The 57,671-nt window shown below is 36.4% G+C and carries 52 protein-coding genes, 1 other RNA gene and 1 pseudogene (2 of these 54 only partly in view); 24 read left to right on the top strand and 30 right to left on the bottom strand.

Going from position 1 to position 57,671, the window contains the following annotated elements; genetic code table 11:
* From C8N46_RS06415 to C8N46_RS06405, 3 genes are all read right to left on the bottom strand, one after another.
* Window positions 1–1,353 carry the 5' portion of an NAD-dependent succinate-semialdehyde dehydrogenase gene (locus C8N46_RS06415; RefSeq protein WP_108114039.1) on the bottom strand. It extends 15 nt beyond the left edge of the window, so the window shows 1,353 of its 1,368 coding nt (coding positions 1–1,353); the start codon lies at window positions 1,351–1,353; its stop codon lies off the left edge, out of view.
* Between the two features lie 3 nt (window positions 1,354–1,356).
* Window positions 1,357–3,015 carry an acetolactate synthase large subunit gene (locus C8N46_RS06410; RefSeq protein WP_108114038.1) on the bottom strand — a complete coding sequence of 553 codons (1,659 nt, stop codon included), beginning with the start codon at window positions 3,013–3,015 and terminating at the stop codon, window positions 1,357–1,359.
* 242 nt (window positions 3,016–3,257) lie between these two features.
* Window positions 3,258–5,906 carry a tetratricopeptide repeat protein gene (locus C8N46_RS06405; protein ID WP_108114037.1) on the bottom strand — a complete coding sequence of 883 codons (2,649 nt, stop codon included), beginning with the start codon at window positions 5,904–5,906 and terminating at the stop codon, window positions 3,258–3,260.
* 143 nt (window positions 5,907–6,049) lie between these two features.
* Between C8N46_RS06405 and C8N46_RS06400 the strand changes: the two genes are divergently transcribed.
* Window positions 6,050–6,301, top strand: a complete 252-nt coding sequence (locus C8N46_RS06400) for a GlsB/YeaQ/YmgE family stress response membrane protein (protein ID WP_108114036.1) — start codon at window positions 6,050–6,052, stop codon at window positions 6,299–6,301.
* A gap of 311 nt (window positions 6,302–6,612) precedes the next feature.
* A complete protein-coding gene (gene recG, locus C8N46_RS06395; protein WP_108114035.1) occupies window positions 6,613–8,718 on the top strand; it encodes an ATP-dependent DNA helicase RecG in 2,106 nt (701 codons plus the stop codon).
* Window positions 8,719–8,768: 50 nt separating this feature from the next.
* On the opposite strand, the gene C8N46_RS20380 is transcribed toward recG, so the two are convergent.
* Window positions 8,769–8,981: a restriction endonuclease gene (locus C8N46_RS20380; RefSeq protein WP_158269092.1), complete on the bottom strand. Its 213-nt coding sequence runs from the start codon at window positions 8,979–8,981 to the stop codon at window positions 8,769–8,771.
* A 137-nt stretch (window positions 8,982–9,118) separates the two neighbouring features.
* On the opposite strand from C8N46_RS20380, the gene C8N46_RS06390 reads away from it, so the two are divergent.
* Window positions 9,119–9,490, top strand: a complete 372-nt coding sequence (locus C8N46_RS06390) for a VOC family protein (RefSeq protein ID WP_108114141.1) — start codon at window positions 9,119–9,121, stop codon at window positions 9,488–9,490.
* Between the two features lie 568 nt (window positions 9,491–10,058).
* Here C8N46_RS06390 and C8N46_RS06380 read toward each other — a convergent pair.
* Window positions 10,059–11,168: a DUF2911 domain-containing protein gene (locus C8N46_RS06380; protein ID WP_108114033.1), complete on the bottom strand. Its 1,110-nt coding sequence runs from the start codon at window positions 11,166–11,168 to the stop codon at window positions 10,059–10,061.
* A 171-nt stretch (window positions 11,169–11,339) separates the two neighbouring features.
* On the opposite strand from C8N46_RS06380, the gene C8N46_RS06375 reads away from it, so the two are divergent.
* Window positions 11,340–12,098, top strand: coding sequence for a DUF481 domain-containing protein (locus tag C8N46_RS06375; RefSeq protein WP_108114032.1), 759 nt, complete (start codon window positions 11,340–11,342; stop codon window positions 12,096–12,098).
* Between the two features lie 376 nt (window positions 12,099–12,474).
* Here the strand turns inward: C8N46_RS06375 and C8N46_RS06370 are convergent, their stop codons facing one another.
* The 3 genes and pseudogenes from C8N46_RS06370 to C8N46_RS20850 all read right to left on the bottom strand — a co-directional run.
* The gene (locus tag C8N46_RS06370) at window positions 12,475–12,867 is read right to left on the bottom strand and encodes a DUF4174 domain-containing protein (RefSeq protein WP_158269091.1); all 393 of its coding nucleotides are present in this window, start codon (window positions 12,865–12,867) and stop codon (window positions 12,475–12,477) included.
* Window positions 12,868–12,993: 126 nt separating this feature from the next.
* A complete protein-coding gene (locus C8N46_RS20790) occupies window positions 12,994–16,383 on the bottom strand; it encodes an endonuclease (protein ID WP_211314475.1) in 3,390 nt (1,129 codons plus the stop codon).
* Between the two features lie 142 nt (window positions 16,384–16,525).
* Window positions 16,526–16,660: pseudogene (locus C8N46_RS20850) on the bottom strand (TlpA family protein disulfide reductase); the annotation flags it as partial.
* Between the two features lie 339 nt (window positions 16,661–16,999).
* Between C8N46_RS20850 and pheT the strand changes: the two are divergent.
* The 3 genes from pheT (at window position 17,000) to C8N46_RS06340 (ending at window position 20,339) form a co-directional block, all read left to right on the top strand.
* On the top strand, window positions 17,000–19,432 hold the full coding sequence (gene pheT, locus C8N46_RS06345; protein ID WP_108114030.1) for a phenylalanine--tRNA ligase subunit beta: 2,433 nt from the start codon (window positions 17,000–17,002) through the stop codon (window positions 19,430–19,432).
* A gap of 381 nt (window positions 19,433–19,813) precedes the next feature.
* Window positions 19,814–19,966 (top strand): hypothetical protein, encoded by a 153-nt coding sequence (locus tag C8N46_RS20375; protein ID WP_158269090.1) that lies wholly within the window; start codon window positions 19,814–19,816, stop codon window positions 19,964–19,966.
* A gap of 184 nt (window positions 19,967–20,150) precedes the next feature.
* The gene (locus C8N46_RS06340; protein WP_108114029.1) at window positions 20,151–20,339 is read left to right on the top strand and encodes a hypothetical protein; all 189 of its coding nucleotides are present in this window, start codon (window positions 20,151–20,153) and stop codon (window positions 20,337–20,339) included.
* Window positions 20,340–20,412: 73 nt separating this feature from the next.
* Here the strand turns inward: C8N46_RS06340 and C8N46_RS06335 are convergent, their stop codons facing one another.
* The gene (locus tag C8N46_RS06335) at window positions 20,413–22,044 is read right to left on the bottom strand and encodes an ABC-F family ATP-binding cassette domain-containing protein (protein ID WP_108114028.1); all 1,632 of its coding nucleotides are present in this window, start codon (window positions 22,042–22,044) and stop codon (window positions 20,413–20,415) included.
* Window positions 22,045–22,235: 191 nt separating this feature from the next.
* On the opposite strand from C8N46_RS06335, the gene C8N46_RS06330 reads away from it, so the two are divergent.
* Window positions 22,236–23,657: a thioredoxin-like domain-containing protein gene (locus tag C8N46_RS06330; protein ID WP_108114027.1), complete on the top strand. Its 1,422-nt coding sequence runs from the start codon at window positions 22,236–22,238 to the stop codon at window positions 23,655–23,657.
* Between the two features lie 75 nt (window positions 23,658–23,732).
* Here the strand turns inward: C8N46_RS06330 and fsa are convergent, their stop codons facing one another.
* The 5 genes from fsa to ffs all read right to left on the bottom strand — a co-directional run bounded on the left by fsa (window position 23,733) and on the right by ffs (window position 26,933).
* Window positions 23,733–24,386 (bottom strand): fructose-6-phosphate aldolase, encoded by a 654-nt coding sequence (gene fsa, locus C8N46_RS06325; protein ID WP_108114026.1) that lies wholly within the window; start codon window positions 24,384–24,386, stop codon window positions 23,733–23,735.
* 437 nt (window positions 24,387–24,823) lie between these two features.
* Window positions 24,824–25,450 carry a hypothetical protein gene (locus C8N46_RS06320; RefSeq protein ID WP_108114025.1) on the bottom strand — a complete coding sequence of 209 codons (627 nt, stop codon included), beginning with the start codon at window positions 25,448–25,450 and terminating at the stop codon, window positions 24,824–24,826.
* Window positions 25,451–25,536: 86 nt separating this feature from the next.
* Complete coding sequence (locus C8N46_RS06315) at window positions 25,537–25,950, bottom strand: hypothetical protein (protein ID WP_108114024.1); 414 nt, start codon at window positions 25,948–25,950, stop codon at window positions 25,537–25,539.
* The gene (locus C8N46_RS06310; RefSeq protein ID WP_108114023.1) at window positions 25,951–26,757 is read right to left on the bottom strand and encodes an SDR family oxidoreductase; all 807 of its coding nucleotides are present in this window, start codon (window positions 26,755–26,757) and stop codon (window positions 25,951–25,953) included. It abuts the gene before it with no gap.
* Between the two features lie 77 nt (window positions 26,758–26,834).
* An RNA gene (ffs, locus tag C8N46_RS06305) (signal recognition particle sRNA small type) lies at window positions 26,835–26,933 on the bottom strand.
* Window positions 26,934–26,987: 54 nt separating this feature from the next.
* Here ffs and C8N46_RS06300 point away from each other — a divergent pair.
* Window positions 26,988–28,085, top strand: a complete 1,098-nt coding sequence (locus tag C8N46_RS06300) for a glutaminyl-peptide cyclotransferase (RefSeq protein ID WP_245896741.1) — start codon at window positions 26,988–26,990, stop codon at window positions 28,083–28,085.
* A gap of 350 nt (window positions 28,086–28,435) precedes the next feature.
* Here C8N46_RS06300 and holA read toward each other — a convergent pair whose 3' ends face one another.
* Complete coding sequence (gene holA, locus C8N46_RS06295; protein WP_108114022.1) at window positions 28,436–29,440, bottom strand: DNA polymerase III subunit delta; 1,005 nt, start codon at window positions 29,438–29,440, stop codon at window positions 28,436–28,438.
* Window positions 29,441–29,499: 59 nt separating this feature from the next.
* Between holA and C8N46_RS06290 the strand changes: the two genes are divergently transcribed.
* The 4 genes from C8N46_RS06290 to C8N46_RS06275 all read left to right on the top strand — a co-directional run bounded on the left by C8N46_RS06290 (window position 29,500) and on the right by C8N46_RS06275 (window position 33,718).
* On the top strand, window positions 29,500–29,949 hold the full coding sequence (locus tag C8N46_RS06290; RefSeq protein ID WP_108114021.1) for a type I restriction enzyme HsdR N-terminal domain-containing protein: 450 nt from the start codon (window positions 29,500–29,502) through the stop codon (window positions 29,947–29,949).
* 333 nt (window positions 29,950–30,282) lie between these two features.
* Window positions 30,283–31,272 carry a glycosyltransferase family 2 protein gene (locus C8N46_RS06285; RefSeq protein ID WP_108114020.1) on the top strand — a complete coding sequence of 330 codons (990 nt, stop codon included), beginning with the start codon at window positions 30,283–30,285 and terminating at the stop codon, window positions 31,270–31,272.
* A gap of 185 nt (window positions 31,273–31,457) precedes the next feature.
* Window positions 31,458–32,342 carry an OmpA/MotB family protein gene (locus tag C8N46_RS06280; RefSeq protein WP_108114019.1) on the top strand — a complete coding sequence of 295 codons (885 nt, stop codon included), beginning with the start codon at window positions 31,458–31,460 and terminating at the stop codon, window positions 32,340–32,342.
* A gap of 158 nt (window positions 32,343–32,500) precedes the next feature.
* Window positions 32,501–33,718, top strand: coding sequence for a hypothetical protein (locus C8N46_RS06275; RefSeq protein ID WP_108114018.1), 1,218 nt, complete (start codon window positions 32,501–32,503; stop codon window positions 33,716–33,718).
* Window positions 33,719–33,974: 256 nt separating this feature from the next.
* On the opposite strand, the gene C8N46_RS06270 is transcribed toward C8N46_RS06275, so the two are convergent.
* Genes C8N46_RS06270 through C8N46_RS06260 form a run of 3 tightly spaced genes read right to left on the bottom strand, consistent with a single transcriptional unit; the run spans window position 33,975 to window position 37,100 of the window.
* Window positions 33,975–35,414 (bottom strand): FAD-dependent oxidoreductase, encoded by a 1,440-nt coding sequence (locus C8N46_RS06270; RefSeq protein WP_108114017.1) that lies wholly within the window; start codon window positions 35,412–35,414, stop codon window positions 33,975–33,977.
* Window positions 35,414–36,457, bottom strand: a complete 1,044-nt coding sequence (mltG, locus tag C8N46_RS06265; RefSeq protein ID WP_108114016.1) for an endolytic transglycosylase MltG — start codon at window positions 36,455–36,457, stop codon at window positions 35,414–35,416. The genes C8N46_RS06270 and mltG overlap by 1 nt, the downstream gene beginning before the upstream one ends.
* Window positions 36,458–36,476: 19 nt before the next feature.
* A complete protein-coding gene (locus tag C8N46_RS06260) occupies window positions 36,477–37,100 on the bottom strand; it encodes an L-threonylcarbamoyladenylate synthase (RefSeq protein ID WP_108114015.1) in 624 nt (207 codons plus the stop codon).
* 228 nt (window positions 37,101–37,328) lie between these two features.
* Here C8N46_RS06260 and C8N46_RS06255 point away from each other — a divergent pair, with 228 nt between their 5' ends.
* Window positions 37,329–38,201, top strand: coding sequence for an alpha/beta hydrolase (locus C8N46_RS06255; RefSeq protein WP_108114014.1), 873 nt, complete (start codon window positions 37,329–37,331; stop codon window positions 38,199–38,201).
* Between the two features lie 103 nt (window positions 38,202–38,304).
* Here the strand turns inward: C8N46_RS06255 and C8N46_RS06250 are convergent, their stop codons facing one another.
* From C8N46_RS06250 to C8N46_RS06240, 3 genes are read right to left on the bottom strand one after another with little or no spacing between them, the layout of a single operon-like run.
* On the bottom strand, window positions 38,305–39,468 hold the full coding sequence (locus tag C8N46_RS06250; RefSeq protein WP_108114013.1) for a hypothetical protein: 1,164 nt from the start codon (window positions 39,466–39,468) through the stop codon (window positions 38,305–38,307).
* Window positions 39,449–39,967, bottom strand: coding sequence for a hypothetical protein (locus C8N46_RS06245; RefSeq protein ID WP_108114012.1), 519 nt, complete (start codon window positions 39,965–39,967; stop codon window positions 39,449–39,451). Before C8N46_RS06245 ends, C8N46_RS06250 begins: the two co-directional genes overlap by 20 nt.
* Window positions 39,964–40,518 carry an RNA polymerase sigma factor gene (locus tag C8N46_RS06240; protein WP_170110067.1) on the bottom strand — a complete coding sequence of 185 codons (555 nt, stop codon included), beginning with the start codon at window positions 40,516–40,518 and terminating at the stop codon, window positions 39,964–39,966. Before C8N46_RS06240 ends, C8N46_RS06245 begins: the two co-directional genes overlap by 4 nt.
* Window positions 40,519–40,954: 436 nt before the next feature.
* Here C8N46_RS06240 and meaB point away from each other — a divergent pair, with 436 nt between their 5' ends.
* Window positions 40,955–42,040 (top strand): methylmalonyl Co-A mutase-associated GTPase MeaB, encoded by a 1,086-nt coding sequence (gene meaB / locus C8N46_RS06235; protein ID WP_108114011.1) that lies wholly within the window; start codon window positions 40,955–40,957, stop codon window positions 42,038–42,040.
* 1 nt (window position 42,041) lies between these two features.
* Here the strand turns inward: meaB and C8N46_RS06230 are convergent, their stop codons facing one another.
* From C8N46_RS06230 to C8N46_RS06210, 5 genes are all read right to left on the bottom strand, one after another.
* Complete coding sequence (locus C8N46_RS06230) at window positions 42,042–42,464, bottom strand: lipocalin-like domain-containing protein (RefSeq protein WP_146169747.1); 423 nt, start codon at window positions 42,462–42,464, stop codon at window positions 42,042–42,044.
* Between the two features lie 108 nt (window positions 42,465–42,572).
* Entirely contained in the window at window positions 42,573–42,767 is a 195-nt protein-coding gene (locus C8N46_RS06225) for a hypothetical protein (RefSeq protein WP_108114009.1), read from the bottom strand.
* A 106-nt stretch (window positions 42,768–42,873) separates the two neighbouring features.
* Window positions 42,874–43,443: a phosphatase PAP2 family protein gene (locus C8N46_RS06220; protein WP_108114008.1), complete on the bottom strand. Its 570-nt coding sequence runs from the start codon at window positions 43,441–43,443 to the stop codon at window positions 42,874–42,876.
* Window positions 43,444–43,457: 14 nt separating this feature from the next.
* A complete protein-coding gene (locus C8N46_RS06215) occupies window positions 43,458–43,685 on the bottom strand; it encodes a hypothetical protein (RefSeq protein WP_108114007.1) in 228 nt (75 codons plus the stop codon).
* Window positions 43,672–45,063, bottom strand: a complete 1,392-nt coding sequence (locus C8N46_RS06210) for an MATE family efflux transporter (protein ID WP_108114006.1) — start codon at window positions 45,061–45,063, stop codon at window positions 43,672–43,674. The genes C8N46_RS06215 and C8N46_RS06210 overlap by 14 nt, the downstream gene beginning before the upstream one ends.
* 234 nt (window positions 45,064–45,297) lie before the next feature.
* Between C8N46_RS06210 and C8N46_RS06205 the strand changes: the two genes are divergently transcribed.
* Both C8N46_RS06205 and C8N46_RS06200 read left to right on the top strand, forming a co-directional pair.
* Window positions 45,298–45,489, top strand: a complete 192-nt coding sequence (locus C8N46_RS06205; RefSeq protein WP_108114005.1) for a hypothetical protein — start codon at window positions 45,298–45,300, stop codon at window positions 45,487–45,489.
* Window positions 45,490–45,772: 283 nt separating this feature from the next.
* Window positions 45,773–45,970, top strand: coding sequence for a hypothetical protein (locus C8N46_RS06200; RefSeq protein WP_245896738.1), 198 nt, complete (start codon window positions 45,773–45,775; stop codon window positions 45,968–45,970).
* 86 nt (window positions 45,971–46,056) lie between these two features.
* Here the strand turns inward: C8N46_RS06200 and C8N46_RS06195 are convergent, their stop codons facing one another.
* The 4 genes from C8N46_RS06195 to C8N46_RS06180 all read right to left on the bottom strand — a co-directional run bounded on the left by C8N46_RS06195 (window position 46,057) and on the right by C8N46_RS06180 (window position 50,623).
* On the bottom strand, window positions 46,057–46,242 hold the full coding sequence (locus C8N46_RS06195) for a hypothetical protein (RefSeq protein WP_108114003.1): 186 nt from the start codon (window positions 46,240–46,242) through the stop codon (window positions 46,057–46,059).
* A gap of 94 nt (window positions 46,243–46,336) precedes the next feature.
* Window positions 46,337–48,028, bottom strand: a complete 1,692-nt coding sequence (locus C8N46_RS06190; protein WP_108114002.1) for an AraC family transcriptional regulator — start codon at window positions 48,026–48,028, stop codon at window positions 46,337–46,339.
* 263 nt (window positions 48,029–48,291) lie between these two features.
* Entirely contained in the window at window positions 48,292–49,245 is a 954-nt protein-coding gene (locus C8N46_RS06185) for a phosphoribosylaminoimidazolesuccinocarboxamide synthase (RefSeq protein ID WP_108114001.1), read from the bottom strand.
* A 424-nt stretch (window positions 49,246–49,669) separates the two neighbouring features.
* Entirely contained in the window at window positions 49,670–50,623 is a 954-nt protein-coding gene (locus C8N46_RS06180; RefSeq protein WP_108114000.1) for a PhoH family protein, read from the bottom strand.
* Window positions 50,624–50,731: 108 nt separating this feature from the next.
* Here C8N46_RS06180 and C8N46_RS06175 point away from each other — a divergent pair, with 108 nt between their 5' ends.
* The 7 genes from C8N46_RS06175 to mnmE all read left to right on the top strand — a co-directional run.
* Window positions 50,732–51,565 carry an SAM hydrolase/SAM-dependent halogenase family protein gene (locus C8N46_RS06175; protein WP_108113999.1) on the top strand — a complete coding sequence of 278 codons (834 nt, stop codon included), beginning with the start codon at window positions 50,732–50,734 and terminating at the stop codon, window positions 51,563–51,565.
* A 1-nt stretch (window position 51,566) separates the two neighbouring features.
* Window positions 51,567–51,863, top strand: coding sequence for a putative quinol monooxygenase (locus tag C8N46_RS06170; RefSeq protein WP_108113998.1), 297 nt, complete (start codon window positions 51,567–51,569; stop codon window positions 51,861–51,863).
* 59 nt (window positions 51,864–51,922) lie between these two features.
* The gene (locus tag C8N46_RS06165; RefSeq protein ID WP_108113997.1) at window positions 51,923–52,738 is read left to right on the top strand and encodes a class I SAM-dependent methyltransferase; all 816 of its coding nucleotides are present in this window, start codon (window positions 51,923–51,925) and stop codon (window positions 52,736–52,738) included.
* Window positions 52,739–52,744: 6 nt separating this feature from the next.
* Window positions 52,745–53,470, top strand: a complete 726-nt coding sequence (gldF, locus tag C8N46_RS06160) for a gliding motility-associated ABC transporter permease subunit GldF (RefSeq protein ID WP_108113996.1) — start codon at window positions 52,745–52,747, stop codon at window positions 53,468–53,470.
* 2 nt (window positions 53,471–53,472) lie between these two features.
* Entirely contained in the window at window positions 53,473–55,128 is a 1,656-nt protein-coding gene (gene gldG / locus C8N46_RS06155; protein ID WP_108113995.1) for a gliding motility-associated ABC transporter substrate-binding protein GldG, read from the top strand.
* A gap of 152 nt (window positions 55,129–55,280) precedes the next feature.
* Window positions 55,281–56,399, top strand: coding sequence for a DNA polymerase III subunit beta (gene dnaN / locus C8N46_RS06150; protein ID WP_108113994.1), 1,119 nt, complete (start codon window positions 55,281–55,283; stop codon window positions 56,397–56,399).
* A 259-nt stretch (window positions 56,400–56,658) separates the two neighbouring features.
* On the top strand, window positions 56,659–57,671 hold the 5' portion of the coding sequence (mnmE, locus tag C8N46_RS06140) for a tRNA uridine-5-carboxymethylaminomethyl(34) synthesis GTPase MnmE (protein ID WP_108113992.1). It continues 379 nt past the right edge of the window; the window shows 1,013 of its 1,392 coding nt (coding positions 1–1,013); the start codon lies at window positions 56,659–56,661; its stop codon lies beyond the right edge, outside the window.

Here is a 57,671-nt window from a genome sequence, read left to right as displayed (position 1 = left end):
AGACTTCGTATTGGTAAACTCACGGATTCCATAGCCTGAAAGCTCGCGTCCGTAGCCACTGTTTTTGATACCGCCAAATGGCAGTCGTGGGTCGGAAACTACTAATTTGTTTACGAAACTGTTTCCTGCTTCGAGTTGTAGTGCGACTTTTTCACCGCGTTCTTTGTTTCCTGTTATGACGCCTGAACCCAATCCGAAGTTGGAATTGTTGGCGAGTTCAATGGCATGTGCTTCGTCGTTGGCTTTGATGACAGAGGCTACAGGACCGAAAAGTTCATTATCAAAACCTTCCATACCAGGTGCTACTTCTGCTAAAATTGTGGCTGGATAGTACGCGCCTTTTCTATTAGGTATTTCGCCGCCAATTACCAAACGTGCGCCTTGAGAGATGCTTTTTTCTACTTGTTCATGGAGTTCGTTTCGCAAATCGACGCGTGCCATCGGTCCAAAATAAACATCTTCATCCGTAGGTTCGCCCATTTTTTTGGATTGCATTTTTTCTGTGAACTTTTCTAGAAAATCCTCATAGATATCCTCAACCACCACAAAGCGTTTTGCCGCAATACAGGTTTGACCATTGTTTTGCAATCGTCCAAACACGGCTAAATCGGTAGCTTCTTCCAAATCGGCATCTTCTAAAATGATATACGCGTCACTTCCGCCCAATTCCATCACCGTTTTCTTTAAGTTTTTTCCAGCAATAGAAGCCACTGAGCGTCCTGCAGGTTCACTTCCTGTTAAGGTCACTGCTTTTACATGTGGATGTTCAATCACTTTTTCTACATCTTTCGAATTGATGTTTAAGTTGGCAAAAATTCCTTTTGGAAAACCTGCTTTTTCAATCATTTCTTCCAAAGCATACGCACAACCTTGTACATTGGACGCGTGTTTTAAGACACAAGTATTTCCTGCCATTAAGGCTGGAGCGGCAAAACGGATGACTTGATAAAACGGAAAATTCCAAGGCATTACCGCCAATAAAACGCCCAACGGCTGAAATGCTACGTAACTTTTGCTGGCTTCGGTTTCCACAGGCGAATCTGCTAATAAATCGGCAGCATTATCCGCATAGTAACGACAAATTCGAGCACATTTCATGATTTCTCCGCGCGATTGTTCTATGATTTTCCCCATTTCTTGGGTTGCCAATTGCGCGTATTCTTCGGTGTTCTCTTCTAAAATGTCGGCTAGTTTGTGCATCAACGTTGCACGATGTTCAAAAGATTGTTGTTTCCACGATTGAAATACATCGTTAGCGTTGTTTACTTTTTCAATAGCAACCTCAGCACTGATGCGCTCGTAAGATGCTATCGGTTCTTCAGTGGCTGGGTTGATGCTTTGTATAGTTTCCATAGTTTATTTTTTTAAGTTTTCTGAATATTCTTTGAGTAATACGTTTAAAATTTCATGATTGAGCGAATAGTCTACTGCCAAATCTATCAAATGTACGCCGTCGGTTTGTAATGCTGTTTCTAAATCGGAAATAAAATCGGCGACAGATTCAGGTCGATACCCTGAAGCACCAAAGCTTTCAGCGTATTTTACAAAATCAGGGTTGTCAAAATCGAGTCCGTATTTTGGGATGTCTTCTTTTTCTTGTTTCCATTTTATCATTCCGTACGCGTTGTCATTTAAAATAATAACGACAAGATTTAGGTTTAGGCGTACTGCGGTTTCCAGTTCTTGGGAATTCATCATAAATCCACCATCGCCATTTACAGAAATGACTTTTTTATCAGGATACAACTCACTTACCGCCATGGCAGACGGCAATCCTGCACTCATCGTGGCTAAAGCATTGTCGAGCAATAATCCGTTGGGAATGTACGCTGGATAGTTTCTGGCAAACCAAATTTTGTAAATTCCGTTGTCAAGTGTGACAATTCCGTCGTCGGGAATCAAATCACGAATGACTTTTACACAACGCTGTGGCAAGATTGGAAAACGGTCGTCTGCTTCATACTTTGCCAATCGCGAATCTACATGTTCTTTCACATGCATGTAAAAATCGATATTCCAAGATTTTGCTACGGATTGCAACGATTTGGTCAATTGTTTGATGCTGTGTGCAATATCTCCAATGACGTTTAATTGCGGAAAATACACCTCATCAATCTCCGCTGGGAAAAAGTTCACGTGAATGACTTTTCGCTCGTCTTCTGGATGCATAAAAAATGGTGGTTTTTCCACCGTATCATGTCCCACATTGATAATTAAATCGGCATTTTTTATCGCTTCGTGAATGAAATCGTTATCCGACAACGCCGCCGTTCCCAAATACAAGGGATGACGTTCGTCAATAATTCCTTTCCCCATTTGGGTATTGAAAAACGGAATGCCTAAGGTGTCAACAAATTCGTTCAACGCTTCGCTGGTACGTTTTCGGTTGGCTCCTGCTCCAATCAATAGCAACGGCATTTTTGAGTGTTCAATCATTTGCGCCGCTTTTTCAATGCTTGAAGGTTCCGCGTGCGACATTTTGGTGTCCGTTACTTTAAATATTTGCGGATTTTCCACCGTTTCTCTCGCAACATCTTCTGGGAATTCCAAATGTACCGTTCCAGGACGTTCTTCTTGTGCCAAACGAAACGCTTCTCGAACGCAGGCAGCAACTTGATCGCCATTGGTAATTTGCTTGGTGTATTTGGAGATTGGTTGCATCATTTCCACCACATCAATGATTTGAAAGTTTCCTTGCTTGCTCTTTTTGATTGGTTTTTGCCCAGAAATAATCACCAACGGCATCGCGCCCAATTGTGCATACGCGGCTGGCGTCACCATATTCGTAGCACCTGGACCGAGCGTAGACATGCAAACGCCTGCCTTTCCTGTGAGTCGTCCGTAAGTGGCTGCCATAAATCCTGCACCTTGTTCGTGACGGGTAAGGATGAATTTAATTTTATCTGATGTTCGAATGGCGTCTAATACATCGAGGTTTTCTTCGCCTGGAAGTCCAAAAATATATTCTACACCTTCATTTTCTAATGCTTTTATAAAGAGTTCCGCTGCTTTCATGAAGTGAGTTGGGTTTTTAATTTACGTATGATAACAGTGCAAAAATACTATTACAGACTAAAGTGTGTTTGCTGTATCGGTTTTTTTGTGTGCTTGATTACTTATGTGTTGGGTGTTGGGTGTTGGGAATTAGGGATTAGGGATTAGGGATTAGGGATTAGGGATTAGGGATTAGGGATTAGGGATTAGGGATTAGGGATTAGGGATTAGGGATTAGGGAAGTACATACATTAGGTGAAATATTATATATTTTTCAAATTATGCTCAATAATTGCAGGAAAACATTGAAACTTTTTATTAAACATTTCCTCTGATAAAGTTTCTTTATTAATTGATATATAAGTATTTATATTCTTTTTGAACGTCATGTAATGTGATTCCTTTTGTAGTTGATACGCACTGTAATCTTCGAAAAGTACATTGTATGCTTTATGTAGATGAACCAACTTATACAAATGCCTACTTAATCCTATAGTAGTTATAAATAATTCACTAAAATCTGATGGTATTAATAATTCTAGAGACTCTTTTATCGCTTTTGATTTTTTTAAACTTACAGTTTCGAGTAAGTAACTAAATAGTGAAAAAGCTTGGTAACTATCAAGATTTCCCTGTAAATAAAAATAGGAGATAAAATAAAGATACAATTGTATTTTTTCTAGTTGAAACTTTTCAATCATTTGTCCAAGATGATTTTCTAGATTTCCGTTTTCTTTTAGCGTCTTTAAAAGTGAGTCAAACGCTTCTCTGATATCCAAATCTTGATCTTCCCGTAAACTATGTTTTATTTTTTCTAAATAATTTGTCTTCTCAGTAACATCAATGGACACTAATTTTATCTCTAAATCTTGGGTAATGGTATCAACCAATTCTTGAATCTTATGATTTTGAAAGGCTTTGTCAATGATAGCTTGTTCACTATCTGGAAGATAAAAAGTCTCCCATATTTTAAGATGGTTATATCCTTGTAAGTACTCTGGCAGTTGATACCTTTCTTTGATTTTTGAAACAGCAGCAAACAATTCAGTCGTAAAAAAATAGTGTTCAAATTGTGTTTCAAAACTATTTTCTGTTTCAATAGTTGTTCTCGGATATCCTGTAAAGTATGAAATCAAAACATCTTGATTGAGTTTTAGTAGTTTTTCTAGAAGTTGTTTTTGTGTTGCTTTATCTTTTTCAAAACTCATAAACAATATAAAAGAAGGGACAAACTCTTGTGAGTTTTTGAAACATTCGTTTGCTTCTACTTCATTAGAATTCAATAAGTATAGCTGACCTAAGTAGTAAAGGTCTTTTGCCGATTTATCTTCTTTTTCTGCTAGTTCCTCAATAGCAGCATTTAAGATTTCTTCTGCATCCAGCTTTAAAATATCCGCCATTAATGAATAATAATATAGCTCCTGTGCGGTCAACGGGTAATAATCTTCATCTAAAACCTCATCATACTGAATATAGGCTGCTACAGGACTTCCTAAATAATAATTTAAAATAGCGCGTTGACTTTCTTTAGTACGTTGATCTAGATTTGATATGCATAAAAAGTTATAGTAATCTTCTATGGGTTGAATATGTTGAAGTTTGCTTTTATAATTGACAAACAAAAAGCTGTCAAAATCAATGGCAAAGTTTTCCAAAAGGAATTTATAATTATAAATATTGTCTTGCCATAGATTTAAAACCGTACTTCTTAATTCAATTTCTCTTTCTTTAAACGAGTAATACAAATACAGATGACCATAAAACTTCATTTTTACAAAATCTCCAATATCATCATATAATAAGAAAAGATTAAGATATACTGTTGAATACTCTTTATTCAACTCAATAACTTGTAGATAGTCTTTTAAAGCTAATTCATAATTTTTTAAATCATAATAAACACTTCCTCTGTTATTATATGCATCAGTATAATTTTTATCCAACTCAATAGCTTCTGTGTAATCTATTAGCGCTGATTCATAGTTTTTTAATTTGCTGTAAACATTCCCTCTATTAATATATGCTTTTAAATAATTTTTATCTAACTCAATAGCCTTAGTATAATCTCTTAAAGCTAATTCATATTTTTTTAACTCTTTGTAAACAACTCCTCTATTAAAATATGCTTCCGAATCATTTTTATCTAACTCAATTGTCTTAGTATAATCTCTCAATGCTAATTCATAATTTTTTAACTCTCGGTAAATAATTCCTCTGTTGTTATATGCATCCGAATCATTTTTATCCAACTCAATTGCCTTAGTATAATTATCTAAAGCTAATTCATACTTTTTTAACTCATGGTAAACATTTCCTCTGTTGTTATATGCAGTTAAATAATTTTTATCTAACTCAATAGCCTTAGTATAATTATCTAAAGCTAATTCATACTTTTTTAACTCTCGGTAAATAATTCCTCTGTTGTTATATGCAGTTAAATAATTTTTATCTAACTCAATAGCCTTAGTATAATCATTTAAGGCCAATTCATATTTTTTTAAACCTTGGTAAACAATTCCTCTATTATAATATGCATGCGAATAATTTTTATCTAACTCAATAGCTTTTGTAAAATCTTCTAATGCTAAGTCATAGTTTTTTAACTCATGGTAAACATTTCCTCTGTTGTTATATGCCCCCGAATCATTTTTATCAAACTCAATAGCCTTTGTGCAATCTCTTAAAGCTAATTCGTACTTTTTTAACTTTCTGTAAACAATTCCTCTATTATAATATGCATGCGAATAATTTTTATCTAACTCAATAGCCTTAGTGTAATCTTTTAATGCTAATTCATAGTTTTTTAAATCTTGGTAAACATTTCCTCTTTGAAAGTAACTATTAATCACATCAATGCCATTCTCTATATTTTGTGTATACAATGCAATCTTTTTTTCTAAGTCAGACATCATTAGGTGAAAGTTTTTAAAGAGATTCTAATATAGTTATAAAATCTTACAAAAAGAAGTACTCATAAGTTTAAGAATTTCCAATAACGTTGCTTTACTTTAAATATTTCTATACCTTTAAAAAAACACTAAAATACACCTATATTATGAGTTTATTATATGCTTTATTAGTTGGCGCTTTGGCTGGATGGTTGGCAGGAAGCCTGATGCGAGGCGGCGGATTTGGTCTGCTTTTAAATATTATTCTTGGAATCATTGGCGGCGTAGTCGCGGGATGGTTATTTAAAGAATTCAATATTAATTGGTTTTCAGGAATGCACCACATGCTGAGAGATATTTTACAAGGAGCCGTTGGAGCTGTTGTGGTTCTTTTTGTAGCTGGTTTGTTTAAAAAGTAAGTGGTTATAATTACAATGTTGGGGGTTGGGGGTTGGGTTTTAGATGTTGGATGTTGGGTGTTGGATGTTGAATTGAAACTAATAGAAAACCGATAACGGAGCAAAGCGACTAACTGACAACAAAAGATTAACGATTGTAGATTGACGATTTTTGATTTTTGAATTAAAAAGACTGAAAACTGAAAAAAGACAACTGAAAAAAGAGCCAAGAGCCAAGAGCCAAAAGCTAAGAGCGAAGCGACCAACCGACAACTGAAAACTAAATACTAACCATTATTAAACTTTCAATCAAAAGTTTTACTTTTGAGTTAATGAATTCAAACATCCTACAAACTCCCATAGATTACCTAAAAGGCGTCGGTCCGAATCGTGCGGATTTGCTACGTAAGGAGTTGGGAATTCATACGTATCAAGACTTTATCAATCTGTTTCCGAATCGGTATATTGACAAAACACGCTATTTTAAAATCAACGAACTGCAACGAAACTCTTCGGAAGTGCAAGTCGTCGGAAAGGTCGTCCATCTAAAAATGGTACAGCAACAACGAGGCAAACGCTTGGTTGCTACGTTTACGGACGGTACAGGCGAAATGGAGTTGGTATGGTTTCGCGGTCATAAATGGATTAAAGACAGCTTGAAGCTGAATACGCCGTACGTCATTTTCGGCAAAACGAATTGGTTCAACGGATTGTTCTCGATGCCGCATCCTGAAATGGAATTGTTGAAAGACCATGAAGCAAGTTTGCGAACTGCCATGCAACCTGTGTATCCTTCCACAGAAAAATTAAACAACAAAGGCATCACCAACAGAGTCATCAATAAGTTGATGCAACAACTGTTTATAGAAGCGCGCACGCAGTTTTATGAAACTTTGCCGCCAACGATTTTGGAAGAACTCAAATTGATTTCGAAGAGTGAAGCTTTATTTAATATTCACTTCCCAAAAAATCAAGAATTGCTTGCCAAAGCGCAATACCGACTAAAGTTTGAAGAGTTGTTTTACATACAAGTGCAACTCATCATGAAAAACCTCATCCATAAAAGCAAGATAAAAGGGTTTCCGTTTGACCAAGTGGGCGAAAAGTTTAATGAGTTCTATAAAAATCACTTGCCTTTTGAACTCACCAACGCACAAAAACGCGTAATCAAAGAAATACGGAACGATTTGGGCAGCAACGCACAAATGAATCGCTTGTTGCAAGGCGATGTCGGTTCAGGAAAAACGATTGTCGCACTGATGTCTATGCTTCTCGCGATAGACAACGATTTTCAAGCCTGCATCATGGCGCCGACGGAAATATTGGCAATTCAGCATTACAACGGCATTATGGAATTGGTGGAACCGTTGGGATTGAACGTAAAGCTACTCACAGGTTCTACCAAAACCAAAGAACGACGCGTGATTCATGAAATGTTGGAAGATGGTTCGCTACACATTTTGATTGGAACACACGCGCTTTTGGAAGATAAAGTACAGTTTCAAAATCTCGGATTGGCAATTATTGACGAGCAACATCGGTTTGGAGTTGCCCAACGTGCCAAATTATGGCGAAAAAATACCGTGCCACCACATATTTTAGTCATGACCGCAACGCCCATTCCGCGAACCTTAGCGATGAGTTTGTATGGCGATTTGGATGTGTCTGTGATTGATGAATTGCCGCCTGGCAGAAAAACCATTAAAACGGTGCATCGATATGATAGCAATCGTTTGAAAGTTTTTAAATTTATTCGGGATGAGATTGCGAAAGGAAGACAGATTTATATTGTGTATCCGTTGATTCAAGAATCGGAACAGTTGGATTATAAAGATTTAATGGACGGTTACGAAAGCATTGCGCGCGAATTTCCGATGCCCAACTATCAAATTTCAATTGTGCATGGAAAGATGAAACCTGCGGACAAAGATTTTGAAATGAATCGTTTTATTAGAGGCGAAACGCAAATTATGGTGGCAACGACTGTGATTGAAGTTGGTGTGAATGTACCGAATGCTTCTGTAATGATTATAGAAAGTGCCGAACGTTTTGGTTTGTCGCAATTGCATCAGTTGCGCGGTCGTGTAGGTCGTGGTGCGGAGCAGAGTTTTTGTATTCTCATGACGAGTCACAAATTAAGTGCTGACGGAAAAACTCGCCTAGAAACGATGGTACGAACCAGCGACGGATTCGAAATTGCGGAAGTGGATTTAAAACTTCGTGGTCCTGGAAACATTATGGGCACACAACAAAGTGGTGTGTTGAACTTAAAAATTGCAGACATCGTCAAAGACAATGATATTTTAAAAACAGCGCGTTATTACGCCCAAAAAGTGTTGAAGTCTGATCCGAATTTGGCGTTGCCAGAGCATAAAGCCGTTCGGTATACCTACGCGCAATTGGTAAAACACAAGAATATTTGGAATTATATATCTTAGATGTTAGAATGCTTCGCTTTTAGACTTGTTCCCGCCTAGGCAGGAATCTTTTAGACTGCTTTGCTTTTAGCATCTGGTTTTTTAATTTTAAATGTTGGATGTTGAATGTTGGATGTTGGATGTTGGATGTTGGAGGCTGAATGTTGAATGTTGAATGTTGGATGTTGGATGTTGAATGTTGAATGTTGGATGTTGGATGCTGAACGTTGAATGTTGGAGGCTGAATATTGAATGTTGTATTGAAACCAACAGAAAACTGACAAAAAAAGATTGACGATTGTAGATTGACGATTGTAGATTAACGATTGTAGATTTTAGAATTAGAAAATAACTGAAAACTGAAAACCGACAATTGAAAACTGATAACCAAAAGATAACAGATAACAAAAAAACAACAATTATGAAATTAGGTGCATTTTCGGTGAGTCTTTCCGTAAAAGACATTCACGCTTCCAAAGCTTTTTATGAAGATTTAGGATTTTCAGAGTTTCACGGCGATATCAATCAGAATTGGTTAATTATGAAAAATGATCATATTGTGATTGGTTTGTTTCAAGGCATGTTTGAAGGGAATTTGCTCACATTCAATCCAGGGTGGAATCAGGATGCGCAACCGTTGGAATCGTTTACAGATATCCGAGAGATTCAAAAGGAATTGAAAAGCAAAAATTTTGAGTTTGCCCGTGAAGCGGATGAATCCACTACAGGACCGACAAGCTTAGTGATTACCGATCCTGATGGAAATGTGATTTTGATGGATCAGCATGTATGATGTTTTAGATGCGCTACGCTCTTAGACCGCTTCACTTCGACAAGCTCAGCGTGAACGCTTTTAGAATCTAGACTGCTTTGCTGCTAGATTTTTAGACTCGCTGGCGCTCTTGGTATTTTTTTGCTTTAGATTAATGAATGTTGGATGTTGAATGTTGAATGTTGAATGTTGGATGTTGGATGTTGAATGCTAAATGTTGAATTGAAACTAACTGACAACCGAAAACCCACAACGGAGCAAAGCGACCAACTGACAACAAAAGATTAACGATTGTAGATTTACGATTTTAGATTTTAGAATTAGAAAATAACCGAAAACGAATAACGAATAATGAATGTTGAATTTTGGATGTTGAATGTTGAATGTTGAATGTATAATTGAAACTAACTGACAACCGAAAACTCACAACGGAGCAAAGCGACCAACTGACAACCAACAACCAACAACCAACAACCAGCAACCAGCAACCAGCAACTAAAAAAAAAGCACCTACCAAAACGATAGATGCTTTTTTCTAGGTGATGAATGACGGCGATGGTTTCTCATTCATGTCGCAATTTTTATGTTTTTAATTGATATCTTCTCCTTTTTTGAGTTTATCTAAGTTTGCTTGTACATTGGCTTTACTTTGTGCATTTGGTGCATTTTTCAAGGCTTTTTCTAGGTGTTTTATGGCTTTTTTATAGTCGCCTTTCGCTGAATATCCTCTTGCCATTCCGTAATGTACTGGCCAAGTATCCTTGTGTTTTTTGGCATTGTATTCAAAAACTTCTAAAGCTTTGTCTTTCATTCCCAACGAAATTAATTGACGACCGTATCCGTGAATTTCCAATGCCGTTGCAATAGGCATTACTTCATCCATTGCGGCAATGGCTTCTTGTTTTTTGTTTTGTTTCATCAAGATGGCCGCTTTGATTTGTGTATTGGCAAATGTTTGTTGACTGTAAAATTGTCCTGCAATTGCATTGTTAATCCAAGTCAACGCTTCGTCTAAATCGCCTCCATTGTTGAGCGCATACGAAGCGGCTTGTTCCCAAGTTTGACGATTGAATCCTGGCTGATCGCGCATTTTATCACGAATATCTGCCAATACAATTTCGGTAACATCAAAACTGATGTCGAACGGAATTTCTTTGGTGCCCCATTGTAATGCCAATGTTGCAGAGTTGGGTGTGACCTGAATAAAATCGAATGTTAATAATTCTTCGTGCGGAATGTCGGTTGTAATAACATCAACGCGCAATACATCTTCAGATGGATCATAAAAATAGCTTCCCCAAGAAGTACTATTGCTTGAAAAGATGACTGTTGCTTTGTCATTTTCGTTTACAATCATGTGCAATCCGTAAGTTCCTGCTTTGATAGGCTTTCCTCCTATTTTTGCATCATGCGAAAGCGTAATGACTGTATTTTCATTGGCACCAGCACGCCAAGGAGATGCTGTTGCAGTTCCAAATCCGAGATTGTTCATTCCGTACGGAACTAGTTTTCCCCATAGTTCCCGTTCTCGTACTTTAGGTCTGGAATAGGTGACAGAAATTTCAGAAATTCCAACGGTTTGCGATACGGTAGCTTTTTGACTGCCGCGTGGTGTGTTGAGTTGCGCAAAGGTTGTTGTGGTTAAAAGCAAGCAAAGAACAAAAGCTATGTTTGCTAATGGTGTAATTTTTAATTTCATAATTTTTTGATTGTGTTAATTTGGTGTACAGCAAATTAGAACTTCAAACTTAGTTGACTTGTTATAGCTTTGTTAATCTTATCATTAGGAATGTTAATTAACATTTGTAGGAAAGAAATCGTTCTAAAAAATGTTTAGTATCTTACGGCGTTTTTGAAAAAGGAATTTGAGATGAAAAAGATTTGGTATTGCCTGTGGCTGTTCCCCATATTTTTGACAGCACAGATTAATGAAAGTGATTCTTTAAAAATAAAAGCCGATTTGTCATTAACAGGCTTTTGGCAAGGTGGCAATGTAGACACGTTTATTTTTAGAGCAAAATCGGAAGTTGCCTTTACTCCTTTTAACGATTGGGTTTTTAAAACGAAAAACTCATACGTGTATCAAGAATTTGGCAAAGAAAAAGCAGACGAAGATATTTTGAGTCTGAATTTTTTATACCTAAATCCCAAAAAGCGATTTTATTCGCAAGCTTTAGCCTTTATCAGTACAAATTTTCGTAGAGAAATTGATTTGCGCTATTTGGTGGGCGGCGGTGTTACGTACCAAATTTTGACAAATAAGAAACGTTGGCTCAAAGTTTCCCTGACAAGCGAATATGAATACACACGTTTTTCCATGACCGATTTTAACAAAGATGAATTTGACGGAAGCGGCACGATTAATACATTACGCGGTACTATCTGGATAAATGGAAAGTATCATCTGTTTAAGGATAAAGTCATTTTGAGTCACGAAAGCTTTTTTCAACCTTCTATTCGCTATAATAATAATTTTCGCTGGCAAGCCGATGTGGGAATAGAGCTGCCAATTTGGAAGTTTATGAATTTTAAAGTGAATTATTTACACACGTTTGAAAGTGTCGTTATTGCTGACCAAAAACAGGAAGATCAGTTTTTGACTTTTGGAATTACATTGAAGAGTTATTGAGTTGGTTGCTGGCTGTTCGTTATTTGTTTTTTGTTTTTTGTTGAACGCTTAAATAGTAAAATCAAACTCATAACTGAAAACAAAAGATTAACGATTGTAGATTGACGATTTTAGATTGACGATTTTAGATTGACGATTTTAGATTGACGATTTTAGATTGACGATTTTAGATTGACGATTTTAGATTAACGATTTTAGATTAACGATTTCAGATTAACGATTTCAGATTAACGATTTTAGATTGACGATTTTAGATTGACGATTTTAGATTGACGATTTCAGATTGACGATTTCAGATTGACGATTTTAGATTGACGATTTTAGATTGTTGAATTAAAATAAAAATAACTGACTACTGAAAACTGAAAACCGACAACTAATTCTTCCTGAGCTCACTTCTACGCATCGGCATGGAATCTATTTTGTCGTATAATTCTTGTGGTGTAAAGGAACTTGTTTTTCGCATTTTAACACTGCCATCCAAACCGATGAGTAAGATTTCAAAAGTTTCGTCCTTTTGCAACATGTCTTGGTATTTTTGAGGCAGTTCCACATCAGGATACATGATAGGATTTTGACCGTCTGCATGATTGATGAGTGTTGTTGTTCTTCCTACGGAATAGATAACTATTTTCCGCTCTTTGAGTTCTTCTTGCTTTGTTGGGTGAAATTGTACTAAAAAAGCACTTCTTTCTGCATCATTTCCTTTTACAATTATAACTCGGTGTTTCCACGCATGATTTTGAAAGTCTTGTGCTTGTAGCGTCATAGTGGATAAAATTACGATTAAAAAACAAAATATTCTCATGCCATAAATGTAACAATTCTAAATGACAAAGCTGTTTGAGAAGTACTTTCTCAAACAGCTTTTGTTGTTTTGATAAATTTTAAAGACTTATTCCTTCACAAATTGCTTTGTCAAAATTTCATCGCCATCATTTATTTGTAAAATGTACATTCCCGCTTTTAGCGTGCTTACATCAATGATTTTAGTGTTTAGCGTTCCTTCTTTTACGATTTGCCCAACTAAGGAATGAATTTGATACTTAGCGGAAGCATCTGCATAGATTCGGATTTCTAGTTGATTGGACGTAGGGTTTGGATACATGGTAAAGTCTTCTTCCATTTCCAATTCGTCTGTGGTCGCTACTGCAGAAAGTTCTCTTGTTGTGACTTTGCTTGACTGCGTAATCATTCTCGCGGAAGCGTTCACAATTCCCGTAATCGTCACTTGATCGATATAAATTTGATCGGCATTGGCAGAAGCATCACATTGAAATCTGAACTTTGCATTGTTTACAAAGCTGTAATTCGTGCTATTGAGCGTGACTTTGGCATTGTAGAAACTTCCATTTTCAAAATCAGTTCCGCTTGCGTATGTACGTACGGTTTGCCAATTAGTCCCATCGTGGTAACGTACCCAGAAATCTTCGCCAGTTTCCATGCTATTTGCGTAAAAATAGAAATCAATTTCAACCTCATCATACGGAGAAACATCAATATCATTTAAGGTCATGGAAGAAGCTGTTCCTGAATCGTCTCGCAAGCGAATTGAATAACTGCCTTCATACGATAGACTTCCTGTGTAACGCGCGCAATCGCCACCGCCATCAACCCAACCGTCAAGTCCCGTTTCAAAGAAGCCTTCATGCAGTACGGTCGTACTTCCGCCAGTTCCGCCTGTATTTCCGCCACCATCAACAGCATGTGCTCCTAAATTTGAGCTGGTATCCGTTGCAAACACATCCCACTCTGGTTCTGTGTAATTTGTATTTGGACTCGTAACACTTGCAATTCTACGTAAAGTGACATCTATTGCGAAATTAGCACTTCCGCCATTAAACGTACCAATGACATCAATGAGTACATCATTTTTAAACAATCCGATAGGATCATTACCGTTAAAGGTTACAATGCCGCTTCCAGTACTCACATCTGCCTGATTTAGTATGGATGCATTCGCTGAACTGTTCGCAATGACAAAAACATCGCCATTTGCCAACACTCCTGATAAGTTATACGGAGAAGCCCAATCGCCCGCGCCATTGGTTTGCTTTTTTATAGAATAGATTGATAAATCGACTGGAGCTCCTGTGAAATTCGCAATTTCCAACGCTTTGTTAAATGACGAACCTTCAATATATTCTGAGAAGAATAAATCCGCTTCACCCGTTACAGGATCAAACGTTGTACTTGTCGTTGCCGCAGTACTTGTTGCAGACGTGTTTCCTGCTGCATCTACCGCACTTACGGTAAATGAATATGCTGTGTTAGGAGAAAGTCCCGTCACTTGATAGGACGTAGAAGTTGTAGCTGTTACCAAAGCTCCTGAACTGTAAATTTCATAGCTTGTTACGCCTACATTGTCTGTAGAAGCTGTCCATGATAAGTCAATAGTAGTTTGCGTTTCATTGGATGCTATTACATTTGTTGGAACGGTTGGCGCTGTTGTATCCACCGTAGTCACATTGGTTCCAGCACTTGTGGCAGATGTATTTCCTGCAGCATCTTTGGCACGAACTGTAAACGTATAAGTGTTGAATATGGTGAGTCCAGAAACATTGTAATTGGTAAATGCTGTACTTCCAATCAAAGTTCCATCTTGATACACATCATACGCCGAAACGCCGACATTATCTGTTGAAGCTGTCCAATTTAGTGTGGCTGTAGTTTCGCCAATATTGGACGCGATGATATTGGTTGGTATGGTTGGTGCTTCCGTATCAGGAGTTGTGCCGCCATTTACAGTGTGTGTTCCTAAATCAGAAAACGTATTGCTTGCATAACTGTCCCATTCGGAAGTTGTGTAGGTAGTATTTGGATTGGTAATTTCTGCTTTTCTACGCAAAGTCACATCTTGTCCAAATGTAGCGCTTGAACCAAATACGCCAATAATATCAATTAAAACATCATTTTTAAACAATCCTACTGCATCGTTTCCGTTGAAAGTGATGGAAGAATTTGTAGTTGTTGCATCTGCTTGTGCAATCACCGCAGCATCTGCCGAGCTGTGTGCCAATACAAATACATTTTCGTTGGTTAAGGTTCCGCTTAGTGGATATCCTGCAGACCAACTTCCCGCGCCGTTGGTTTGTTTTTTGATGCTATAACTTGAAAGATTTACGGAACTTCCTGTAAAATTCGCTACTTCCAATGCTTTGTTAAACGAAGAACCTTCTACATATTCAGAAAAGAATAATTCTGTAGTTACACCAGCTACGTTAGTAGTAATGGTGACGCCAGCACTACTGTTTGACGTATTTCCCGCAGCATCTTTTGCTCGTACAGTAAAGGTGTACAAAGTACTTGCTGCTAGTCCAGTTGCATTATATGTTGTGTTTGGCGTATTTCCGATAAATACTCCATTTCGAAATACTTCATAGGATGCTACCGAAACATTATCTGTCGAAGCCGTCCAGCTTAATGTTGCAGCTGTAGTTGTTATGTTAGAAGCTGTCAAATTTTGAGGAACTGTTGGTGCTTCCGTATCGTTGCCTACATTGAATTTATCTTCTGCTTGCGGACCGCCCCAAATTTGCGTAGCAAACGCTGGATTGTCAATAAAAGGATTGCGATTTCCTTGAATTCCTGCCAATACTTCATTGCGATTTTCTTCAAAAGCAGAAACAGGATCGTCTACGTTCCATTGCAAAAACAAGTCAATCATATTATTGTCAACACTTAAAGGTGTCCCTGTACCTACATTTGCAGGCAAACATTGATTGCCATACCGCAAATACATAAACATAATGATACGCGCTACATCTCCTTTCCATTCGTCACCAGGATACCAATCGCCTGTAGGATTTATATAGGCTGCAATTCCTGTTCCTACACCGAATTTACGATTATTACGAGTGGAATTTTGTTGAAAATCACACGCACGTAGATTGTGTGCATCTGCGCCTGGACCTGAAGTTCCCAAATCGGGATTTGCTAGTGACTTTGCAAATACATGCTCTCGATTCCAGTCGCCTACGCTTCCGCCGTTTTGAAATTTATCACGTGTTCTGTCATTTACCACACTTCCGTCCGTATCGTTGTGACCGTAAATTAACAGCACATTTGAACTATTTGTAAGATCTAAATCTGATTGTTGCAACGCATTCCATACGCCTGGTGTGTATGATAAGAATGTGGTGTGTGTGGAAATAATTTTAGTCGCAAGTTCATCTTTTAAGTTTGTTCCCGATTGCGAGAGGTTTACATCGTTGTAATACGCTGGAATTTGCGCATACGAAGTGAAGCTTACAACTAAAAAAAGCCAAAGTAATAGTTTTTTCATAATATGTATTTTGGTTGGGTTTAATTTTCTACCCTATAAAAATACTTTAGTTTTTGCTAATTTCATATGAACTAATTGTTGGCTTTTCATTTAGAACGTAATTTTACGTTTACACCCTACTAATCAATATATTAAACCGTAACTAATTATTCTTTTGTAGCGTTGAAACGAAGTTTTCAAAGTCATTTTTGAAAGCTACGTATTTACTTCCCGTAGCAGGACCGTTAAAACCTGTATGAATGCGTCGGACTTTTCCTTTTTTGTCTATAAATATTGTAACGGTTTTTTATGTTGAAAAGTAATGCTTAGGTGATTTGGTTCGAATTATTGGTTACAAATTACAATAATTCACAAAACTCTATAGTTTTTGTAGGTTTATTTACTGAATTCATCTCGACTGCACTCGATGTGACATTCAGGAATGAAAAATTCAACACAATTAAAATTTCAATAAGTCCAAAAGTAAAACGGTCTAAATAAAGTTCGCGCGTAAGCGTGAAAAAAGTCTAAAAATCTAACAAAAATTTACTCCATAGAGATTCCCTTTTTCAAGGGAATAAATATTTGCCAACTCTGCGTATTATCTTATCTTTGCGGACTATCAATACGAATACTAATGAAAATATCATACAATTGGGTAAAGCAATTTATCCAACTTGACTGGGATGCTGAAAAAACGGGCGAACTCTTAACAGACTTAGGTTTAGAGGTAGAAGGCATCGAAAAATATGAATCTGTAAAAGGTGGATTGGAAGGTATCGTTGTCGGACATGTATTAACCTGCGTACAACATCCAAATGCCGATCGTTTAAAAGTGACTACGGTTGATTTAGGCAATGGAGAACCTGTACAAATCGTCTGTGGTGCACCGAATGTGGCAGCTGGTCAAAAAGTACCTGTAGCGACTGCTGGAGCGACGTTATATGATGCAGATGGCAACGGATTTAAAATCAAGAAAGGGAAAATTCGTGGCGAAGTGTCTAACGGAATGATTTGCGCCGAAGACGAACTTGGTTTGGGCGAAAGTCATGACGGAATTATGGTGTTGGATGACGATTTAAAACCTGGAACGCCTGCAAACGAAGTATTTAACATTGAAAATGATACCGTTTTTGAAATTGGATTAACGCCCAACAGAGCTGACGCGATGAGTCATTACGGAGTGGCGCGCGATTTAAAAGCAGGATTGCTTCAAAAAGACATCAATATAGAGCTCATTACACCATCTACCAGCAGTTTTAGAGTAGACAATCGTACACTAAAAATTGATGTGGATGTTGAAGATAAAAACTTAGCGCCTCGCTATTGTGGTGTGACGATTTCTGGAGTGCAAGTAAAAGCATCACCTGAATGGTTGCAACATCGTTTAAAGGCAATTGGTTTGACGCCAAAAAATAATGTGGTTGATGTGACGAATTATGTATTGCACGAACTAGGACAACCGTTGCATGCCTTTGATGCGAATTTTATTTCTGGGAATAAAATTGTTGTGAAAACCTTAAAAGCAGGCACAAAATTCATTACGCTAGACGAAGTTGAACGCGAATTGCACGAAGACGATTTGATGATTTGTGATGCGGAAAAACCATTGTGTATTGCAGGTGTTTTTGGCGGATTAAAATCGGGCGTAACTGAACATACGACCAATATTTTCTTAGAAAGTGCCTATTTTAATCCTGTTTCTGTTCGAAAAACGGCAAAACGTCACGGATTGAACACAGATGCTTCGTTCCGTTTTGAGCGTGGTATTGATCCAAATAGTACTGAATACGCGTTGAAAAGGGCTGCATTATTGATTCAAGAATTGGCTGGTGGCGAAATTACGAGTGATGTTTCTGACAGTTATCCGACAAAAATTGAAGACTTTCAAGTGCGTGTTTCGTTTGACAATATTTCCAAATTGATTGGTGAAGAATTGCCGCGAGAAACGATTAAAAATATTTTATCGTCTTTAGAAATTAAAATCAATTCGGTAACCGATGGCGGATTAGGTTTAACGATTCCTGCCTACAGAGTGGATGTACAGCGTGAAGCGGATGTAATTGAAGAAATTTTACGTGTGTACGGTTACAACAATATTCAATTTGATGAAAAGTGGCATACATCCATTTCAAACACCTCGCGTTTTGAAGATTACAAATTGCAAGATGTAATCGCAACGCAATTGGTTTCGCAAGGTTTTTATGAAATCATGTCCAATTCGTTGACAAATGCTTCGTATGTTGAACTTTCGGAGCAATTAAAAGCTGAACACAATATCACAATGTTAAATCCACTTAGTGGCGATTTGTCTGTGATGCGTCAATCGTTATTATTTTCTGGATTGGAAGCGATTTCACACAACATCAACCGAAAAAATAGTGACTTAAAGTTGTTCGAATTCGGGAAAACCTATCATGAATTTAGTGAAGGAAATCGTGAAGAGTTCAAGCATTTATCGATATTTATTACTGGAAACACAACTTCTGAAACCTGGATGCAAAGCAAGCCTGTTGCCACGGATTTCTTTTATGCAAAAGGAATTGTAAACGCGATTTTGACACGCTTAGGCATCAATTCGACGAAAGTTTCGCCAATTAAAAACGAGTTGTTTTCAGAAGGAATTACCTTGAGTTTAGGCAAAATAAAGTTGGTAGAGTTTGGAATTGTGAAGCGTAAAATTGCCAAGTCGTTCGACATTAAACAACAAGTGATTTTTGCTGATTTTAATTGGGATAACGTGTTGCAAGTCGTGAAAAACAGAAAAATTAAATTTCAAGATATTCCAAAATTCCCAAAGGTTCGTAGAGATTTTGCCTTGTTGATTGATGAAAACACAACCTTTGCCGAAATTCATAATATTGCGCAACAAAGCGAGCGAAATTTGCTAAAAGAAGTGAACTTGTTTGATGTGTATCAAGGTGATAATTTACCAAAAGGCAAGAAAAGTTACGCCGTAAGCTTCACACTGCAAGATGAACACAAAACACTGACAGACAAGCAGATTGACAAAATCATGAACAAATTACAGCAAAGTTTTGAGAAACAATTGGGCGCGGAGCTTCGATAAGCTCAGTGTAACAATGTATCAATTTTTTAATGTAACAATTGTTTGATTTGATAATCTTGTTTATAAAATATGGAAACGCTTTTTACGTTGGTAGGAAGCGTTTTTTAATGCTTTGAAACTAAGAATTTTAAATGTTGGATGTTGAATTGTTTGCAGCTAAACACATAAATCTATAAACTTTAGAAAATCAAAGCTGTTCTCGATACAACGAACTTGCGTTCGCCACTCGAACGGACGTATAATGTTTCAAATTCAAGTTCGAGTTCAAGTTCAAGTTCAAGTTCGAGTTCAAATTCAAGTTCCAAACCTCAACATCGAAAAAACTTACTTTTATTACATATTTTTTTGTACATTTAAAATCTCATGAAAAAAAAGTAGGGTATGTTAGATAAAATTTCAAATCTCGACGGATTTAGTTTTATTAATAAAAAAGGACAACGCAATATTGTTGGTGGAGCACCGCGTTTTTGTAGTCACAGAAGACCGTGTGATTTTCCGTATGTTTGCTATAACGGAATTTGCAGACTCCCATAATCACTACATGTAGATTGCACATCTTTTCACAAAGCTTATCATTGTTATAAGCTAGAATTTCTATAGATTTTTATTTCTAATTTCTTTTTTTGAATTACTCGTAATTTATAAATCAAGAGTAATTTTTCTTTTAAAAATTATTGTAACTCTCTAATTTTAAAGTAGTAACAAAAAATTTTTAATTATGAAAAAAAGAAAAACAACATCGTTGAAGTTGTCAAAAAAGACAATTTCGAGTTTTACTTCCAACGAATTAACAGGAGGAACGCGAACTTCTAATTTATGCACGGCGTATTGTACATTACAATGTCCGCCACCGCCAGATACGTATTGGTGCGACTATACAGAAGGAAGCGCTTGTATTTGCTTGTAAAGTAAACTGAAAAAAGAAATCGCCTGTTTTAAATTGTAAAACAGGCGATTTTTTATGGATTATTGTTGAAAAACTATGCTTCTACTGCATACATTTTTTCGCGTTGCTCTTTGATTTTTTTGTCGCTCATATAATCGTCGAACGTTAAGTATCTGTCAATAACACCGTTTGGTGTCAATTCGATGATTCTGTTGGCAACGGTTTGTGCAAACTCATGATCGTGCGTAGTAAATAACACAGTTCCTTTGAAATTTTTCAAGGAATTGTTGAACGCCGTAATGCTTTCCAGGTCTAAGTGGTTAGTAGGTTCATCTAGCATTAATACATTGGCTCTCATCATCATCATGCGCGATAACATACAACGTACTTTTTCTCCTCCAGAGAGCACTCTTGCTGTTTTTAAGGCTTCTTCTCCACTGAAAATCATTTTTCCTAAGAATCCACGAACGTATACTTCTTCTCGTTCTTCTTCTGTAGTTGCCCATTGACGTAACCAATCTACCAACGTTAAATCGTTGTCAAAATATTCAGAGTTATCTACAGGTAAATATGATTGTGAAGTGGTAATTCCCCATTGATAGGTTCCCGCTTCAGCGTCCATTTTACCATTAATGATTTCATAAAAAGCCGAAGTAGCACGTGAGTTTTTAGAAATAACCGCTACTTTATCGCCTTTTGCCAAGTTGATATCTACATTTTGAAACAACACTTCGCCATCGGCAGACGCTTTTAAGCCTTCAATGTTTAAAATTTGGTCACCAGCTTCGCGGTCTCTTTCAAAAATAATAGCAGGATAACGACGACTCGACGGTTTGATGTCTTCCACTTTTAAGCGTTCCAACATTTTTTTACGTGATGTCGCTTGTTTTGATTTTGCCACGTTTGCACTAAATCGCATAATAAACTCTTGCAATTCTTTTGCTTTTTCTTCTGCTTTTTTGTTTTGTTGCGCACGCTGTCGAGCCGCTAACTGACTACTTTCGTACCAAAATGTATAGTTTCCACTGTAGTGATTGATTTTGGCAAAATCAATGTCTGAAATATGTGTACAAACTGCATCCAAGAAGTGTCTGTCGTGCGAAACTACAATGACACAGTTATCATAATTTGCTAAGAAATTTTCCAACCAAGAAATAGTTTCAAAATCTAAGTCGTTCGTAGGCTCATCCATAATCAACACATCTGGATTTCCAAAAAGTGCTTGTGCTAATAATACACGTACTTTTTGTTTACCGTCTAACTCGCTCATTAACGAATAATGATATTCTTCTGAAATTCCTAAGTTTGATAATAACGCTGCTGCATCCGAATCGGCGTTCCAACCGTTCATTTCTTCAAACTCTACTTGCAACTCTCCTACGCGCTCGCCATCTTTATCTGAAAAATCTTCTTTCGCATAAATTTCATCCATTTCTTTTTTGATGGCATACAAAGGTTTATTTCCCATGATAACCGTTTCCAACACAGGATGTTCGTCATACGCAAAGTGATCTTGTTCTAATACGGACATGCGTTTTCCAGGTTCTAAGTGTACGTGCCCAGAAGTAGGGTCCATCTTTCCTGATAAGATTTTTAAAAAAGTGGATTTACCAGCGCCATTCGCTCCGATAACACCATAGCAGTTTCCTTGCGTAAACGTGGTATTTACTTCGTCAAATAAGACGCGTTTTCCAAATTGCACAGATAAGTTAGATACAGATAACATTCTTTTCGTTTTTTAAACTTTTTTATATATTGCGCAAAAGTAAGAATTACATTGAATATTACTAAGCTTTACAGCGAATTTTACTTTGATTGCTTTTAATGCTTTATCCGTTATTTTTAACAGCCTATTAACAGCGTATTGCGTTTGGGATAGTTAGTTTTGTTAAAATTGAAAAGAAGCAGCAGATTGCTATGAAATATTTTACCCCGTTATTACTTATATTTTTGTGTTTAGTAGGTTGTAATAACTCTCAAAAAGAAACCGCGGAAGATGTGGTGTATTTTGGTGGAGAAATTATCAATCCTGCTGATGATTATGTAGTATTGTACCATCAGGGGAAATTTGTAGACTCTTTAAAATTAGACGAAAAGAACCGATTTATGGGAAAATTGAAAAACCATAAAGACGGTTTGTATAAGTTTTATCATTATCCAGAATATCAATATATTTATTTAGAAAAAGGTGATAGTTTATTGTTGCGATTGAACACGTATAAGTTTGACGAAACACTTTTTTTTACGGGAAAAGGCGCTGAAAAGAATAATTTTTATATTGAATTATTTCTGCTAAATGCGAGTCATGAGCGTCCTGTATATCAATTTACAAAGCTAGATAGTGACGAATTTCTTGAAAAAATTGATTCACTACAAGACATTAAATTAGCAAAACAGAAAAAGTTTCTAGCGTCCAATCCAGATGTTTCGGATGAATTCAAATCATTTACAGACAAAGCAATTCAATATCGAAATTTCAGATACCGTGAAACGTATCAGAATATGTTTTTTAAGCGAAAAAAAGAAGATTCTACCCTAACGCTGAGCCATTCTTTTTACGATTATAAATCGAGAGTCAACATGAACGATTCTACGATGAGCCATTACAGTCCGTACGCAAGATACATTATGCAGTTTATCAACAATTCAGCATATAGTGAATGTTTACAGAAATCGTGGAAAGGTGAGAAACCCATCAATACATCGTTGACGTACAATAAAAATAAATTGAAAATTATTGACAGTTTAGTGACGTATCCGTTTTTGCGAAATGAATTATTACGCTACACGGCGTATTCGTATTATAGAAACAATGCTACAGATATTGTTCAGAATAATGAATTTTTCAAACTGTATCAAAAAGTTACCACAGATACCAAATCGAAAGAAGAAATTACCAATTTGCACAACGGCATTAAAAGTCTGCAATCTGGAAACAACTTTTCGAATCAGATTTTTGTGTACGACGAAAAGCATGCACGTGTCCCTGTAAATCGTTTAAATTCGAAACGCGGAAAGACCTTATTTTACTTTTGGACTTCCAAACAAAAACGACACAAACGTTTGATTACAGATAAAATCAAAGCGTTGTCTAAAGAATTTCCTAGTTTGAATATCATTGGAATTAGTCTAGATGAAGACCACAAACAATGGAAAAAAGATGTAAAAACCTTCGATTTTCCACAAAGCAGGCAATATCGAATTGGCGAACGAGAAGACGTACTGCGTGATTTTGCTTTGATTAGCATCAATAAATTAATCATTACTGACCGAAGTGGAAATATCATAAACGCTTTTGCTGATATTTATGATGCTGATTTAAATGAGCAGTTGAAGTAGTATTTTACTTAAAAAATCATAAAAAAAGCGTTTCATACAGTATGAAACGCTTTTTTTATGCTGTTGAGAAACGTATTAGTTCCCTTTCTTATAATCTGCTAAGAATTTCTCTAATCCGATATCTGTCAACGGATGTTTCAATAATCCTTTAATTGATGACAAAGGTCCTGTCATCACATCTGCGCCAATCTTAGCACAATCAATCACATGCATCGTGTGACGTACAGAAGCTGCTAAAATTTCTGTTTCAAATGCATAGTTATCATAAATCAATCGAATTTCTGCAATCAAATTCAATCCATCTGTTGAAATATCGTCCAAACGACCGATAAATGGTGATACATACGTTGCGCCTGCTTTTGCTGCTAACAAGGCTTGTCCCGCAGAAAATACCAACGTCACGTTTGTTTTGATGCCTTTATCAGAAAAATATTTACACGCTTTTACGCCGTCTGCAATCATTGGTAATTTTACCACAATTTGTGGATTTAACGCAGCCAATGCTTCGCCTTCTTTTACCATTCCGTCAAAATCGGTAGCAATGACTTCTGCAGAAACATCGCCATCTACAATCTCGCAAATTGCTTTATAATGGTTTAAAATGTTGTCTTCTCCTGTAATTCCTTCCTTAGCCATCAACGAAGGATTTGTGGTTACACCATCCAAAATACCTAAGGCTTGTGCTTCACGAATTTGATCTAAATTAGCCGTGTCAATAAAAAATTTCATCTGTTACGTAGTTTAAAATATATCAGTTGTGTTTTTATATTTGGGCGTTTTAACAGGCTATTCGCTGTATCTTTTTGGCACATTTCGACACGCTCAATGTCTCCATTCGACGCGCTCAAAGTGCCAAAAAGGATGTCGCTACTATCCTTAACGCAATTTTGCGTAAAATTACAACAATAAAGTATGTGATAAGAAACATCAGTTATAGAATAATCCGTGAGTTATTAACAAAAAAACTGCCTCTAACAAGAGACAGCTTTCCCAATACAAATTTCAAAGTATGCTACTGTCGTTTACAGAAAGACAGCAGTATGATGTAATTAATGAAACACAATGATTTTATTGCACTATAAAGTACGCGAAAAGTTCGAACGCTTGTACAAAAAGATGTGTAGATGTATCGGAATGTTGTAATGTTGGTAGCTTGTGAGTTTGTTTTACTCTAAAGCTGGAAACACTTTTTCCATTTCTTCGGTAAGTTTCAAATCATGTTCCGATTTATCAAGAAGAATTTCTAAAAACTGACGAAAATCTGCTTTTTCATATTCATTAAAAGGAATTTGTATGTCCGCTTTTTTCTCAAAAATCAATCTAAAATCATTCCCAAAGGTGGTAAAATCAATATGCTTTAATTTTTTGAGGTCACGTTTTTGAACATATGTACTGAAAAATATCAAAGTATTCTTATCAATTACTAAAGTTACAGGCTTTCTTTTCTTGTAGATAAAAAAAGTAATAAACTCCACCAACATTATAAAAACCCAAATGAAAAATATGATATCAGAACTTTTTATAAATTCTTCAGTTTTGTTTTCAATAAGTCTAAGAGTTAGTACCCCAAGAAACAATAGTCCCATGAATATAGTATATCTACTAATCTTTTTTCTAAAACTTCTCATCTGAAAATCACCTGTATATGTATGGAAGAATACTGAAATTTCTGCCATTAATAACGCTATAAAGAGGGAGAAAATAAGTCCGATATTTAGCCAAACAGGAAAATCAATATAAAGTCCTAAAATCGATACTAAAAATATAACTACAATAGGATAAATGTTTTTCATTTATAAAAGTTTATATAAAATTAGTGGGTAAGATGCTTAGAATGTTACAATGATTAAAAAGCTATTATTAGGCTAAGTATTGCATATCAATACTTTTTGTAAGTGTATTTGGTTTGTACAGAATCTGTTTCCACCCTAAAATGCAATACTTTATCATCGAGTTGCAAAATACGATACGAACGTTTTACAATAGTTAATACAGAATCTTCAATTGTATATGGAATGACAAGTGATAAGCCTTCATGTGAAACGGAAAACTCTATATCCAAACTATCGCGAAAAGACATGTCAATTCCCTTTTGAAAAAAACTATCTGCCGTATACTTTGAAAGTGTATCCGTTCGTATAATATCTGTACTCAAAATGATTTTTTCTTCACTTTCAAACTTCCACTTTCCTAAAATTTTCTTTGAAACATCGGTTTGTGAAAATACATATTGTACTGTTAGAAGTAAACAACAAAATAGTAAAATAGATTTTATGTTCTTAATTTGTATCATTTACAACTTATAATGATTCATCAACAGCTTCTCATACATTTTATCGGGTAACACGCGTTTCAATACAATAGAAAATTTCTGCATAAACGCGCCTACTTTGTAATGAATTTTAGGCTTTTTGGTTTGAACGATTTTCAACACTGCTTCCGCCATTTCTTTCGGATCAGAACCTTCATCGACATGTGCGTCCATTTCTTTCAACATATTTCCATATACTTCTTTATAGGGAGAATTTTCAAAAACAGGCGTATGATAACGTCCCGCAGCAATATTGGTGGCAAAATCGCCTGGTGCGACATTTGTAATTTCGACACCAAACATTTTGGTTTCCATGCGCATAGCTTCTGTCACCAATTCCAACGCGCCTTTGGTTGCCGAATAAATTCCTCGGTATGGCAATCCCATATATCCTGCAATAGACGTTACATTGATAATCAACCCGCTTTTTTGCGCACGCATGTGTGGCAAAACTGCTTTCATGACCGAAATTGGACCGTACAAATTGGTTTGAAACGCTTTGTGGATTTCTTCATCGGGTGTTTCTTCTATCGGACCTGTAATGCCAACGCCGGCATTATTAATCAACACATCCAAGCGACCTTCTGCATCAATGATGGTTTGTACTGCTTTTTCAATCGTTGCCGTATCTCGCACATCTAAAGCAATGAGTTTAAAGTCTGTAAAATTGTCAAATTTGTCAGGGTTTCGGCTTGTTCCGTAAACGTTATATCCTTTCTCGGCTAATAAAATTCCAATAGATTTTCCAATTCCTGACGAGCCGCCAGTAATCAATACAACTTTTGACATGCGATTAAATTTTGGTTAACTTTTTTACAAATATGCTTAAAAAAAAGGAGAAATAGTAGTTGACTTTCGGGAATAAAAAAAGGCAAGCTACCTACATCACACCGCTACGACCATTTACCTTTGCTGCGTTCCCGCCCTGGAGGATTCAACAGGAGCTGGTTGTGTAGGACTTGCCGCTGCAAAGATAAAATGTTTTTACATTATAGCAATGATTTTTTAAACTGATTTTTATGAATTACCTTGCCGAAAAATTAAGTACTGCGATGAAATTTTATAAAATATTCATAATCACATTTTTAAGTTTGATTGTTTTTTCATGCGAAAGCAAAAAAAAACCTGCTCCAGCCAAGTTTACACTAGAAGTTGAAGGAAAAACGAGCAAATTTCAGCTAAATGCTTCCTTAAAAGCGAAAGTAGTCAATGTAAATAATGGCCCAATTGAAGCGGTTGAATATACATTGAACAATCAAAAATTGACAAATTCTAGCACAAATCCTGCCGTTTTGGAAACTACCATTCCTACCGATATGCTACTCGGAAAACAATTATTGAAAGCTTCGGTAACATACGGTGGCGGCAAAACAGTTCCTGTAAAAACGAATATCACGGTATTATCAACCTCGAAACCTAAAATTTACACCTACAAAATCATCAATACGTATCCGCACGATAACAAAGCTTACACACAAGGATTAGAATTTTACAGAGATACGCTTTTTGAAAGTACCGGACAACGAGGACAATCTTCCTTACGTAAAGTAGATTTTAAAACAGGGGAAGTATATCAACAGATAAATTTAGAGAATAAATATTTTGGCGAAGGCATCACGGTGTTAAACGATACCTTATACATGCTGACCTGGCAAGCAAACAAAGGTTTTGTATTCAATCCTGATAATTTGAAACAATTGCGAACGTTTTCATACAAAAAAAGCAAGCAAGGTTGGGGATTGTGTACCGATGGCGAAAAATTTTATAAAAGTGACGGTACCGAAAAAATCTGGATTTTAGATGCAAAAACCTTGCAAGAGCAATACGCAATTCAGGTGTGCGATAATAAAAATACCTATGTAAAATCGAACGAATTGGAGTTTGTGGACGGAAAAATTTATGCCAACAGCTACCAAAAACCAAGCATCATGATTATCAATCCGAAAAACGGTGCTTTGGAAGGTTTGGTCGATTTTAGAGGTTTAAAAGAAAAAACAACCGTGCTTCCTACAACCGATGTTTTCAACGGAATTGCCTATCATCCCACACGAAAAACGTTTTTTGTAACTGGAAAATACTGGGACAAAATGTTTGAAGTGGAGATTGTGGAGAAGTAGTTTTTTAGGTGTTGGGTGTTGGGTTTTAGGTGTTGGGTGTTGGTTTTTTGTGTATTTGTTTATTTAAAACTAATAACCTGAGCAAAACAATACCAAAATACCAAGAGCAAAACGATGAGCGAAGCGTTTCTAACAATCTAAAAATCTAACAGCGAAGCGAATCCAAAGGCAAAGTTTCTAGAGTCGAGCTTTTTGATTGAAGATGTGAAAGCTATCAAATTATTTGTAAAAGAATGTTCTGTGCAACAAAATGTATCATAACATGAAAAAATGGTCTCAATAACAAACCTTGAATCCTTGAATTTTTAAATCTTTGAATTGAGCCTAGCGAACCTAATAGCGAAGCGCATCTAATTCATAATCTTTACCAACAACTCTTTCAACAAATCACCGTTGGATAAATTACTGGCGCCCACGCCTTTACTTTTTACGTCCATTTCGCGTAAAGTCGCCACAATACCGCTCACCTTTTTCATTGGGTAATTGCGGGCAGCGGTTTGGTATTCTTTAACAAAAAACGGGTTGATGCGCAATACTGAAGCTACATTGCGCTGACTATGGTCATGCAAACCGTGATATTGCAATAGTTGCGAAAAGAAATTGAACAATAACGAAACCGTCACAACTGTCGGATTGTCTTTCGGGTTTTCAGCAAAATAGGTAATAATTCGGAACGCTTTTTTGATATCACGGTCGCCAATGGCTTTGCGTAACTCAAAATTGTTATAGTCTTTGCTAATTCCGATGTTTTCCTCAATAATTTCAGCGGTGATTTCGCTTCCTTTTGGGAGAATCAATTGTAACTTTTCGAGTTCATTATCAATTTTACTCAAATTCGTTCCCAAAAACTCCACCAACATTTGCGCGGCTTTCGGTGTGATGTGATATTTTTTTCCAGCCAATACTCTACGAATCCAATCCGCAACCTGATTTTCATACAATTTCTTGCTTTCATACACAACGCCCTGTTTTGCAGCCGCTTTGATTACTTTTTTATTACGCGCAATCTTTTTGTACTTATAACAAATCACCAAAACGGTTGTTGGCTGTGGATTTTCAAGATAATCCGCGAGTTTTTCAATGGTTCTCGATAAATCTTGTGCTTCTTTTACAATCACCACTTGGCGTTCTGCCATCATTGGATATCGTTTGGCATTTGCCACAATATCATCTACAGAAACATCGCGTCCGTACAATACCATTTGGTTGAACCCTTTTTCGGCTTCATCCAACACATTGTTTTCAATATATTCCGCAATTTTATCAATATAATACGCTTCCTCGCCCATTAAAAAATAAATAGGTTTAATATTGCCTTTTTGTATATCAATGACGATTTGTTTCGCTTCTTCCATGTTCAGGACAAATGTGAAATTGTATTGGTTTTCGGTGTTTGAATATGTAGCTTTGTGCTATGGAACACTTGAATTTTCCAAAATATACGTTCCGCTTCAAAAATAGGGAAAATAAAATCTATATTTTTGATGCGATACGGAAAAAGTTTGTGGTGCTGACTCCAGAAGAATGGGTTCGGCAACATACTGTGCAATTTTTGATACAGGAAAAGAAATATCCCATAAGTCTTATCAACGTAGAAAAAGAACTCGTATTCAACGACTTAAAAAAACGATATGATGTTGTTGTCTTTAATTCGGATGGAAGTATTTTTTTGGTGGTCGAATGCAAACGAAGTACCGTAACCATCAATCAAGAAACCTTTGATCAAATTGCGCGTTACAATATGATTCTCGATGCCGATTATTTAATGGTCACCAACGGATTGCAGCATTATTATTGCATTATGGATTACGAAGCGCAGCAATATCATTTTTTGAGAGCTATTCCGGAGTATAAGAAAGGTTAGATTGTTAGACTTGTTAGATTTTTAGAAGTTTAAATGGTATGAGTGAAAAGCTTTATTTTTGAACTCGAATTTGAACTCGAACTTGAAACCAAACGTCACTTCGAGTATTTTTCCGCACATTGAGCCTGTCGAAATGAAGGAAAAAAGTATCGAGAAGTGCTTTGAAACTTGAAATGTTAAATTATCATAAACTACTAAACTTATAAACCTATAAACTAAAAAATATCATTTAAGTTCAGCTTGAAAAATACTGATTACGCTACAAACAAAGAACCAACAACCAGCAACTAAAAAAACCTAACACCCAAAACCCAACACCTAAAACAAAAAAAAATGAACATCGCCGTCGTCATCCTCAATTGGAATGGAAAAGCATTGTTGGAAGAGTTTTTACCGAAAGTGGTAACTTTTTCAGGCGACGCAACGATTTATGTGGCGGATAACGCTTCCGCAGATTATTCCATTGCCTATGTTGAAGCAAATTTTCCCACGGTGAAAATCATACAAAACACTGAAAATGGCGGGTATGCGAAAGGCTACAACGATGCACTTCCATTTGTGAAAGAAGAAATTTTCTGTCTGTTAAACTCTGACATTGAAGTCACGGAAAACTGGCTCACTCCTATTCGATTCGCTTTCGAAGAACAGCCAGAAACTGCTATCATTCAACCAAAAATTTTAGATTTTAAACAAAAAACACATTTTGAATACGCAGGTGCCGCTGGCGGATTTCTAGACAAATATGGCTATCCGTACTGCCGTGGACGTATTTTTAATACCATTGAAAAAGACAGCGGACAATACAACGACAACCGAGAAATATTTTGGGCTTCGGGCGCGTGTTTGTTTATTCGCAAATCAGTTTTTGAAGAATTGGGCGGTTTTGATGAAGATTTCTTTGCGCATCAAGAGGAAATTGATTTGTGTTGGCGCGCGTTTAACAAAGGGTATAAAACACAATATGTTTCCGAAAGTGTGGTGTATCATGTCGGTGGCGCGACGTTGAGCAATACAAATCCGCAGAAAACCTATTTAAACTTTCGGAATTCCTTGTGTATGCTAGCAAAAAATCTCCCGAAAGAGAAACTATTTCCCATCATATTCATGCGATTGGTACTAGATGGAATTGCGGGAATTCAATTTCTATTTCAATTCAAATTCAAACACTTTTGGGCAATTATCAAAGCTCATTTTCACTTTTATGCGCGTTTTTCTAGCATGATGAAAAAGCGTGATACACATCAAAACAAACAGTACTTTCAGCACAAATCGATTGTGTATACATACTTTATCAAAGGGAAAAAAACATTTTCTCAGTTCTAAAAAACATATAATTTTTTTAAAAAGACAAACAATATTTCGAATAAAAAGTAGTTCTCTTAGAAATGTTAAAAAATCTACGAAATATACCTTTAAAACTTTGTTAATACTTTTATAATACCTCGCTTTTTTAATACTTTTGAGTAAAATTTTTGAACAAACCACTTAATTATATAAAATACAGACTTATGAAGAAGATTTTTTTAATGGCAGCCACAGCGTCCCTAGTGTTGTCCTCTTGTGTTTCTAAAAAAGAATTTGCCGATTTGGAAGCAAGACATAAAGAAACGAAGGACTTGTTAAATTCTGCCACTGTAAAACTGAATGCTTGCCTTGAAGAAAAAGCTTCTGCAACTGCAAAAGTTGAAGCCATGGAAGGTCAAGTTGCCGATTTACGTAAAGCCAATAATGACTTAAAAGAAACCAACCAAGGTTTGATTGAAAACACAAAAGATATGACGGTGTTGACAACCAAAGGTGCTGAAAACTTAGAAAAGTCGTTGGAAAGCATGAAAGAGAAAGACTTAAAGATTACACGTCTACAAGATGCATTAAACAAAAAAGATAGTGTCACTTTAGCGATTGTTTCTAGCTTGAAAAAAGCGGTTGGAATCGACGATCCAGATATTGAAATTAATGTTGAAAAAGGCGTTGTTTTTATCTCTATTGCAGATAAATTATTATTTAAAAGCGGAAGCTACAACGTAACTACCAGAGCAAAAGAAGTATTAGCGAAAGTTGCTAAAGTGGTAAAAAGCAAGCCTGATTTCGAATGTATGGTAGAAGGTCATACCGACAATGTACCGTACAAAAAAGGCGATATTTTACTCGATAACTGGGATTTAAGCGTAAAACGCTCCACCTCTATCATTCGCGTATTGCAAGAGTTAGGTGTAGATCCTGGAAAATTAATCGCAGCAGGAAGAAGCTACTATGTTCCATTGGTGGAAAATGACACCGCAGAAAACAGAGCGAAAAACAGACGTACACGAATTGTCGTATTGCCAAAAATCGATCAATTCTATGATATGATTGAAAAAGAAATGAAAAACCTTTCTGCGGAAGGAAAATAAGCTAGTTTTAGGCAAAAACATATTAAAAAAGCGTTCAAGATTGTTCTTGAACGCTTTTTTTGTGATTGTATTTTTTAATTAAAATATATTGAGCGGTTTTGGTGATGTGTAAGAAAATTGTAGATTTAAGAATCAATAAAAGCTAAAAAAATTAAAAATTGAATTTTATACTGACCACATATATCTATCCAATTAAGGAGGAAATTCAAATTTCTAAACGATTTAAATTTTCACTTGATAACCCAAGAACTAATGAAGAAATCAAGTTAGTAAAGGCACATCTTGAAAAATCCTTAAACAGCCCAGAAGAATTTTATAAGGATAGATGGAGTGCAAACTTACCAGTATTTTTAACAGAAGAAACTAAAAACTTTCTTTCCGTTGAAAGTGCTTTAATCAACTTTGAAAAAAACTACTCTAAATCTGACAAATATGTTTCAATTTTTTTTAAGCATAATAAGGAAACAAACATTCTTGAAAAATTAGCAAAATTATGGGTAATAGGAAGATTTGATGATAATGGTCAATATGAAAGTATGAAAACTACTTATCAAGAAATGTCAGAACAACAACAACGTGGTTTTTTTATGTTAGATAAAGGAAATCCAATCATTAATAATTCGAATAATCTAATTAATTTTTCATACTTAATTTCACTTTTATTATATACGGAGAAATCCGATTATTACGGAAAGTCTTTTTTCTTACATGATAGTGATATATCTTCTCAAGAACTGAAAATTGATAGACATCTTAATTTAGTTGTTTTGAATTTCGGGTTTATCTCATATTCAGAAACAATTAACCATAAAGAAGATGTGTGGAAATCGTTTTCACATATCAAAGAAAATTTAATTAAAATTGCTAATAACCTTGACTCTGTAATTGATGATTCTAATGAAGACAAAATTTTATTCATATCAAATTTACTAAAAGTAACAAGTGAAGAAATCAAAGATTCAAGATTTAAACTAGTAACACTAATAAGCATTATAGAACTATTATTAACGCACAGTCCAAACTATCAAAGATTTAATGTTGAGGATTCAATTAGTAAACAATTTAAGCTTAAAACTAGCATACTTGTATATAAAAATAATAATAAGTTAGATTTAAATTGGTTAAAAAATAGATTGAGAGATATTTATAGTCAAAGGTCAAATATTGCACATGGAAACTTTAAAGAATTAGATAAATATTTAGAGAAAGAAATAAAAAAATTAGACCCAAAAGAAAACACATTAAATTTATCTAATGAAGTTTTAAAAGATACTATTTTAGAGAATTTAATTAGTGATGTTTATTTATTTATCCGAGCAATTATTGAAGAATATATAAAAGACAGAAAGTTAGTTGAATATTTGAAAGAAAATTAAATCCAAGTTAAGTCAATCAATAATATACATAGCTCATTGCGGTAGAATTAAGGAATTACTTACAATTTGCTATACTTAAGCTATTGTGGAAAATTGGCTGTGGTTTTCTGCAATGAAACATACACAATACGATAAGCATTAAAGTTTACATCACACCAAATCAATTCTTCCATAAACGAAAATAATTCCAAAAGCATAGCGAAGAAATAACCTTAAATCATTGAATTTTTGAATCCTTGAATTGAGCGAAGCGAAACTATATACTCTGCGGATGCTGAATGCGATTTTCAGAATCAAGCTGTTGTTTGATTTTTTTCAATTCAGGAAGATACTTGCCGTAATACGCCGTTTGAAAGTCTTTGAAGTTAATATCGGGATAATTGCGGTAATGCGCGCGAATTCCATGTTGGTAAAAATACTCCTGCACTTCTTGAAACGCCGCTAATCGACTCGCCTCTTGTGAAGGTTTGTCCCAATACGATTGCAGTTCAGACAAATACGGATAGCTTCTATGTGGATAAACCGAACGTTTTTCAGCAGCTGTCGAATTGATATTGCCACCAAGCGTATTCACTTGGTAAATCAGTCCGCGAGAAGAAATTACTTTGGAAATAACGTCGTCAATACAACCTTCAATTTCAGCAAAATCTTTATACAATCCCGCGCAAGCGTTTTTAAAATAAATAGGATGCTGCACGCCGTAAAACGTTTTTAGAGCTTTTGCTAACGGACGTTTGCTTCCAATCGTAGCTTTGTCCGATTTTGCTTTGAGTGCGTTGTACATTTGCAACACTTCTTTATCATCGTCGGAATAACTCGTGATGAGAATCGTCAGTGTCTTTCCGTTCAGGACAAAGGCAGAAAAGGCAGTTTTCGGTAATTTTTCTGTGTAACGAAACCACGTTTGCAATAACTCTTTAGCCCGTTTGGTGTCTAATTTATACGATTTGCAACGAAATGCTTGAAAGAATTTTGGCGCTTGATAGGTTCTAAATTTCATTTTCGTAACAATGCCAAAGTTTCCATTTCCGCCACCTTTACACGCTTTTAAAATAGCCGAATTACCACTTTCGTGGAGAATGTTCCCATTGCCATCTACAATGGTGATTTCTTGTAAACTATCGCAGGTTAAACCGTATTTCCGACTGAAGAAACCATAACCGCCACCGAGTGCTAGACCAGCAATTCCGACCGTAGCGCACGAACCTGATGGCAAAATGCGCTGTTTTGGTAACATTTCATCGTACAATTCTTTGAGAATACAACCTGCGCCAACAGTCAAACTGTGATCGGACGTCCATTCCATGGTTTTCATGGCAGAAACATCTACGACCAAACCGTCGTTGGTACTGGAGAAACCTTCAAAACTATGTCCACCACTTTTTACAACGACTTTTAAATCCTTGAATCTCGCGAATTTTACAGCATCTGCAACGCCTTGTGTTGTAAAACACTGCGCAATATATGTGGGCGATTGTTGAAATCGTTTGTTGAATCGTACTGCTAATTCTTGATATTCCGCATCTGCTTTTTGGTAGAGTTGTACATTTTTTGGCAACAACTCAGGCATTTTTGGCACTTCATCTTTTACATCAGATTTTTCCTTTTTAGCATCCTCACCGCAAGCAAAAACCGTATATCCGATTCCGCCTAAAACGACCAATTTTGCAAAGTCTCTTCTGTTGTAATTCGCCATTAACGGTAGATTTTACGTTCGTTTAATGCTTTGTGATATTTTCGCGCATTGATTTCGTGTTGACGATTGGTTTTCGCAAAGTTGGAATAGCCTGAAAAGTCTTCTTTCGCACAGAAAAAGATGTAATCGTGCTTTTCATAATTCAACACCGCGTCAATGTATTGCACGGACGGAATGTAAATAGGTCCTGGCGGCAAACCTCTGTATTTGTAAGTGTTGTACGGAGAATCGAGTTCTTTGTATTTGTTCAATACACGTTTGATGGTGAAATCACCCAAAATCCACACTAAAGTTGGATCGGCATCGAGTGGAATTCCACGTTTTAAACGGTTTACGTACACGCCTGCAATTTTCGGAGCTTCGTCCATCATAATGGTTTCACAAACCACAATTGAAGCCAAAATAGACACTTTGGTTTGTGACATGCCTAATGCTTTGGCTTTCGCTTTTCGTTCAGGCGTCCAAAAACGTTTGTATTCTTTGGCAAGTTTCGCAATTAAATCTTCCGCAGAAATGTCCCAATACACATTGTACGTATTTGGAATAAACATCGTATTGATAGTTGTTGGCGTAAAACCGTATTTGCTGGTGAATTTTTCGTCTGTGATGAGTTTAAGAATGTCATCCGCTGTCAGTTCAATGGTCAAAGCGATTTTTTCAGCGAGTTCTTGCTTGGTTCGTGCATTGTTGAACGTAACTTGCGTTTCTTGTTCGCCATTTCCTTGACGTAAATCTTCTACAATTTTGCTGTGTGTTACGTTTTTAGGAAAGACATATTTTCCAGCTTCCAGCGTACTTTCTTTTAGATTTCGAAGCTCCGCATATTCTTTAAACTTTTCGGTATTTTCTACGATGCCTTTTGCTTTTAAGTCTTCTAAAACTGCATCAAACGTAGCTCCTGTAGGCACATAAAAAGACACATCTTCTGTATTGGAAGCGGTTTCTTCACCATATAAATACATGGAAGCTTTTGGATAGACTAAAATTCCAACGACAATTATAATGACGAGCAATAGCAATCCAATTATTTTAAATTTCTTCATAAAATATGCACTATCAGTTTTAAAGAATAACGTCAATATCGCCTTTTCCTTCACGAATTACTTCAGGCTCATAACCCGACAAATCAATAATGGTAGAAGCTACATTGTCGCCATAACCGCCATCAATTACTGCGTCTACCAAATGATCCCATTTTTCATAAATCAGTTCTGGATCGGTCGTATATTCAATAATATCATCATCATCGCGTATAGAAGTAGATACAATCGGGTTTCCCAGTTCGCGCACCAACGTTCGGATGATGTTGTTGTCTGGCACACGAATTCCGACCGTTTTTTTCTTTTTAAATACTTTTGGTAGATTGTTGTTTCCCGCAAGGATAAACGTATACGGACCCGGAAGCGCTTTTTTGAGAATTTTATAAGTTGCCGTATCAATCTGACGAATGTAATCGCTAATATGACTTAAATCGTTACAGATAAAAGAGAATTTTGCTTTGTCTAATTTTACGCCTTTTATCTGTGCGATACGTTCCAGCGCGCGCGCATTCGTAATATCACAACCCAAACCGTACACCGTATCGGTTGGATAAATCACCAAACCGCCATCACGAAGAATGTCCACAACTTGCTTTACCTGTCGCGGATTCGGATTTTCGTTGTATAGTTTAATAAATTCTGCCATGATTACGGACGATTACATAACTACAAAAGTAATTGATTTTTCGTTAAAAAACGTATTTCTGGTAGAATCGGATAATTATCAACCAAATCTTGCTTCTATAAAAAATCAACTTCCTGATTTTTAATTATTTTCACAAACAATGCCACACTCAAATTTTAAGGGAACATTAAGAGTTGCGCATCCTTTTTTTTGAGATATTGCGTTATCGTTGACATTAAACCCTTTCGCATGAAAAAAACGCTTTCCCTTTTCGTTTTGAGTCTTTTTATGGTGTTGAACTATTCCTGTAGTTCGGATGCACTTGATTTGAATGACAATCTATCGCCTACCAACCCTTCTACGGTTGCTGCTGCTACGTTACTCGATGTTTCGTATGGCGCAGATGTCAATCAGAAATACGATATTTATTTACCGCAAAACAGAACGTTAGACACCAAAGTGGTTATTTTAGTGCATGGCGGCGGCTGGACAAGTGGCGATAAGTCTGATATGAGCAGTTTTGTAGAGTTGATGCAAGCCGATTTGCCGCAGTATGCTGTAGTAAATATTAATTATCGTTTGGCAAACGAAACAACCTCACCTTTTCCTATGCAATTGGAAGATATTACAACAATTATCAACGATTTGAAAGCTCGAAATGAAGAATATATTATTTCAGAAGACTATGCGTTTTTAGGAACTAGTGCGGGCGGACATTTATCGTTGTTATGGAGTTATGCGTACGACACACAAGCGGATGTCAATATGGTCGTAAGTATTGTTGGACCGACAAACTTAGCTGATGAAGCTTATTTGAACGCTGCCGATCCAATCATACAAGGATACATTGATGTGTTGGGCACAGAAGTGGTGATTCCGTTTTTGGAAACCTACAGCCCTTTTCACCAAGTAACGGCTGCTGCGCCACCAACAGCGTTGTTTTACGGCGGACAAGATCCGTTGATTCCAAATTCGCAAGGAAGCGATTTAAGCAATCGTTTAACACAACTTGGCGTTACGCACGAATTTACATTTTATCCAGAAGAAGGTCACGGCTGGACAGGCGTAAACGCGATTGATACGTGGGTAAAGTTTATAGATTTTGCTTTGGAACATCATTAGGTTTGTTATTTGTTATTCGTTTTTTGTTTTTTGTTTTTCGTCGAATCAGATGTAACTTTCTGGTTTACTACTACATAATGAACAACTAGCAACTAGCAAAAAACTACCTATACAAAAGCGTCACAAAACCATGCACAATATCGAGTTTAAAGGTGTTTTTCCGCGTTTCTGAATCATCTTTTCCAATGGTGAACATTTTTGACTTTTTACCATCGCGACTTGGTTGCGCGACGATTTTCGTGCCGCCATCGTTCAAAATAGCATCATGTCCGTATGCTTCAAGATAATAGTGCTGCTTTTTCTCGTTAAAAATGTTGATGTCTGAATATTCGCAAAACATTTCAATCGACTCAAAGTTTTCTCCTAAATTGTAAAAGAAGTACTTGCTCTTAAAATCGCGAAATTTTACATTTTTCTTGATTTCCCCAACAGAGATTTTAGAAAATTCGGTGTCTATCATCGTATTTTCCAGCTCGCCAATCAAACCATTACTGATGTTTCTAAGCATGTATCTTCCGCCTGAAATCTCTTTCACTTTGAGATTTCCGTTCATAATCGCCATATTATTGTGCTCGTTTTGAAGCGTTTCTGCCTGTAAGGTTCCTTCTTTAAAGTTTCCACGAATGACATTTGTAAACGTTCCGTCAAAAGTTATCGTTGCATTGTCTGCCATGATATCAATCGTGATGTATTTCGGAACATAGACGACATATTGCGAACGAATGCTCAAAATTTGTTTGTTGGAACTGTTATCGATGTCTTTTAAAGGAACTTTGTCACCATTTTCAAATAACACATAACCGTCCAAATCCTCAAAACCATCGTCACTCGTGTCAATTTCTCGATGGATATCTGAAACCGATTTGTGTTTTTTCTCGGAGTCATTGTCCCATGAAAGATTTTCCAAGCGAATTTCCCCAGATTTCAACTGATAACTCAATCTGCCAATGGAAGTCTGCGAGTTGTTTTCTATCTGCAAAAAGCTGGTATCATCCATGGACGATTGCATACGAGCCGACACTATCACATTATCAGAGATGTTTTTGATTTCTTTTTCGGAATAATTCTTAAAATCTATTGAAAAATCGACCTTCACTTCATCTTTATTCCACGTTTTAAAGGTAACGTCAATATTGTTCGTTTGAAATCTTAGTTGTGTTTTTTCAGTAACATAAAATGTTTTTTGATACTTTTTTTCTGTCTGAGCTGTCAATCCAACTGTAAAAAATACGAGTAGTAGAAAGACTTTATAAGGTTTGTTGTTCATTTTTTAATCGTTTTAAATGTTGTTGAATTTCCTGCAAAAGTGTCAAGCGCATTTGCAAGTTTTGAATCATTTTTTCCAGCGTTGTCAAGCTATTTTTTTGTACTAAGAACGTTGCTTTCAATTCTTGATACGACGCGTCTAAATGTTGCAAGCGTTCTTCGTACTTTTTTACCAAATAACTATCATTTGCCGAGAGTTGAAACGTTTCCCATTCCGAAGCAATATTTTTTAAATACTCGTCTTCAATCGCTTTCATTTCTGCAAATAGTGAAGGCTGCGCAGCTTCTTTACCATAATTTGCATATACAAAAGCTCCAATTCCTATCAGCAATACACATGCAGCTGCAATGGCACGCCAATAGAAAAAGGATTTTATAACACTGGAATTCGTTTCGGTTACTGTCAATTTTTCTAAAAATTCAGCGCGATGTCCTTTCGGTAACGTTGGTGTTTCCGCAGGAGCATCATTTTCGTGTAAGATGTCTTTTATATTGTTCATAACGATATCTTATGTTTGTATGTGTCTTGTAATTTATCTTTCAATTTCGCCTTTCCGCGCATTAATTGTGTGCGTGAGGTTTGAACAGGAATGTCTAGTATTTCTGAAATTTCTTGATGATCGTATCCTTCTATCAAATACAATTGTAACACGTATTTGTATTTTGCGGGTAACCTTTCTATGGTGTGAAGAATCTCTTGTTTGGTCACATTCACGGAAATTTCCCAAGAAGCATCGTCGTCAACAATCGCTAGGGTTTGATGGCTCATTTCTTCGTACACCAGCGAGCGTTTTTTCAACGTATCCATACATTGATTGATAACAATTCGCTTCAACCACGCACCAAAAGTGAATTCGCTTTTGTATTGTGACAAACGCGTAAATGCTTTTAAAAAGGCTTCCTGCATCACATCTTTGGCATCTTCCCGATTGGAAATATATCGACAAGCGACCACATACATGCCATCTGCGTACAAATCATACAATTGCATTTGTGCTTTTCGGTTGCCTTGCAGACATTTTTTTACAATTTCGAAATGCTTTGGGTTCATGTGTTTGGTTTGTGTTCTATTGTAAATACGAGGCTTTTTGGGTAGCGTTTCATTTTTTTGTCAGAAGATTGGACTTTGTTAGATTGTTAGACTTTTTAGATTTCATAGCACTTCTCGATACAAAATCTCTACGAGATTTCACTCGAAGTGACGCTATTTGATGGAAGATTAACGATTGTTGATTTATTTGATTTTCGATAACATAAACGTCAGATTGAGTGATTTTCGTACTAAAATGAGAAAATTGTATAGAGCACTTCTCTGAAACTTTTTAGTTTATCTGTTTAAGCGTTTAAAAGTTTAGTTAAAAAAAATCAACATTCAACATTCAAGATTCAGCATTCAAGATTTCAGTTTAAGAATCATTCCTTCTTTTAATTTTCCAATCAAAAATTATATCGTAATTTCGTTTATAAACGTAAAATAGGCAATTTTCTTGAGTTCAAAACCAACACATACTTCTGCGTTACATGAAAAAGATGGCGTTTCACAACCTGATTCGTTAAACAAATCGTCCATCGCTTCCATCAAAAAAAATAGAAGAAAACAACCTTCTGTAGATGAATTGGTTACAGGAATTTTGAATCAAGATAAAGTCGCGTTGAGTCGTGCTATTACCTTAGTAGAAAGTAAAAACACCAAACATCTCGAGAAAGCTACAGCAATTATTGAAAAGTGTTTGCCGCATGCTAATAAGTCGATTCGAATTGGCATTACTGGCGTTCCTGGCGTCGGAAAAAGTACGTTTATTGAAGCCTTTGGGAAGCATTTGACGAGTTTAGGGAAGAAAGTTGCCGTATTGGCGGTAGATCCAAGCAGTTCTATTTCGAGCGGAAGCATTTTAGGTGATAAAACCCGTATGGAAGAGTTGGTGAAGGATGAAAACGCTTTTATTCGTCCGTCCGCTTCTGGAGATTCGCTTGGCGGTGTGGCTCGAAAAACGCGCGAAACAATTATTTTGTGTGAAGCTTGCGGATTTGATACGATTATTATTGAAACGGTTGGTGTGGGACAGAGTGAAACCGCCGTGCATAGTATGGTAGATTTCTTTTTGTTGTTGAAATTGGCTGGTGCCGGAGACGAATTGCAGGGCATTAAACGTGGCATTATCGAAATGGCAGACGCGATTGTGATTAATAAAGCCGACGGCGATAACGTGAAGCGTGCGCAAATGGCACGAACGGAATTTAAACGTGCATTACATCTCTATCCACAAAAAGCTTCTGAGTGGCAACCCAAAGTTGTAACAGCTTCTGCGCTACAAAAAAATGGTATTGACGATGTGTGGCAAATGATTTCAGCTTTTCGCGAAAGCACCAAAAATAACGGTTATTTTGAAAATCACCGGAAGCAGCAGAATCGTTTTTGGTTGTTACAAACCATTGAAGAACGCTTGAAACATAATTTTTATACCAATGAAAAGGTGAAAAACGTATTGGGTGACTATTTAAACGCCACAGAAAACAGCATGATTTCTCCGTTTCATGCGGCACAACAATTGTTAAAGTTATTGAATAGCTAGACTATGGTGTTGCTTCTTTTTCATATTTTTCGCTACAACCTTCAATACACGGATAATGAATAAGTAGTTTTCCTTCAGTAGAGATTTCAAAATTGACTGGAAAAGGTAAATCAAAATCGCAGTTTGTTACATTTAAAACTCCTGTATCTGCCGAGTAAGTTCCAGTACCAGCTTCTTGATCTGCTACCAAAAGCATGTTGCAAAGAGAATAATTAGAAGTAACTTCTCCATTCGAATTAAAAGTTACTGTTTTGTCCGAAGTAATTGCTATAAATGTACCACTTCCATCTCCTGGATCGACAAGACGTTCAATCAATTTCCAGTTTCCAATAAGCGAGACTTCTTCAGGTGTTTCTGTGTTATCATCGCTTGCACAAGAAAATAGGAATGAAGTTGCTACAAAAAGGCATAAAATTTTTTTCATATAAATCGGTTTATGGTAATGTTTGTCTTTTAGATGATAAAAGTACAATTTGGTTGCGCCTAAAAATATAAAAAAGTGAACCGAAGTCCACTTTTTCATGTTTTTATATTACAATTCACAATCCCAAACGGTGTGACATTCAGTGTCAGTGCAATCTCTTTCGGTTGGACAATCGCACCACGAGTTTTCTGTCCAACGACAGCCGTATAACGTAGTATCTTCTCCACCTTTTAAAAGGTTTTGCGTCAAGCTTGAAATTGATTTTTTGTTCAATTGTAAGGTTTGTAATTTTTGCTTTTTCATGGTTTAAATTTTAAGTTATTAAAGCTTAAAGATAACCATTCGTAGTCGCAACCGTTTCTATTTTAGGAGTACCTTAACAGAATTTTGCAAGAATTTACTCGAATCATCAAGCATATTTTCGAATCAAAAATTGGCGGAATTTGTACAAAAGTGTTCCGTAAATCGCGCCAACAATGGCTCCCGTAAGCACATCGCCAGGAAAATGGACACCAATATAAATTCGGCTGTAGCCAACAAATGCTGCCCAAATTAATAGGAAAGGAAAGATATAGTTAAAATGTTTTTTTAAGACCAGCCCAATAAATACAGCTAACGCCATCGCATTAGACGCATGTCCTGAGAAATAGCCATACGCGCCGCCACAAGAATCTTTGACCAAACGCAGATGCTCCATTAAGTCTTCGGTGTAGCAAGGTCGCGGACGTAGAAAAAGTGTTTTTTTAAACAAATTTGCCGTTTGGTCAGTAATTGTAATGAGCAACGCAACCAATACCAAAGTAAAAAAGATTTCCTTTTTTTTGTGTGTTTTGATGATGAGAAACAACAAAAAAGCATACAACGGAATGGCGTAATATTTATTGGTGATGAACATCCAAAAACCATCCCAAGTGGGCGTTCCGAGTCCGTTGAGAAATAGAAAAACTTCTTTGTCAAATTGTATCAGTTGATCAATCATGTAGCTAAATTATGCTATTCGTCGTAACGCTCCAATTCACGATCGTAGAAATCGTTGGCAGCTTGAAATAAATTTTCTGCTTCAGAAGCCAATTCTTTTTCATCTTCCTTGTCAAATTCTTCCATCCACTCTACCTCATCATTTTCTAGATTGATGATAAATCGTGGAAACTCAGTGTGTACAATAAAAATTGCGTTGGGATAATCGGTGTTATCGCCCAATAAAAATTTAGGAAGCTCCATGCGTCAGTTGCTTATTTATAAGTTTTTTGGATAAATAATTAAATCTAATATACAATAATATTGCTGAAGTTGTCAATCCTGCCAATAAACCAATCCAAATTCCAGTACTTTTATATTCGGTGTGCAATCCGAGATAATACGAGGTTGGAAAACCAACAATCCAATACGCAATAAAGGTAATAAGTGTTGGAATTTTCACGTCTTGCAAACCGCGTAAAATCCCCAGTCCGACAACTTGTATTCCATCCGAAATTTGAAAAAACGCCGCAACAAGTAAGAGTTTTGCTGCCGTAATGATTACTTCTTCATTATCCACCATATTGATGATATTGTGCTCGTTGACGTATAAGGTTGGAAACCAATCGTTGAATAACATAAACATTCCTGCGAAGAAAACATCAATAATCAATACCAAAAACAACAGTGATAATGCGATGCGTCGCAATTCTGAAAATTGCTGTAATCCTTTTTGGTTTCCTACTCTAATCGTTGCCGCAACACTGAGTCCCATGGCAACCATAAAGGTCATGGCAGATAAGTTTAGTGCAATTTGATTTGCCGCTTGCGCATTTTTACCTAAAATCCCTGACAACCAAATAGCAGCCGTAAATATCGCTACTTCAAACAACATTTGTAACGACGACGGAAAACCTAAGGCAATGATTTTTTTTAAGACAGATTTTTGGATGCTTTTAAAGTCAAAATTTGTAACATACGCTCTGAATTTTTGTTTGTAGCGCAGCAATAACCAAATAAAGAGCAACATGATAATTCGCGATGCTAGCGTACCAATTGCAGCACCAATGATTCCCCATTTTGGAAAAATCCAGATTCCGAAAATTAAGAAGTAATTGATAATGACATTTACCACATTTGCTAGTAAAGTTGCCCACATGGCGTATTTGGTTTGTGACAATCCGTCTGCAAATTGCTTAAACGCTTGAAACATGATTAACGGAATCAACGAAGCGGCAACCAAATTTAAATAAGGCATCGCAAGAACAACGACTTCTTCAGGCTGCTTCATTTCGTACATTAACGGTTTGGCTAGCAAAACACCGACAAATACAACAATTCCGATGATGGTGCAAAGAATCAAACCGTGTTTTAAGGCACTTTTTACCTTTTGCTTGTTTCCTGCTGCATCTGCTTCAGCGACTAAAGTGGTGATTGCTGTGGAAAATCCGATACCGAGTGACATCGCAATGAAGAGAAAACTATTCCCTAAAGACACTGCGGCGAGTTCCGCCGTTCCCAATTGTCCCACCATTGCATTATCTACAAAACTTACAAAGGTATGCCCCAACATTCCTAGGATAATTGGAGACGCCAATTTAAGATTATACCTAAATTCTTTCGTGTAGTTTTGTAAAATCACAGGTTTGTTTTTGACGTGGCAAATATAGCCTTCTTTTCTTGTAAAGACGCATACTTTGAAGTGAATTTACCCTTTCTATTTTATAAAATAAACAGCTTGATTTTTAAAACAGACATAAGAGTTCTTTTATTCGAAAAAATCTCCTATTACATTTGGAATGTCATAAATTATGCATGAGTGGCTTAAAACAATTGTGATTTATGATTTCAGATTATTAACTTAAAACTAAAAACAATGAAAAAAAACATTTTAAACATCAAAGGTGTTTCTGCGATCTCTAAGGAGCAACAAAGCCAAATTAATGGTGGAGCAGGATACGACCTATCAAAATGCGGATGCGATTGCGCAGGACGCGTTACAGGACCAAAATATTGCAGCTGGTTTATTGCTTGTCCACAAGTATATACTTGCGGTGACACTATTTAAGTCGACACCAAAACATAAAATCAAATCATCATATAGTTATTCATAAGCACAACTATATTTAGGGGAAAGAAAGGCTTCATGTTACAACATTGAAGCCTTTTCGATTATCTACTCCGTTTTTCAGCGCGTTTTTAGTGTATTCACTTTATAAAACAAACAACTACAATTTTTAAAACGAAAACGATTCCTCTTTTATTCTTATAAAACTGTATGTAATTTTAATAGTAGAAGCGTTGACTTTACACATTTAAAAAAACAAATATTAACTATAACATTCGTAATAATGAGTAAAATTTTAAACATTAAAGGAGCTACTGAGATTTCAAAAGCAGCTCAGAGTAAAATCAATGGTGGAATTGGGAGTAATCCAGATTTATCAAAATGTGGATGTGACTGCGCAGGACGCGTTACAGGACCATTTTATTGCAATTGGTATATAGCGTGTCCGCAAGTGTATACTTGTGACGATGCTACATTTTAATTTTAGAGGTTAATTAAGATTAATTTACAAAAAAAGGCTTCTTGAGTGATTGCAAGAAGCCTTTCAAATCTTTTTAATAAATAATCTTAGGCACAATCATTCGTGTCTTCTGTAGATTGTGTTCTTCCGCCTTTTGGAGTTCTTGATTCTTCTGGCGCGCATTCTGGAAATACCGTATTTGGGACGGTAGTTCCTCTTCCAATGATAGCATAAGAATTGACTCTTGCGATTTTTATTTTGTTAAAGGCTAATGGTTTTCGATTTGTTTTCATGATGGGTATATTTATTAGTTTTATTCAAGATACATAACAACTTGCTTTATACATCAAAAAAAGTCTTGCTAATTTATAAATTGAACAGTCTTTTTTAACGTATTTTTTTGAGATATGTAGATGGGTTTTCGCCTGTTTTAGCTTTAAAAGCACGCGAGAACGAACCATGACTTTTATAACCAACTTCTTTGGCAATTGCCTTAATAGTGTACATCCTAAATTTCTTATCGTTCTCCAATCGATTGAGTGTATATTGAATGCGAAGATTGTTTAAGTATTCGGTAAAGGTCATCTTTTTATGCACATTCAAAATGGTAGATAAATACGTCGTATTGGTATCAATCTTTTTCGCCGTTGCATACAAATTGTATTTAGGATTTAGGTAAAATTCCTGTGCTTCCAAATTTTTCAACTTTTGAAGTATCTCATCAACAGTTTTATCGCTTTTAATGCTGGTTTGTGTGGTCGATTTTTCTTTTTTAGCGATTGAAACTGTTTTTTCTAGTTCGTTTTCTGTTACAGAAACTACTGCTGCTTTTTTCTTAGAAATTTGTTTGTAGAGTAAGAAGCTAAAAACTGCAATCACAATGATAGCGATTGCTAAAAAACTGTAAAAACGCTTTTTATCTTTTTGATGTTGCGCTTCAAATTTATTTTTAAGTTTTTCAATTTCGTATTGCGTTGCCGTTTGAAAAAACGCCGTTTTATCTTGTCGCTCCGCAATTTCCTTCTGAATATCTGCTGATTTTTGACGATAGACAGATTCGTTTTCAAATTGCTTACTACTTTTATACACATCAGCTTTCAACACTAAAGCGTCATAATAATCGGTTTCTAAGAGAAATTTTTGCTGGTAACGTGCTTCCAACTCGTCAAGCAATGCCAATGCTTTGGAAGTTTCTCCTCTTTGAAAATGATTGTCGGCTAGCAAATACATAATTTTAGAAATTTGCTTTTCATTCTGTAAATCGGTGAAAATTTCTTTGGAAGCGGTTAAATTTTCATGTGCTTCCGCATATTTTCCTTGTGCAGTATGTGTTTTCCCTTTTAGTTCGTACAAATAGGCCTTTCCTTCAATATCTTGATAATAATCGGCAATGATGATGCCTTTATCAATATAAGACATGGCAGAATCCAACAATATTTCAGCTTGATACGCTTTAGCCAAAAACATGTGATAATTAATATAATCTTCCACATAATTGATAGAATCTTTTTCAATGAGTTGCTTCTCTTCTATCGTTTGGATGGCTTCTTTGAAACTCTTTTTAGCTTCTTGAAAATTCTTTAAATCCAAACTCAAAATCCCCATGTTTCCATTCACGTTGATGAGCTGCATGGTGCGTTTATTACGTTGCGCGACTTCATACGCATCCAACAAAATTTCGCCTGCTTTGTATTTGTTTCCTAGTTCAATCTCAGTGGTAGCAATGGCAATCTTAGTTTGCACATAGCGCGCGCTGTCGGCGTCGTCGGAAATATGTCGCAATGCTTTTTCATATTCGGACATCGCATCTTTGTAAATGCCTCTACTTTGGTAAAATTCGCCTAAATAAAAATGCGCACGATAGGTATGAACAGAATCGTTAAACGTAGAAGCTTTGTGGTAATATTCCATCCGAAGTTGCATGATGGAATCGGTTTCAATTCCTTGATAATTCAACACCGCTTCTTCTGCTTCTTCCAATAATTGTTTTGTACTATTCGCGCTTTGCTGAGAAGACGTATCTGCACAAGCAATCACTAGAAAAAATAAAAGATAGTATAGAAAAAAGCGATTCATCATCTGGTAAATAGGCTATAATACGAATTTAGCTCTAAGCTACAACTTTATAGGTGAAGTGGCATCTTAGAATTAAAATCATATAAGAATATACTTTTTTATAAATATAACGAAGCTTTTTTAGCGTCTTTTTTTTAAATATCGCTAAAAAAACTGATGCTCAACGCACTACAATAGGTTAAGAAATGATAGGGAAATACAGACTTTTCTGATTAAAAATCGCTTCTGTGTTATTTGTAATACAATTTAGACTAAAATCGGTACAATTAAAAATGACTTTCTAAAAAACTAACGACATTTTGCTCTATTCTATGCTGAATATTGGAAACATCTGCCTTTTCAAAAGTATCGCCAGTAATGTTTTCGTAAAGTTCAATATAACGGTCAGAAACGGAATTGATATAGTCATCGCTCATAAAAGGCACTTCTTGACCTTCTTTGCCTTGAAATCCGTTGCTAATCAACCATTGGCGTACGAATTCTTTCGATAATTGTTTTTGTGGCTGTTGTTTGGCTTGCAATTCCTCGTAGGTATCCGCATAAAAATAACGAGAAGAGTCTGGTGTGTGAATTTCATCAATCAACACGATTTTACCCTCTTTTGTTTTCCCGAATTCGTATTTGGTATCTACCAAAATCAAACCGCGTTCTTTGGCAATTTTTGTGCCTTCTTCAAAAAGTAATCGTGTATAGTTTTCCAACTGCACATAATCTTCTTCCGAAACGATTCCGCGTGCTAAAATATCTTCGCGAGAAATATCTTCATCGTGTGCTCCCATTTCCGCCTTTGTTGCCGGTGTGATGATTGGTGATGGAAATTTATCATTTTCAATCATACCGTCAGGCATTGCTACACCACACAAGGTACGTTTTCCAGCTTTGTACTCACGTGCTGCATGTCCCGACAAATACCCACGAATCACCATTTCCACTTTAAAAGGCTCACAATTGTGACCAATCGCAACATTTGGATCTGGTGTCGCTAGCAACCAATTTGGCACCAAATGTTCCGTAGCTTTCATCATTTTCGTCGCAATTTGATTCAGAATTTGTCCTTTAAACGGAATTCCTTTCGGCATCACCACATCAAACGCTGACAAACGATCGGTAGCAATCATGACTAACACATCCTCGTTAATCGTGTACACTTCGCGTACTTTTCCTGTGTATTTCGCAGTTTGATTCGGAAAGTTGAAATTTGTTGCTGTTATGGTGTTCATTTTTTTTTGGGTGTTGGGTTTTTGGTGTTGGGTATTAGGTTTTGGGTGTTAGGTTTTGGGTGTTAGGTGTTAGGTGTTAGGTGTTTTGTTGTTCGTTGTTCGTTGTTCGTTATTCGTTTTTTGTCGATTCGTCTATTTGTCTTTACTCTTAAATACTGACTCTTGTTTCTTTTTGTTATTTGTTGTTTTGATTGAAAACTGCCGTCATTTCAAGTGATTTTCTGTCATATCGAGCGCAGTTGAGATAGATAGAAAATTGTATCGAGAAGTGCTTTGGTACTAAAATTACGATTCAAAGTACTTCTCGATACTAAACTCTTTCAGAATTTTACTCGAAGTGACGTTTTAGTCTTTTTCAATTCAAAGTTGAACATCAAAAAAACACTTTTACATTTAAAATTTAACATTCGACATTTATAATTTCCTAATTCTGATGCTCTATACTTTTATAGGCTTCAATAACTTTCTTAACCAATCTGTGACGTACCACGTCTTTGTCATCCAAGTAAATCATTCCGATACCTTTGATGTCTTTTAGCACTAATAATGCTTCTTTCAATCCTGAAATGACTCTTCTTGGCAAATCTATCTGTCCTGGATCGCCTGTAAGCATGAATTTTGCATTTTTCCCCATACGCGTCAAAAACATCTTCATTTGCGCATGCGTGGTATTTTGTGCTTCATCCAAAATCACAAATGCATTGTCTAACGTTCGTCCACGCATAAATGCCATCGGCGCAATTTGAATGGTGCCATCTTCAATGTATTTTGCCAATTTTTCTGGCGGAATCATATCGCGCAACGCATCGTATAACGGTTGCATGTACGGATCGAGTTTTTCTTTTAAATCGCCCGGTAAGAAACCTAAGCTTTCGCCAGCTTCTACTGCTGGACGTGTTAAAATGATACGTCTGACTTCCTTATTTTTCAACGCTCTCACAGCCAAAGCCACGCCTGTATAGGTTTTTCCTGTTCCTGCGGGACCAATGGCAAACACCATATCGTTCTTATTCATCAATTCCACCAACTTACGTTGATTTGCCGTCAAGGCTTTGATCAATTTTCCATTAGTGCCGTGTACCAACACTTCTCCACTCGCTTCTGAGGTATCATAATCTTTGGAGCTTTGACTTGTCAATACGCGTTCAATGACATTTTCATCAATTTTGTTGTATTTGGCAAAATGTTCCATCAACATGGTCAAGCGCTTGTCAAATTCTTCCAATAACGCTTCATCGCCGTAGGCTTTTATTTTGTTTCCTCTAGCGACAATTTTTAGTTTTGGAAAGTACTTTTTAAGCAATTCTATATTGGTGTTTTGATGACCAAAAAACTCTCGTGGACTGATTTCTGAAAGTTCAAAAATAATTTCGTTCAAAAGCGACTCGTATTAAAGATTAGATTTCCGTTTTGTTTTTTTAGATTTGCAAAGCAAACTTACCATTTTTTAATAGATTAAACTTAAAAAAATATCAACAATTCGCCAATGGCAATTATAACTTTGACAACTGATTTTGGGGAGAAAGACCATTTTGTGGGCGCAGTTAAAGGAGCTATTTATAGTGAACTTCCCGATGTTCGTATTGTTGATATCTCACACAGTATCAATCCATTTAGCATTACGGAAGCGGCTTATATTATTCAAAATGCGTTTAATAGCTTCCCAAAAGGCAGTATTCATATTATCGGAATCGACTCAGAGTTGAATCCTGAAAACAAGCATATTGCGCTCAAATTGGACGGTCATTTTTTTGTGTGTGCCGATAATGGCATTATGAGTTTGATTGCTTCTGAGATTGTTCCTGAAAAGATTGTAGAGATTAATATCCACGATCGAATTGAGTCAAATTTCCCTGTGTTGGATGTGTTTGTTCAAGTGGCATGTCACATCGCACGCGGCGGAACGTTGGAAGTAATTGGAAAAACGATTCAAGAAATCAAGTACTTAACAGGCATCAAACCTGTGGTGAATACGGATGAAACGCAGATTATTGGAAACGTAATTTATATTGACAATTACGGCAACGTGATTACCAATATTTCACGAAAGTTGTTTAAAGATGTTGGAAAAGGACGAAAATTTGAAATTTCTGCACGAAATTACAAGTTTAGAACGATTCACGAGTGTTACAGCGACGCAATTAATTTCAACCTAGAAAAACACAAACGCGAAGAAGATGGTAAAAAGTTAGCGTTGTTCAATTCGGCAAATTTTTTAGAATTGGCAATTTACAAAAGCAATCCGCAAACGGTTGGGAGCGCTTCTACCCTTTTTGGCTTGCGATTTAGAGATACCATAACGATAAATTTTAGTTCTTAATATGTTTGTACGCATCGTAAAAATGAGCTTTCACCAAAAATACATTCCCGATTTTTTGGCAATGTTTGAAGAAAAAAAACAGTCCATCAAAAATCGTGAAGGTTGTGAATTTTTGGAGTTATATCAAGATAAAAACAATCCTGAAATCTTCTTTACGTACAGTCATTGGCGACATGTAGACGATTTGGAAGCGTATCGAAATTCGGACTTGTTTAAAGATGTGTGGAAGCAAACCAAAGCCATGTTTAACGACAAACCGTATGCGTGGAGTGTGGACAAATTGGTAAGTTTATCCTAAAAAAATACTAGAATACAGAAGCGAACGTTACACATTCAAAGAATTGTTTATAAAACCGTATGTTAAGATCAATCTATTATAAATTATCACCCAAACAGCGATTATTACTGCGCAAAGTTGTGTACGCGCCTATTGATCTTTTCAGAAAACGCCACGAGCTCGAACCGCCAAAAGGGTATGTGTACACAGGTCCTGGAAATTATATCGAAATTGGTGAAACTTTTTTTGAATACTTCCAACAATACGGAAACATTCAACCCAACAGTCGCATCTTGGATATTGGCTCTGGAATTGGGCGTATGGCGATTCCGTTTACGAACTTTTTAAGCCAAGAAGGAAGCTACAAAGGTTTTGATGTGGTGGCGCAAGGTGTGAATTGGTGTACGGAACATATCACCTCAAAATATCCGAATTTTACCTTCACACACACGCCACTAAAAAACGACTTATACAACCTAAATACAAACGCAGAAGCGAAAGATTTTACCTTTCCATACAACAATAAAAGTTTCGATTTTGCCTTTTTAACGTCTGTTTTTACACACATGATGCCCGAAGATGTCTTGCATTATTTAGACGAAATTCACCGTGTGTTGGACGATGAAAAAATATGTTTGGCAACGTTTTTTGTGTTGGATGAAATCTCGCGAAAGCACATGCAATCGAGCAAAATGAACTTTAAAATTCAGCGTGACAATTACGCATTGATGGACGAAAAAGTGAAAGAAGCCAACGTGGCGTTTGACAAAGCGTATTTATTTGCACAGTTTGAAGCCAAAGGTTTTACCATAAAACACTATTTTCCAGGCACATGGTCTGGAAGAACCGAAAATACCGTATCGTACCAAGATATTATTATATTACAAAAGAAATAACACTACATGTTAGCCATACTCAAAAAAGAAATCAACTCATTTTTTTCCTCGTCGATAGGATATTTGGTGATTGCCATTTTTTTAATTCTCAACGGATTATTCTTATGGTTTTTTAAAAGCGAATTCAACATCCTCGATTACGGATTTGCAGACTTAACGCCATTTTTCACGCTAGCACCGTGGATTCTTATCTTTTTAATTCCTGCCATTACCATGCGAAGTTTCTCCGAAGAAAAACGAGTAGGAACGCTAGAATTGTTGTTGACAAAACCTATTTCAGGTTGGCAAATCGTATTGGGTAAATATCTCGGTGCGTTTGTATTAATCCTTCTCGCGTTGATTCCGACACTTTTATACGTCTACACGGTTTGGAATTTGGGAAATCCTACGGGAAATTTGGACGTGGGTAGCACGCTTGGCTCCTACTTTGGTTTGCTATTTTTGATTGCGGCATATACAAGTATTGGTGTGTTTACCTCAACGCTTTCGCAAAATCAAATTGTGGCGTTTATTGCGGCGGTTTTTATCTGTTTTGTGATGTATTTTGGCTTTGAAGGCATCGCTTCCGCAGATGTGTTCGGCGATTTGAATCCTACGGTTGAGAAAATTGGCATGAAACGTCATTTCGACAGCATAGCGCGCGGCGTGATTGACACACGAGATGTTGTCTATTTCCTTAGCGTGACCATTTTCTTTTTATTCTTAACAGTTGTACAACTCAAAAAACGATAAGCTTGAAAAAAGAAATTCCTATTCCTGTAAAAATACTCTTAGTGTTGGTCGGATTGATTATTTTAAATATCGTTTCGAGCAGCATCTTTACACGTTTTGACTTAACTCAAGACAAACGTTATACCCTTTCTGAACCCGCAAAAAACACCGTCACAAAAGTACAATCGCCATTACGCGTGACTATTTTCTTAAAAGGAGATTTACCAACAGAATACAAACGTTTGGCAGACGAAACCGTGCAATTGTTAGAAGAATTTGCCGCGTATAATGACAATATTGACTATGTATTTGTAGATCCTATTGAAGAAAACGCTGTTGAGTATTTAGCAGAAAACCAAATGCCGCCACGCTACGTGACCGAAGAAGTGGCGAATAAAGTGTCACAAGAAGTCGTATATCCATGGGCAATTGCGCAATATGAAAATAAAATTGTCAATGTTTCACTATATAAAAACAATATTGCCAATTCTGACAAAGAACAAATTGCCAATTCCGTTCAACATTTAGAATATGCGTTTGCAGATGCCTTTTCAAAATTGACATTATTAGAAAAACAAAGCATCGCTATTTTAAAAGGAAATGGCGAATTGGACGATATTTATATTGCCAGCTTTTTGCAAAGTCTGAAAGAATACTACCGAATTGCGCCGTTTGATATCAAAGCATTTCCAGACAATCCGCAGAAATCATTGGAAAACTTGAATCGTTTCGATTTGGCAATCATTGCGAAACCAACGACGAAGTTTTCAGACGAAGAAAAATACATTTTAGACCAATATACCATGAATGGTGGAAAATCGTTGTGGTTGGTAGAAACGGCACAAGCAGAAATGGACAGCATTCGCGAAAAAGGAAAAACCTTAGCATTTCCAAGAGATTTAGGATTGACAGATTATTTTCTAGATTACGGAATTCGCGTCAATCCGAAATTGGTGAACGACATGCAATGCGGCGCGATTGGAATGGAATTTGGCGAAGGTAGCAACACGCAATATTTGCCTGTGCAATGGCGCTACAATCCGCTCGCGCAAACCGATTTGAATCATCCAATAACCAACAACATCAACTTGGTACGTTTTGAATTTGCCAATCAAATTGATGTGTTGCCAAAAGGTCCTGAAAAAACCGTATTGCTCAAAAGTTCGCCGCGTTCCAAATTGGAAGGAATTCCCAAAGAAATTTCGTTAAATATCATCGAAAACGAACCAGAAGCGGAAACCTATCAAGGAAAAGGCAATCAAAATTTAGCGGTTTTGGTCGCAGGAAATTTTCAATCTGTATACAAAAATCGTGTTAAGCCATTTCAACTCGAAAACGAAAAAACAGCAGGTGAATCCAAAATGATTGTTGTTGCGGACGGCGATGTTATCAAAAATCAAGTCTCGCGTGGACGACCACAAGAATTAGGCTTTGATATCATCACACAACGCCAATACGGAAACAAAGAATTCCTATTAAATTCGGTAAATTACCTGTTGGACAACAACGGACTTATAAACATTCGCTCCAAAGAATTAAAACTAGCCTTTTTAGACAGTCAAAAAATAACAGACGAAAAAGGGTTCTGGCAATGGATAAACATTGGCTTTCCGCTGGCAATACTTGCAATTTTCGGTGTTGTTTTTAACTATATCCGCAGGCGTGCATACGCAAAATAGTTGTTAATAAGTTTCCTTTCTTTACAACGAGTTTTGAGATATATTTGTAAGAATATCACAAAGTGATTCTTTTTGCCACAATTTACCATTGAAAAGCTATGTAATTTAACTGGGAAGAATTATTTTTGAACATTAATATAGCACACAATCACATGAAATTTATTGTATCAAGTACATATCTATTAAAGCAGCTGCAAGTTTTGGGCGGCGTTATCAATAACAGCAATACCTTACCAATTTTAGACAATTTCCTATTTCAACTCGATCATAACGAATTGAAAGTGTCTGCATCCGATTTAGAAACGACGATGTCTTCTGTGTTAACCGTAGAATCAGACAGTACAGGAAATATTGCAGTCCCTGCAAAGTTATTATTAGATACTTTAAAAACGTTTCCTGAGCAGCCATTAACGTTTGTTGTGGAAGATAATAATACGGTTGAAATCAGCTCTAATCACGGTAAATATGCCTTGGCGTATGCAGATGGAGACGAATTTCCTGCGGCAGTGGAATTGAAAGAGCCAAGCGCTACGACGATTGAAGGCGATGTATTGGCAACGGCGATTAGCAAAACAATCTTTGCTTCTGGAAACGACGATTTACGTCCGGTAATGAGCGGTGTATTTTTTCAGTTTTCTCCAGAAAATTTAACCTTTGTTGCCACAGACGCGCACAAACTAGTAAAATACCAACGTACAGATTTGAGCGCTTCGCAAGTAGCAGAATTCATCATGCCAAAGAAACCTTTGAATCTTTTAAAAGGAATTTTAGGCGGAAGCGAAGACGAAGTGTTGATTGAATATAACGATAGCAATGCGAAGTTTTCTTTTGATAATACCGTATTAATCTGTCGTTTGATTGATGGAAAATATCCTAACTACGAAGCGGTAATTCCAAAGGAAAATCCTAACAAATTAGAAATTAACCGTAATCAATTTTTAAACTCAGTACGTCGTGTGAGTATCTTCTCAAACAAAACCACGCATCAAATTCGTTTAAAAATTGCAGGTGCCGAATTGAATATTTCTGCAGAAGATATCGATTACTCAAACAAAGCAGAAGAACGTTTAACATGTGATTACCAAGGTGATGACATGCAGATTGGGTTCAACTCACGTTTCTTAACAGAAATGATTAACAATCTAAATTCTGATGAAGTTTCGTTGGAAATGTCGCTACCAAACCGCGCAGGAATTCTAACGCCAATCGATGGTTTAGACGAAGGCGAACACATTACGATGTTGGTGATGCCGGTGATGTTGAATAACTAGGTGTTGGGTATTAGGTGTTGGGTATTAGGTGTTAGTGCTTTCCCAAGAACCTTTTTAAAAATATAGTGAAATCCGTTATGCAAGTATGTGTGGCGGATTTTTTTGTTATTCGTTATTCGTGAAACTACAAAACACGAAACACAAAGAACAAAGAACAAACATAAAAACACCAAAAAGCGAAGCACCCCAAAACCCAAAACCCAACACCCAACACCTAATACCCAACAAAATTTCCCTATTTTTGCACAAAATTTAATCTATGATTCCAAATGATACCATTGTGGCTTTGGCAACACCTTCGGGAGCTGGCGCGATTTCTGTGATTCGCGTTTCGGGAAAGGAAGCAATTTCCATTTGTGAACCGCTTTTCAAATCGATTCGCAATAAGAAATTGACCAAGCAAAAGTCGCACACCATTCATTTAGGTCATATTGTGGATGAAAACCGTTATTTGGATGAAGTATTGGTGTCTGTGTTTAAAGGACCGCACTCCTACACGGGCGAAAATACGATTGAAATTTCGTGTCACGGTTCGGTGTACATTCAGCAGCAAATCATTCAATTATTGTTGCGAAACGGCTGTAGAAACGCCAATGCGGGCGAATTTACCCTACGTGCATTTCTCAACGGAAAACTCGATTTATCACAAGCAGAAGCGGTTGCTGATTTAATAGCTAGCGATTCCGAAGCGTCACACCAATTGGCAATGCAACAAATGCGTGGCGGATTTAGCAACGAAATAAAAAACTTACGTGAAGAATTACTCAATTTTGCGTCTTTAATTGAATTGGAACTCGATTTTGCCGAAGAAGATGTCGAATTTGCCGATCGTACACAATTTAAAACATTGGTAGAACGCATTCAATTTGTCTTAAAACGCTTGATTGATTCTTTTGCGGTTGGAAACGTGATTAAAAACGGAATTCCTGTAGCGATTGTTGGCGAACCGAATGTGGGGAAATCTACCTTATTAAATGCTCTACTAAACGAAGAACGCGCCATTGTTTCTGACATTGCAGGAACCACACGAGATACGATTGAAGACGAATTGATTATTGACGGAATTGGCTTCCGATTCATTGATACCGCAGGAATTCGCGATACCAAAGATGTCGTAGAAAGCATCGGAATTCAGAAAACATTTGAAAAAATTGAGCAAGCGCAAGTGGTCATTTACTTGATTGACAGTTTACAACTTACAGACGAACATTTGACTTTACTCAAAACAGAAATCGGAAAAATCAAAAATAAATATCCGCAAAAGCCACTCAT

The sequence above is a fragment of the Kordia periserrulae genome (genome assembly GCF_003054265.1).
GTDB classification, from domain to species: domain Bacteria; phylum Bacteroidota; class Bacteroidia; order Flavobacteriales; family Flavobacteriaceae; genus Kordia; species Kordia periserrulae.
Note: the sequence above shows the minus strand (reverse complement) of the source record. Positions and strands in the feature narration are given on the sequence as shown.

What these genes read in the sequence shown, in the direction of transcription:
- C8N46_RS06255 (WP_108114014.1), top strand. Translation starts at nt 37,329, where the DNA reads ATGAAAAAAACGCTTTCCCTTTTCGTTTTGAGTCTTTTTATGGTGTTG.
- C8N46_RS20790 (WP_211314475.1), bottom strand. Translation starts at nt 16,383, where the DNA reads ATGAAAAAACTATTACTTTGGCTTTTTTTAGTTGTAAGCTTCACTTCG.
- C8N46_RS06380 (WP_108114033.1), bottom strand. Translation starts at nt 11,168, where the DNA reads ATGAAATTAAAAATTACACCATTAGCAAACATAGCTTTTGTTCTTTGC.
- C8N46_RS06280 (WP_108114019.1), top strand. Translation starts at nt 31,458, where the DNA reads ATGAAGAAGATTTTTTTAATGGCAGCCACAGCGTCCCTAGTGTTGTCC.
- C8N46_RS06400 (WP_108114036.1), top strand. Translation starts at nt 6,050, where the DNA reads ATGAGTTTATTATATGCTTTATTAGTTGGCGCTTTGGCTGGATGGTTG.
- C8N46_RS20375 (WP_158269090.1), top strand. Translation starts at nt 19,814, where the DNA reads ATGTTAGATAAAATTTCAAATCTCGACGGATTTAGTTTTATTAATAAA.
- C8N46_RS06330 (WP_108114027.1), top strand. Translation starts at nt 22,236, where the DNA reads ATGAAATATTTTACCCCGTTATTACTTATATTTTTGTGTTTAGTAGGT.
- C8N46_RS06260 (WP_108114015.1), bottom strand. Translation starts at nt 37,100, where the DNA reads ATGGCAGAATTTATTAAACTATACAACGAAAATCCGAATCCGCGACAG.
- C8N46_RS06165 (WP_108113997.1), top strand. Translation starts at nt 51,923, where the DNA reads ATGTTAAGATCAATCTATTATAAATTATCACCCAAACAGCGATTATTA.
- C8N46_RS06240 (WP_170110067.1), bottom strand. Translation starts at nt 40,518, where the DNA reads ATGAACCCAAAGCATTTCGAAATTGTAAAAAAATGTCTGCAAGGCAAC.
- dnaN (WP_108113994.1), top strand. Translation starts at nt 55,281, where the DNA reads ATGAAATTTATTGTATCAAGTACATATCTATTAAAGCAGCTGCAAGTT.
- C8N46_RS06195 (WP_108114003.1), bottom strand. Translation starts at nt 46,242, where the DNA reads ATGAAAACAAATCGAAAACCATTAGCCTTTAACAAAATAAAAATCGCA.
- C8N46_RS06300 (WP_245896741.1), top strand. Translation starts at nt 26,988, where the DNA reads ATGAATTACCTTGCCGAAAAATTAAGTACTGCGATGAAATTTTATAAA.
- C8N46_RS06315 (WP_108114024.1), bottom strand. Translation starts at nt 25,950, where the DNA reads ATGATACAAATTAAGAACATAAAATCTATTTTACTATTTTGTTGTTTA.
- C8N46_RS06220 (WP_108114008.1), bottom strand. Translation starts at nt 43,443, where the DNA reads ATGATTGATCAACTGATACAATTTGACAAAGAAGTTTTTCTATTTCTC.
- C8N46_RS06285 (WP_108114020.1), top strand. Translation starts at nt 30,283, where the DNA reads ATGAACATCGCCGTCGTCATCCTCAATTGGAATGGAAAAGCATTGTTG.
- C8N46_RS06410 (WP_108114038.1), bottom strand. Translation starts at nt 3,015, where the DNA reads ATGAAAGCAGCGGAACTCTTTATAAAAGCATTAGAAAATGAAGGTGTA.
- C8N46_RS06370 (WP_158269091.1), bottom strand. Translation starts at nt 12,867, where the DNA reads ATGACGCTACAAGCACAAGACTTTCAAAATCATGCGTGGAAACACCGA.
- C8N46_RS06320 (WP_108114025.1), bottom strand. Translation starts at nt 25,450, where the DNA reads ATGAAAAACATTTATCCTATTGTAGTTATATTTTTAGTATCGATTTTA.
- holA (WP_108114022.1), bottom strand. Translation starts at nt 29,440, where the DNA reads ATGGAAGAAGCGAAACAAATCGTCATTGATATACAAAAAGGCAATATT.
- C8N46_RS06405 (WP_108114037.1), bottom strand. Translation starts at nt 5,906, where the DNA reads ATGATGTCTGACTTAGAAAAAAAGATTGCATTGTATACACAAAATATA.
- C8N46_RS06375 (WP_108114032.1), top strand. Translation starts at nt 11,340, where the DNA reads ATGAAAAAGATTTGGTATTGCCTGTGGCTGTTCCCCATATTTTTGACA.
- fsa (WP_108114026.1), bottom strand. Translation starts at nt 24,386, where the DNA reads ATGAAATTTTTTATTGACACGGCTAATTTAGATCAAATTCGTGAAGCA.
- C8N46_RS06290 (WP_108114021.1), top strand. Translation starts at nt 29,500, where the DNA reads ATGGAACACTTGAATTTTCCAAAATATACGTTCCGCTTCAAAAATAGG.
- C8N46_RS06205 (WP_108114005.1), top strand. Translation starts at nt 45,298, where the DNA reads ATGAAAAAAAACATTTTAAACATCAAAGGTGTTTCTGCGATCTCTAAG.
- C8N46_RS06390 (WP_108114141.1), top strand. Translation starts at nt 9,119, where the DNA reads ATGAAATTAGGTGCATTTTCGGTGAGTCTTTCCGTAAAAGACATTCAC.
- C8N46_RS06170 (WP_108113998.1), top strand. Translation starts at nt 51,567, where the DNA reads ATGTTTGTACGCATCGTAAAAATGAGCTTTCACCAAAAATACATTCCC.
- C8N46_RS06215 (WP_108114007.1), bottom strand. Translation starts at nt 43,685, where the DNA reads ATGGAGCTTCCTAAATTTTTATTGGGCGATAACACCGATTATCCCAAC.
- C8N46_RS06250 (WP_108114013.1), bottom strand. Translation starts at nt 39,468, where the DNA reads ATGAACAACAAACCTTATAAAGTCTTTCTACTACTCGTATTTTTTACA.
- pheT (WP_108114030.1), top strand. Translation starts at nt 17,000, where the DNA reads ATGAAAATATCATACAATTGGGTAAAGCAATTTATCCAACTTGACTGG.
- C8N46_RS06175 (WP_108113999.1), top strand. Translation starts at nt 50,732, where the DNA reads ATGGCAATTATAACTTTGACAACTGATTTTGGGGAGAAAGACCATTTT.
- gldF (WP_108113996.1), top strand. Translation starts at nt 52,745, where the DNA reads ATGTTAGCCATACTCAAAAAAGAAATCAACTCATTTTTTTCCTCGTCG.
- mltG (WP_108114016.1), bottom strand. Translation starts at nt 36,457, where the DNA reads ATGAAGAAATTTAAAATAATTGGATTGCTATTGCTCGTCATTATAATT.
- C8N46_RS06270 (WP_108114017.1), bottom strand. Translation starts at nt 35,414, where the DNA reads ATGGCGAATTACAACAGAAGAGACTTTGCAAAATTGGTCGTTTTAGGC.
- C8N46_RS06335 (WP_108114028.1), bottom strand. Translation starts at nt 22,044, where the DNA reads ATGTTATCTGTATCTAACTTATCTGTGCAATTTGGAAAACGCGTCTTA.
- C8N46_RS06225 (WP_108114009.1), bottom strand. Translation starts at nt 42,767, where the DNA reads ATGAAAAAGCAAAAATTACAAACCTTACAATTGAACAAAAAATCAATT.
- recG (WP_108114035.1), top strand. Translation starts at nt 6,613, where the DNA reads ATGAATTCAAACATCCTACAAACTCCCATAGATTACCTAAAAGGCGTC.
- C8N46_RS06340 (WP_108114029.1), top strand. Translation starts at nt 20,151, where the DNA reads ATGAAAAAAAGAAAAACAACATCGTTGAAGTTGTCAAAAAAGACAATT.
- C8N46_RS06185 (WP_108114001.1), bottom strand. Translation starts at nt 49,245, where the DNA reads ATGAACACCATAACAGCAACAAATTTCAACTTTCCGAATCAAACTGCG.
- C8N46_RS06230 (WP_146169747.1), bottom strand. Translation starts at nt 42,464, where the DNA reads ATGAAAAAAATTTTATGCCTTTTTGTAGCAACTTCATTCCTATTTTCT.
- C8N46_RS06200 (WP_245896738.1), top strand. Translation starts at nt 45,773, where the DNA reads ATGAGTAAAATTTTAAACATTAAAGGAGCTACTGAGATTTCAAAAGCA.
- C8N46_RS06190 (WP_108114002.1), bottom strand. Translation starts at nt 48,028, where the DNA reads ATGATGAATCGCTTTTTTCTATACTATCTTTTATTTTTTCTAGTGATT.
- C8N46_RS06245 (WP_108114012.1), bottom strand. Translation starts at nt 39,967, where the DNA reads ATGAACAATATAAAAGACATCTTACACGAAAATGATGCTCCTGCGGAA.
- C8N46_RS06310 (WP_108114023.1), bottom strand. Translation starts at nt 26,757, where the DNA reads ATGTCAAAAGTTGTATTGATTACTGGCGGCTCGTCAGGAATTGGAAAA.